The 56,849-nt window shown below is 34.2% G+C and carries 60 protein-coding genes (2 of these 60 running past the window's edge); 8 read left to right on the top strand and 52 right to left on the bottom strand.

From position 1 onward, the window contains the following. The 4 genes from rfbC to DMB95_RS02035 all read left to right on the top strand — a co-directional run. Positions 1-470, top strand: the 3' portion of a protein-coding gene (rfbC, locus tag DMB95_RS02020) for a dTDP-4-dehydrorhamnose 3,5-epimerase (protein ID WP_137632065.1). Its footprint begins 94 nt before the window's first position; only the last 470 of its 564 coding nucleotides appear in the window; its start codon lies off the left edge, out of view; its stop codon occupies positions 468-470. Next, a complete protein-coding gene (locus DMB95_RS02025) occupies positions 467-886 on the top strand; it encodes a hypothetical protein (protein ID WP_142930703.1) in 420 nt (139 codons plus the stop codon). Before rfbC ends, DMB95_RS02025 begins: the two co-directional genes overlap by 4 nt. Positions 887-1,089: 203 nt before the next feature. Next, the gene (locus DMB95_RS02030) at positions 1,090-1,674 is read left to right on the top strand and encodes an acyltransferase (RefSeq protein WP_238386848.1); all 585 of its coding nucleotides are present in this window, start codon (positions 1,090-1,092) and stop codon (positions 1,672-1,674) included. Between the two features lie 97 nt (positions 1,675-1,771). After that, positions 1,772-2,860: a DegT/DnrJ/EryC1/StrS family aminotransferase gene (locus DMB95_RS02035; RefSeq protein ID WP_202922009.1), complete on the top strand. Its 1,089-nt coding sequence runs from the start codon at positions 1,772-1,774 to the stop codon at positions 2,858-2,860. 78 nt (positions 2,861-2,938) lie between these two features. Here DMB95_RS02035 and DMB95_RS02040 read toward each other — a convergent pair whose 3' ends face one another. From DMB95_RS02040 to DMB95_RS02070, 7 genes are read right to left on the bottom strand one after another with little or no spacing between them, the layout of a single operon-like run. Beyond that, positions 2,939-3,508 carry a prepilin-type N-terminal cleavage/methylation domain-containing protein gene (locus DMB95_RS02040; RefSeq protein ID WP_142930704.1) on the bottom strand — a complete coding sequence of 190 codons (570 nt, stop codon included), beginning with the start codon at positions 3,506-3,508 and terminating at the stop codon, positions 2,939-2,941. Between the two features lie 36 nt (positions 3,509-3,544). Next, complete coding sequence (gene tsaD / locus DMB95_RS02045) at positions 3,545-4,552, bottom strand: tRNA (adenosine(37)-N6)-threonylcarbamoyltransferase complex transferase subunit TsaD (RefSeq protein WP_142930705.1); 1,008 nt, start codon at positions 4,550-4,552, stop codon at positions 3,545-3,547. After that, the gene (locus DMB95_RS02050; RefSeq protein ID WP_142930706.1) at positions 4,549-5,937 is read right to left on the bottom strand and encodes a M99 family carboxypeptidase catalytic domain-containing protein; all 1,389 of its coding nucleotides are present in this window, start codon (positions 5,935-5,937) and stop codon (positions 4,549-4,551) included. Before DMB95_RS02050 ends, tsaD begins: the two co-directional genes overlap by 4 nt. Positions 5,938-5,939: 2 nt before the next feature. Continuing rightward, complete coding sequence (gene dxr / locus DMB95_RS02055) at positions 5,940-7,016, bottom strand: 1-deoxy-D-xylulose-5-phosphate reductoisomerase (protein WP_142930707.1); 1,077 nt, start codon at positions 7,014-7,016, stop codon at positions 5,940-5,942. Then, a complete protein-coding gene (locus tag DMB95_RS02060; RefSeq protein ID WP_142930708.1) occupies positions 7,013-7,741 on the bottom strand; it encodes a phosphatidate cytidylyltransferase in 729 nt (242 codons plus the stop codon). Before DMB95_RS02060 ends, dxr begins: the two co-directional genes overlap by 4 nt. A gap of 16 nt (positions 7,742-7,757) precedes the next feature. Further along, positions 7,758-8,090, bottom strand: a complete 333-nt coding sequence (locus DMB95_RS02065; protein WP_142930709.1) for a hypothetical protein — start codon at positions 8,088-8,090, stop codon at positions 7,758-7,760. A gap of 2 nt (positions 8,091-8,092) precedes the next feature. Further along, positions 8,093-9,403: an NFACT RNA binding domain-containing protein gene (locus tag DMB95_RS02070; protein WP_142930710.1), complete on the bottom strand. Its 1,311-nt coding sequence runs from the start codon at positions 9,401-9,403 to the stop codon at positions 8,093-8,095. A gap of 80 nt (positions 9,404-9,483) precedes the next feature. Here DMB95_RS02070 and DMB95_RS02075 point away from each other — a divergent pair, with 80 nt between their 5' ends. After that, positions 9,484-10,068: a molybdenum cofactor guanylyltransferase gene (locus DMB95_RS02075; protein WP_142930711.1), complete on the top strand. Its 585-nt coding sequence runs from the start codon at positions 9,484-9,486 to the stop codon at positions 10,066-10,068. Continuing rightward, on the top strand, positions 10,055-10,912 hold the full coding sequence (locus DMB95_RS02080) for a phospholipase A (RefSeq protein WP_142930712.1): 858 nt from the start codon (positions 10,055-10,057) through the stop codon (positions 10,910-10,912). Before DMB95_RS02075 ends, DMB95_RS02080 begins: the two co-directional genes overlap by 14 nt. 46 nt (positions 10,913-10,958) lie before the next feature. Here the strand turns inward: DMB95_RS02080 and DMB95_RS02085 are convergent, their stop codons facing one another. The 45 genes from DMB95_RS02085 to dcd form a co-directional block, all read right to left on the bottom strand. Then, the gene (locus tag DMB95_RS02085; RefSeq protein WP_142930713.1) at positions 10,959-12,683 is read right to left on the bottom strand and encodes a flagellin; all 1,725 of its coding nucleotides are present in this window, start codon (positions 12,681-12,683) and stop codon (positions 10,959-10,961) included. A 363-nt stretch (positions 12,684-13,046) separates the two neighbouring features. Beyond that, entirely contained in the window at positions 13,047-14,948 is a 1,902-nt protein-coding gene (locus DMB95_RS02090; RefSeq protein ID WP_142930714.1) for a motility associated factor glycosyltransferase family protein, read from the bottom strand. Positions 14,949-14,957: 9 nt separating this feature from the next. Further along, a complete protein-coding gene (locus DMB95_RS02095; protein ID WP_142930715.1) occupies positions 14,958-16,832 on the bottom strand; it encodes a motility associated factor glycosyltransferase family protein in 1,875 nt (624 codons plus the stop codon). Beyond that, positions 16,814-18,817: a motility associated factor glycosyltransferase family protein gene (locus tag DMB95_RS02100; protein ID WP_142930716.1), complete on the bottom strand. Its 2,004-nt coding sequence runs from the start codon at positions 18,815-18,817 to the stop codon at positions 16,814-16,816. The genes DMB95_RS02095 and DMB95_RS02100 overlap by 19 nt, the downstream gene beginning before the upstream one ends. Positions 18,818-18,971: 154 nt before the next feature. Beyond that, entirely contained in the window at positions 18,972-19,751 is a 780-nt protein-coding gene (gene ptmA / locus DMB95_RS02105) for a flagellin modification protein PtmA (protein WP_142930717.1), read from the bottom strand. Next, positions 19,751-20,464: an acylneuraminate cytidylyltransferase family protein gene (locus DMB95_RS02110; protein ID WP_142930718.1), complete on the bottom strand. Its 714-nt coding sequence runs from the start codon at positions 20,462-20,464 to the stop codon at positions 19,751-19,753. The genes ptmA and DMB95_RS02110 overlap by 1 nt, the downstream gene beginning before the upstream one ends. Next, on the bottom strand, positions 20,454-21,449 hold the full coding sequence (locus DMB95_RS02115; RefSeq protein WP_272482880.1) for a gfo/Idh/MocA family oxidoreductase: 996 nt from the start codon (positions 21,447-21,449) through the stop codon (positions 20,454-20,456). Before DMB95_RS02115 ends, DMB95_RS02110 begins: the two co-directional genes overlap by 11 nt. Continuing rightward, complete coding sequence (locus DMB95_RS02120; RefSeq protein ID WP_142930719.1) at positions 21,412-22,452, bottom strand: nucleotidyltransferase family protein; 1,041 nt, start codon at positions 22,450-22,452, stop codon at positions 21,412-21,414. The genes DMB95_RS02115 and DMB95_RS02120 overlap by 38 nt, the downstream gene beginning before the upstream one ends. Positions 22,453-22,458: 6 nt before the next feature. Beyond that, a complete protein-coding gene (gene neuC / locus DMB95_RS02125) occupies positions 22,459-23,649 on the bottom strand; it encodes a UDP-N-acetylglucosamine 2-epimerase (RefSeq protein ID WP_142930720.1) in 1,191 nt (396 codons plus the stop codon). Next, entirely contained in the window at positions 23,646-24,656 is a 1,011-nt protein-coding gene (gene neuB / locus DMB95_RS02130; RefSeq protein ID WP_142930721.1) for an N-acetylneuraminate synthase, read from the bottom strand. Before neuB ends, neuC begins: the two co-directional genes overlap by 4 nt. 75 nt (positions 24,657-24,731) lie before the next feature. Beyond that, entirely contained in the window at positions 24,732-25,415 is a 684-nt protein-coding gene (locus DMB95_RS02135; RefSeq protein WP_142930722.1) for a class I SAM-dependent methyltransferase, read from the bottom strand. Positions 25,416-25,426: 11 nt separating this feature from the next. Next, positions 25,427-26,560 carry an N-acetyl sugar amidotransferase gene (locus DMB95_RS02140; protein ID WP_142930723.1) on the bottom strand — a complete coding sequence of 378 codons (1,134 nt, stop codon included), beginning with the start codon at positions 26,558-26,560 and terminating at the stop codon, positions 25,427-25,429. 45 nt (positions 26,561-26,605) lie between these two features. Then, positions 26,606-27,799 (bottom strand): DUF2972 domain-containing protein, encoded by a 1,194-nt coding sequence (locus DMB95_RS02145; protein WP_142930724.1) that lies wholly within the window; start codon positions 27,797-27,799, stop codon positions 26,606-26,608. A 1-nt stretch (position 27,800) separates the two neighbouring features. Continuing rightward, on the bottom strand, positions 27,801-28,580 hold the full coding sequence (locus DMB95_RS02150; RefSeq protein WP_142930725.1) for a 3-hydroxyacyl-CoA dehydrogenase NAD-binding domain-containing protein: 780 nt from the start codon (positions 28,578-28,580) through the stop codon (positions 27,801-27,803). Continuing rightward, positions 28,577-29,194 carry a NeuD/PglB/VioB family sugar acetyltransferase gene (locus tag DMB95_RS02155; RefSeq protein ID WP_142930726.1) on the bottom strand — a complete coding sequence of 206 codons (618 nt, stop codon included), beginning with the start codon at positions 29,192-29,194 and terminating at the stop codon, positions 28,577-28,579. The genes DMB95_RS02150 and DMB95_RS02155 overlap by 4 nt, the downstream gene beginning before the upstream one ends. Positions 29,195-29,246: 52 nt before the next feature. Continuing rightward, positions 29,247-30,221: a hypothetical protein gene (locus DMB95_RS02160; RefSeq protein ID WP_142930727.1), complete on the bottom strand. Its 975-nt coding sequence runs from the start codon at positions 30,219-30,221 to the stop codon at positions 29,247-29,249. After that, positions 30,214-30,975: a class I SAM-dependent methyltransferase gene (locus tag DMB95_RS02165; protein ID WP_142930728.1), complete on the bottom strand. Its 762-nt coding sequence runs from the start codon at positions 30,973-30,975 to the stop codon at positions 30,214-30,216. Before DMB95_RS02165 ends, DMB95_RS02160 begins: the two co-directional genes overlap by 8 nt. Beyond that, entirely contained in the window at positions 30,968-31,690 is a 723-nt protein-coding gene (locus DMB95_RS02170) for a class I SAM-dependent methyltransferase (RefSeq protein ID WP_142930729.1), read from the bottom strand. The genes DMB95_RS02165 and DMB95_RS02170 overlap by 8 nt, the downstream gene beginning before the upstream one ends. Positions 31,691-31,807: 117 nt before the next feature. Next, positions 31,808-32,404: a NeuD/PglB/VioB family sugar acetyltransferase gene (locus DMB95_RS02175; protein ID WP_142930730.1), complete on the bottom strand. Its 597-nt coding sequence runs from the start codon at positions 32,402-32,404 to the stop codon at positions 31,808-31,810. Between the two features lie 39 nt (positions 32,405-32,443). Next, positions 32,444-32,575, bottom strand: coding sequence for a hypothetical protein (locus tag DMB95_RS09705; RefSeq protein WP_260604811.1), 132 nt, complete (start codon positions 32,573-32,575; stop codon positions 32,444-32,446). A 379-nt stretch (positions 32,576-32,954) separates the two neighbouring features. Beyond that, entirely contained in the window at positions 32,955-34,106 is a 1,152-nt protein-coding gene (locus DMB95_RS02180; protein ID WP_142930731.1) for a LegC family aminotransferase, read from the bottom strand. Next, the gene (locus tag DMB95_RS02185) at positions 34,099-35,073 is read right to left on the bottom strand and encodes a GDP-mannose 4,6-dehydratase (protein WP_142930732.1); all 975 of its coding nucleotides are present in this window, start codon (positions 35,071-35,073) and stop codon (positions 34,099-34,101) included. The genes DMB95_RS02180 and DMB95_RS02185 overlap by 8 nt, the downstream gene beginning before the upstream one ends. A gap of 11 nt (positions 35,074-35,084) precedes the next feature. After that, the gene (locus DMB95_RS02190) at positions 35,085-36,746 is read right to left on the bottom strand and encodes a vWA domain-containing protein (RefSeq protein ID WP_142930733.1); all 1,662 of its coding nucleotides are present in this window, start codon (positions 36,744-36,746) and stop codon (positions 35,085-35,087) included. 140 nt (positions 36,747-36,886) lie between these two features. Continuing rightward, entirely contained in the window at positions 36,887-38,713 is a 1,827-nt protein-coding gene (locus DMB95_RS02195) for a motility associated factor glycosyltransferase family protein (RefSeq protein WP_142930734.1), read from the bottom strand. Then, a complete protein-coding gene (locus tag DMB95_RS02200) occupies positions 38,670-38,843 on the bottom strand; it encodes a motility accessory factor (RefSeq protein ID WP_142930735.1) in 174 nt (57 codons plus the stop codon). Before DMB95_RS02200 ends, DMB95_RS02195 begins: the two co-directional genes overlap by 44 nt. Positions 38,844-38,888: 45 nt before the next feature. Further along, complete coding sequence (locus DMB95_RS02205) at positions 38,889-40,655, bottom strand: motility associated factor glycosyltransferase family protein (RefSeq protein WP_142930736.1); 1,767 nt, start codon at positions 40,653-40,655, stop codon at positions 38,889-38,891. Next, positions 40,627-40,794 carry a motility accessory factor gene (locus DMB95_RS09820; RefSeq protein WP_142930737.1) on the bottom strand — a complete coding sequence of 56 codons (168 nt, stop codon included), beginning with the start codon at positions 40,792-40,794 and terminating at the stop codon, positions 40,627-40,629. Before DMB95_RS09820 ends, DMB95_RS02205 begins: the two co-directional genes overlap by 29 nt. Positions 40,795-40,825: 31 nt before the next feature. Beyond that, positions 40,826-41,857, bottom strand: coding sequence for a pseudaminic acid synthase (gene pseI, locus DMB95_RS02215; RefSeq protein WP_142930738.1), 1,032 nt, complete (start codon positions 41,855-41,857; stop codon positions 40,826-40,828). Between the two features lie 62 nt (positions 41,858-41,919). Beyond that, positions 41,920-42,102 carry a WbqC family protein gene (locus tag DMB95_RS09845; RefSeq protein ID WP_162056677.1) on the bottom strand — a complete coding sequence of 61 codons (183 nt, stop codon included), beginning with the start codon at positions 42,100-42,102 and terminating at the stop codon, positions 41,920-41,922. Continuing rightward, positions 42,047-42,619, bottom strand: coding sequence for a WbqC family protein (locus DMB95_RS02225; protein WP_142930739.1), 573 nt, complete (start codon positions 42,617-42,619; stop codon positions 42,047-42,049). The genes DMB95_RS09845 and DMB95_RS02225 overlap by 56 nt, the downstream gene beginning before the upstream one ends. 103 nt (positions 42,620-42,722) lie before the next feature. Then, positions 42,723-43,397 carry a methyltransferase domain-containing protein gene (locus DMB95_RS02230; RefSeq protein WP_142930740.1) on the bottom strand — a complete coding sequence of 225 codons (675 nt, stop codon included), beginning with the start codon at positions 43,395-43,397 and terminating at the stop codon, positions 42,723-42,725. A gap of 58 nt (positions 43,398-43,455) precedes the next feature. After that, on the bottom strand, positions 43,456-43,932 hold the full coding sequence (locus tag DMB95_RS02235) for a UDP-4-amino-4,6-dideoxy-N-acetyl-beta-L-altrosamine N-acetyltransferase (protein ID WP_142930741.1): 477 nt from the start codon (positions 43,930-43,932) through the stop codon (positions 43,456-43,458). Continuing rightward, entirely contained in the window at positions 43,919-44,569 is a 651-nt protein-coding gene (locus DMB95_RS02240; RefSeq protein WP_142930742.1) for a formyltransferase family protein, read from the bottom strand. The genes DMB95_RS02235 and DMB95_RS02240 overlap by 14 nt, the downstream gene beginning before the upstream one ends. Before the next feature lie 85 nt (positions 44,570-44,654). Beyond that, entirely contained in the window at positions 44,655-45,128 is a 474-nt protein-coding gene (pseH, locus tag DMB95_RS02245; protein ID WP_142930743.1) for a UDP-4-amino-4,6-dideoxy-N-acetyl-beta-L-altrosamine N-acetyltransferase, read from the bottom strand. Continuing rightward, a complete protein-coding gene (gene pseG, locus DMB95_RS02250; protein WP_137632107.1) occupies positions 45,100-45,954 on the bottom strand; it encodes a UDP-2,4-diacetamido-2,4,6-trideoxy-beta-L-altropyranose hydrolase in 855 nt (284 codons plus the stop codon). The genes pseH and pseG overlap by 29 nt, the downstream gene beginning before the upstream one ends. Further along, positions 45,951-46,643, bottom strand: a complete 693-nt coding sequence (gene pseF, locus DMB95_RS02255) for a pseudaminic acid cytidylyltransferase (RefSeq protein WP_142930744.1) — start codon at positions 46,641-46,643, stop codon at positions 45,951-45,953. Before pseF ends, pseG begins: the two co-directional genes overlap by 4 nt. A gap of 181 nt (positions 46,644-46,824) precedes the next feature. After that, positions 46,825-47,748, bottom strand: a complete 924-nt coding sequence (locus DMB95_RS02260) for a 3-oxoacyl-ACP synthase (RefSeq protein ID WP_142930745.1) — start codon at positions 47,746-47,748, stop codon at positions 46,825-46,827. Then, positions 47,745-48,533, bottom strand: coding sequence for an AAC(3) family N-acetyltransferase (locus tag DMB95_RS02265; RefSeq protein ID WP_137632110.1), 789 nt, complete (start codon positions 48,531-48,533; stop codon positions 47,745-47,747). The genes DMB95_RS02260 and DMB95_RS02265 overlap by 4 nt, the downstream gene beginning before the upstream one ends. Continuing rightward, positions 48,530-48,763 (bottom strand): acyl carrier protein, encoded by a 234-nt coding sequence (locus DMB95_RS02270; protein ID WP_137632111.1) that lies wholly within the window; start codon positions 48,761-48,763, stop codon positions 48,530-48,532. The genes DMB95_RS02265 and DMB95_RS02270 overlap by 4 nt, the downstream gene beginning before the upstream one ends. 30 nt (positions 48,764-48,793) lie before the next feature. Continuing rightward, complete coding sequence (locus tag DMB95_RS02275; protein WP_142930746.1) at positions 48,794-49,546, bottom strand: GNAT family N-acetyltransferase; 753 nt, start codon at positions 49,544-49,546, stop codon at positions 48,794-48,796. Then, positions 49,533-51,035, bottom strand: a complete 1,503-nt coding sequence (locus tag DMB95_RS02280) for an amino acid adenylation domain-containing protein (protein ID WP_142930747.1) — start codon at positions 51,033-51,035, stop codon at positions 49,533-49,535. The genes DMB95_RS02275 and DMB95_RS02280 overlap by 14 nt, the downstream gene beginning before the upstream one ends. Continuing rightward, positions 51,032-52,342, bottom strand: a complete 1,311-nt coding sequence (locus DMB95_RS02285) for a DUF4910 domain-containing protein (RefSeq protein WP_142930748.1) — start codon at positions 52,340-52,342, stop codon at positions 51,032-51,034. Before DMB95_RS02285 ends, DMB95_RS02280 begins: the two co-directional genes overlap by 4 nt. Further along, positions 52,336-53,466 carry a UDP-4-amino-4,6-dideoxy-N-acetyl-beta-L-altrosamine transaminase gene (gene pseC / locus DMB95_RS02290; RefSeq protein WP_142930749.1) on the bottom strand — a complete coding sequence of 377 codons (1,131 nt, stop codon included), beginning with the start codon at positions 53,464-53,466 and terminating at the stop codon, positions 52,336-52,338. Before pseC ends, DMB95_RS02285 begins: the two co-directional genes overlap by 7 nt. After that, positions 53,460-54,464 (bottom strand): UDP-N-acetylglucosamine 4,6-dehydratase (inverting), encoded by a 1,005-nt coding sequence (pseB, locus tag DMB95_RS02295; RefSeq protein WP_142930750.1) that lies wholly within the window; start codon positions 54,462-54,464, stop codon positions 53,460-53,462. Before pseB ends, pseC begins: the two co-directional genes overlap by 7 nt. A 69-nt stretch (positions 54,465-54,533) precedes the next feature. After that, complete coding sequence (gene dcd, locus DMB95_RS02300) at positions 54,534-55,094, bottom strand: dCTP deaminase (RefSeq protein ID WP_142930751.1); 561 nt, start codon at positions 55,092-55,094, stop codon at positions 54,534-54,536. A 146-nt stretch (positions 55,095-55,240) separates the two neighbouring features. Here dcd and accB point away from each other — a divergent pair, with 146 nt between their 5' ends. Continuing rightward, positions 55,241-55,693 carry an acetyl-CoA carboxylase biotin carboxyl carrier protein gene (accB, locus tag DMB95_RS02305; protein WP_137632118.1) on the top strand — a complete coding sequence of 151 codons (453 nt, stop codon included), beginning with the start codon at positions 55,241-55,243 and terminating at the stop codon, positions 55,691-55,693. Further along, on the top strand, positions 55,693-56,849 hold the 5' portion of the coding sequence (locus DMB95_RS02310) for an acetyl-CoA carboxylase biotin carboxylase subunit (RefSeq protein WP_142930752.1). 175 nt of this gene lie beyond the right edge of the window; only the first 1,157 of its 1,332 coding nucleotides appear in the window; its start codon is at positions 55,693-55,695; its stop codon lies beyond the right edge, outside the window. Before accB ends, DMB95_RS02310 begins: the two co-directional genes overlap by 1 nt.

Below are 56,849 nucleotides of genomic sequence, written 5' to 3' on the forward strand. Positions count from 1 at the left end.
ACACTTCATTTTTAAAAGATGAGATAGACAAACTTCTACCAAAAGGGCTTTTCTTTAAGCATGATAAATTTTCTCTTTCAAGGCAAAATGTTTTACGCGGCATACACGGAGATACTAAATCTTACAAATTTGTAAGTTGTGTGTATGGAGAAATTTTGCAAGTTGTGGTTGATTGTAGAAAAGAAAGTCCTAGCTATTTACAATATGAGAAATTTATTATCAACCAAAATGAGCAAAAATTCATACTCATACCACCACATATGGGAAATGCTTATTATGTTAAAAGTAAAGAGGCTTTATATCATTACAAGCTCGCCTATGAAGGTGAATATTTTGATGCACCAGATCAATTTTCACTTGCTTATGATGATAATCGTATAGGCATTGATTGGGACTTAAATAATCAAAAACCCATACTTTCAAACAGGGACTTACAAAGTTTAAATTCAGCAAAAAAGGAGAATAAATGAGAGAAATTAAAGAAAAAGATATAGTCTTAGCAAGACATATCAAGGAAGAAGATTGTATCGAGGGATTAAATTTCTTTTCACAAGATGAAGAGTTTATTCAAGTTGGTACTTGGGGCTATAATAAAGGCAAAAAACTCTTAGCTCATATTCATAATGAAGTAGAACGCAAGGTGTATTGGACGCAAGAGGTTCTTTTTATCAAAAAAGGTAGCATAAAAGTGCGTATATATGATACAAAAGCCCAGTTTTTAGAAGAATTTATCGCTCAAGCTGGAGATATACTTGTCATGCTAAAAGGCGGACATGGCTATGATATACTTGAAGATGGCACAAAAGTAGTTGAAATTAAAAATGGTCCTTATGTAGGTGCTGATCTTGATAGAAGAAGGATAGAATGCGCCATAATTCATCTTTAAAATAATCTATACTAGTGTTGATTATGACGAGTTAAAAGCAGGTAAAAAAGCGTTAAGTTGCCAGTCTAAGTGAGCTTTAACGCATCGTCTAAAATTGTCAAAAGATGTAAAATTTAATTTACTTTCACAGAGGAGAATATAAAAAATTGCCGTAAATGATATATTTAGGATCAAAAAAGAATTTCAGAACAAAAGGAGAAAAAATGAATACAAATTCTATGTTTTTTTCACGCGAAGAACTTGAAGCGATGAATTTTAAAAGTTTGGGTGAAAATGTGCTTATCGATAGACTTACACCTATTTATCGTCCAGAAAAGATAAGCATTGGTTCAAATGTAAGAATAGGAAGCTTTTGTATATTAAGTGGAGATATAAAAATTGGAGATTATGTACATATTGCTTCATATTGTTTTTTGAATGCTTCAAATTTGGGTATTGAAATAGGCAATTTTGTGAATATTGGTTCGTATTCGCGCTTGCTCTGTGAAAGCGATGATTATTCAGGGCAAAGCTTAGTCAGTGCTGATGTGCCAGCACATTTGAAAAATACTCAAAGGGGTAGTATAGTTTTAAAAAACCATTGCCTTGTGGGTTCAGGGGTGCTTATTTTACCCGGAGTTGTTTTGAAACAAGGCACGAGTGTTGGTGCTATGAGCATGATGAAGGCATCAACTGAACCTTTTGGAATTTATGCAGGGATTCCGGCTAAAAAGATAAAGCAAAGAAGTAAAAATTTACTTAAATTTGAGAAGGAATTTCTACATACTTTAGCTATAGCTGAGGTGTGAGTGTGAGCTATTAAAGCTTTATTTTATTGGGAAGGAAAAATATTTTGTGAGTGATTTTAAATCATATCAAAAACTAATCAAATCTAAAGGAGAATAAATGGATTTCATTATGCAAATGAGACCACTTTTTGGTGCTGAGGAAAAGAAGGCTTTGTGTGAATATATGGACGAAGATGGCTTTTTAACCGAGTTTAAAAGGACGGAAAAATTTGAGCAAATGATAGCTGAGTTTACAGGAGCAAAGCATTGTATAATTGTAAATAATGGCACCATAAGCCTTACCTTAGCTGCTCTTAGCGTAGGTATAAAAGCAGATGATGAAGTGCTTGTGCCAAACTATACCATGATAGCAACACCAAATTCTGTAAAAATGTTTGGTGCTAAGCCTATATTTGTTGATGTTGAGCGTGAAACACTTTGTATGGATATACAAAAAGCTAGAGAAGCTATCACAGCCAAGACAAAAGCCATAATGCTTGTAAGTGCAAATGGACGCTATCCAAAAGCTGGAATCGAAGCTTTTAAAAATTTATGTAAGGAAAATGGGCTTATTTTAATCGAAGATGCGGCTCAAAGTTTGGGAAGTTTTTATCCAAATGGTAAGCATATCGGCACAGAAGGGCTTGTGGGTAGCTTTTCTTTTTCTGCACCTAAGATCATTTCTACAGGACAAGGTGGAGCTTTGATCACAAATGATGATAAAATCGCTTCAAGCTTACGCAAACTTAAGGATTTTGGACGAAGTCAAGGAGGCAATGACTTTCATGATAGTATAGGTTATAATTTTAAATTTACAGAACTTCAAGCTTGTGTAGGTATAGAGCAAATGAAAAAACTTTCTTTGCGGATAAAACGCAAAAAAGAACTTTATAGACTTTATAAAAAAGGGCTTAATGGTATTTCTCAGGTACAAATTTTTGATCAGGATTTGCAATACACTACTCCTTGGTTTTATGATATATTGTGCGAAGATCGTAAAGGACTTATCGAGTTTTTAAAACAGAACAATATAGGCACAAGACTTATGTATGGTCCTATCAACAAACAAATCGCTTATCAAGTAAAAGGCGAACATGAAGTATCAAATTTAGTAGGTGAAAAAGGACTTTGGTTGCCTTCAGCCGTGCAGCTTAAAGATGATGAGATACAATACATCTGTGAGAAAATAAGAAAATTTTATCAATAAATCTTTAAACAGCTGGGCTAAAATATTAAAAATGCTCCTAAAACAATACTTGGGCTTTCTTTATAGTTGTCTTAGAATTTAATTCCCCAAAAGTGTATAAGTTTTGCTAGCTAGGCTTTTAAAAGCATTTTGTGTGCTTAAGGCAACGCAGGCTTTGCTTTGACTTTGACTTGTGAAATCAGCGTTTAAAAGCGCGTTTTGAGCTGTTGTGTAGGCATTTTTAGCGTTTGTATCGTTTGGGTTTGCTTTTAAGGAATTTTCAGCGGCGGCTAGGTTTGTGATCAAGGTTTTGATATTTGCGTTTGATGCAAAGCCAAAGATGAGGGTGTGGCTTGAGTTGATAAAGACAAGCTCTATACAATCATTTGCCCCAGCAACGCTAAAATTTACGCTTCTTGTGCCGTTAAAATTACTCAGATCGACATTTTCTATATTGCTAACATTACTCATCAAATGCGTTGAGGCTAGGGCGTCGTTTTTAAGGGCGTAGGAGCTAAAATCACTGACTAAGGTTTTAAGATTGCTTATTGCCTTGCTTATTTCTGCTTCGTCTTTGCTTGAACTAAGACGCGGTAGGGCTATGGCGGCTAAAATGCCAAGTATGATGATAACAAAGATAAGCTCAAGGACGCTAAAGGCTTTTTTCACGCTTTTTCCTTTTTAAAGCATTATACCTAATTTGTTTCAAATGCAGCCTAAATTTTCGCTTCTTGTGCGTAAAATATCCATTTTTATATTTGCAAATTCTTGTTTTTTAAATTTCTCACATGCTGCTCTTGCGATCATTAAAGCATTATCAGAGCAATGACTAAGCGGGGCAAGCTTGAGCGTGCAATCATATTTTTTGCAAAGTGCTTCAAGTCTTGATCTTAGACTTAAATTCGCACTTGCTCCACCCACAACGCCAAAACTTTTAAAGCGATGAAGGAAAAATATTTTTTCAAGTTTATCAAGTATGTGAGTAATGGCTGCGTTTTGAAAGGCAAAGGCTATTTCACTTTTTGTGTTTTCATCAACTTTTTCGTGTTTTAAAAGCTCAAGTCTTACAGCGTTTTTAAGTCCAGAAAAGCTATAGTTTAAGTCTTTGCTGTGCTTTAAAGGGATATTAAATAAGAGTTTTTTTTCTATGGCTTTTAGGGCAAGTTTTTCGATCGCATTTCCGCCCGGATAGCCTAGTCCCATCATCTTAGCAACCTTATCAAAACTTTCTCCAAAGCTATCATCAAGCGTTTTAGCCAGCTCATTAACCCTGCCTTGTTTATCGATAAAAAGCACCATAGTATGTCCGCCGCTAACAAGTAAAACACCCATATCAAAGCTTGCTTTTTCATCTAAAAACAGCGAGTAAATATGCCCTGCAAGGTGATTGATCGCCAAAAGGGGTAAATTTAAGCTTAAAGCCAAGGTTTTAGCCATGCTAATACCACCAATCAAACTCACGCTCAAACCCGGCTCACTTGTAACAGCTATGGCACAAAGCCTATTTAAAAAGGGCTTGGCTTGCTCTAGAATTTGTGGCAAAGCAGCGGTATGAAGACGCGCGGCAAGTTCTGGCACGACGCCTCCATACCGGCAGTGCTGCAATTCTTGAGAGATTTTCTTTTCAAAAACACAGCTTAAGTCGTCCTTGTTGATGATGGCAAGCGAGCTATCATCACAAGAACTTTCTATAGCTAAGATGAGGTTTTTCATTCAAACTCAACAAGTATAGAGCCAAGAAATTTGTCTTTTTTTAGGGCTTGTTTATATACTGCTTCGCTTGGCATTGGAGCGTTTTTGATGATTTTATTTGATGGAAGATTAGAAACTTGATTTAAGAGATTAGCGTAACGCAACTCATAAAATTCTATACGAAAAACCTTACCGGCTGTATCAAGCGAATATCTTGGAATCATCTTGTTTTTAGTGACAACAATACCACTTTCATCGCGCCCCATATCAAGTCCTATGATATTGACACGTACTTTGTTGATGCGCGGGATCATAAATTCTTTTTTGACTTTGATCTTGCTTGCAAAAGGAATGATTTTGCTTTCTCCATCTATAAGAATTTGAAATTCATTAAAAGCGTCGCTAAATTCGAAGTATTCAGGGTATATCCTGCTTTGAAAGCGGTTGCCATACTGGATATAAAATGAGTTTTGTTCAGCAATAACAGCAGTAAGCTCGTTGCTTGTTTCATAATCAAGTTCTCTGTAGAGTGGAAAAGGCAGATAGTTAATCACGCTTCTTGGCTTATCAAGTTCAAGGAGAATTTTTTTGCGGAAAAGTTTAAGCAAGAGTTCTTTGTTGATAACTTTTTTTACGCCTTCAGGACTGAGTTCAAAGCTCCTTTGAAATTCTATGCCAGCTGTTTTTAAATAATGCTCAATCGCCACTAAATGATAATAAGTTCTTAAATTTACCGGCAGATTTTTACTCGCTTCATTCGCAAAAGCAGCCTTGTTGTTTGAGATCACAAAATAAGTTAAAGCCTTAAGCATCTCAGTATCATCAAGCTCTTCTGTTCGAGTATTTTTAAGGAAGTATTGGTGTTTTGGATCAATGAGCGAGGAATTTACGCTTTCAACGGTGCTTTGAGCGATTTTTTCAAGTTCGCCATATCTGCTTGCGTTAATCTCGCTTGTATCAATCACGCTTGAGTTGCCCCATCTTTTAGGATTTTGCTCGGCATTGATATACTCAGGACGATAAAAGCCCCAGCCATCATGAAGATTGATTACCATGCCTACTTCAGGGCGTAAGATCAACTCTTTAATGCGTTGCACGGTTTCATAATCTGGATCATTTGGCTTAAGCTTTGCAAATTTGCGGTTTAAATCCCCCTTGGCACCTCTGCTTCTTTTGATAATGCTATCAAAAGCTAAATTTGGCGCAACGATGATTTTGCCCTTTGTGATATTATAATCACTTATCAGCAAGCTTGCTGCATGAAAGCCACCCGGCTCATCGCCTTGTATGCCACCAAAAATTAAAATGGTATTATTATCATCAAGACTTTTGCCATTCTCGCTTACGCTAAATTCTAAAGCAAAACTTAATGCAAAGCTTAGTAATAACACAATCAGTTTTTTCATACTCACACCTTTATAAATTCCCTTACTTTTTTATCCAGCTCAAAAACCTCTTCTATATCCTTTATATAAGGATTTTCAAAGCGATCAAGTGCTTTAAATATGCCATGAGCAATATCTAAAAATTTACATTCATTGTTTAAAAATTTTCTCACCAAAACTTCATTTGCAGCATTGATAATCACACCTAAATCAACATTTTCAAGCAAAGCCTTTTTGAGCGAGAAAATGGGATATTTTTTCAAATCTATGTAGTGGAATTTTAAACTAGCAAGCTTAACAAAGTCTAGTGATTGTAAAATTTTTTGATTCTTTTTTTTCAGTATGGCTTGAGAGATAGCTAGTTTCATATCTGCTTTTGAAAAATACACACTTGCTCCACCATCTTTAAATTCACAAATTGCATGAGCTAAGGATCTTGGCTCGATAATGGCATCAAGATTTTTCAAACCAAAAAGATGGTAAGCTTCAATGATCTCAAACAGCTTATTTGCCATAGTTGCACTATCTATAGTGATCTTTGCTCCCATGCTCCAATTTGGGTGCTTTAAGGCTTCTTTTGCACTGACTTGACTCAGCTCTTCAATCTTATGCTTAAAAAAAGCTCCTCCACTTGCGGTGATATAAAGCTTTTCTATGTTTTTTTGTCCTTTAAGCAAGCATTTTAGTGCGGCGTGTTCGCTGTCTATGGGCTTGATTTTTGTATGCTTAAAGAATTTCCCAGCCACAACAAGACTTTCTTTATTTGCAAGGGCAAGAGTTTTTTTTAATTTGCTTGCTTGTATGCTTGCACGAAGTCCTGCAAAGCCCACTATAGCATTTACCACAAGCTTAGAATTACTGATATTTAAAATCTGCTCTAAGCCTTCTTGGGCGTAAAAAATCTTTTTTGGGTTAAAATCAAGCTCGTGTCTGTCTTGTTTGTTTTTAATACAAATAAATTCTGGCTTAAACTCAGCAATTTGTTTTTTAAAGAGTTTGATATTTTCCCCGCATGCAAGAGCGTTGATCTTGATCTTGTGCTTTTTGGCTAAAAAAAGCACATTTTGCCCTATACTGCCAGTGCTTCCAAGAAGGATCATAAAAGAGCAACCATGACAAAAGCAGCGATGATTAAAGCATCAATCCTATCTAAAATTCCACCATGTCCGGGTATGAGATTGCCACTATCTTTAATCTTTGCTTTGCGTTTAAAATAGCTTTCTAACAAGTCGCCAATCACTGCAAAAACAGCACTTAAAAAAGAAACAGCAAGACTAAGCAAAAAGCTATATCCAAAAAGTCCAATAAGCGTGCCAAAAATGGTTGCAAATACCAAACCACCGATGACGCCTTCTCTTGTTTTGTTTGGGCTTGTTGGTGAAAAAGGTGTGCTGCCTATCATTTTACCGACAAAATACGCGCTACTATCGCACACTGCTACGATAAAAATAAGCCAAAACAAAGCAAACACGCCATGCTCTAAATACAACTGCCAAAGTGCTAAGATAGGTAGAGTCGGATAAAGATAAATCAAACTTTGCTGTAAATTTTTCTCTTTTTTATACACCAAAAATCCCACCACAAGTATAAAAAACAACGCGCCTACAAGCAAAGGCTCTTTAAGCACGCTTCCTATCACAAAGACAAGTAAGCCAAGCCAAACATTCGCACTTTGATCTTTAAAAAGTGCTTTACCTTCGTTAAAAGCAAGGTAAAATAAAAGTGCAAAGACTACAAAATTAAGGGCTAGTTCATTAATGAGCAAGATCAAAATCACCCCAGCTGCTAAAACCACCCCGCTAATAATCCGTGTCGTATCAAACAAAGCTTTTCTCCTTATCTTAAATGCTTAAATCAAGTCTGTGAAGCTTGTGCGCGCTTTTAAACTCATCTTCTTCACTTGCTTCTTCTTCTTTTTCATTGTGTTCTTGCTCTTCTTTAGCGTGCTTGCGTTTCTTTTCTTCTTCATCAGCCCTTTCTTTAATCTCATCTTGCACCTCTTGGCTTTGAGCGACTTTTTCAAGCCTTTCAACTGCTTTTTCTTTTGCAGCAAATTCAGCTAAATTTGCCATATTTGCAAAGCCTTCTTTAGCAGCTTCATTGCTTGCTTGAGTTGATACTGCGCCGACATTTTGGTTGATGAAATTAAGATTTCCTAAAGGACTGACTGGCATTTTTACTCCTTTAAAACGCTTAAGCTTTTGAAATTTGTATAATTTACGAAAGCCTTTTGTTTTATTTTAACAAATTTTCTTTGCGTATAATCGACTAAATATGCCCCAGAGTTTAACTTTGAGAAATTTACACACAATTTCGCTGCAAATTGTAACACTTCTTCACTTAGTTTTTGTTTATTTGAGATGATAAAAGCGTGTGAGGAGGGTAAGTTTTGCACATGCAGCCACATATCATCTTTTTTTGTGTTGTGTAGTAAAAACTCATTTGCTTTTTCGTTTTTGCCGATAAGAATTTTACATTCATTAAAATAAAAACTTGCCACACCCTCATCACTTTTTTTTACTTTTTTTTCTGTATTTGTTTGCTTTTTTGGCACTAAAATTTCAAGCTCTACGCTTGAGTTTGAGTGCGTGATAAGTGTTAAAAGATTGTCATAAAAGCTGATTTTTTCAAGCAGTGAGTTTTTTTCGATGAAGATATTTTTAGCTTTTTGTTTGAGTTTTTTTGAAAGTTTAAAAAGCCTTTGAGCTTCCATTTTTGGAGTATTTTCAAGCTCAAAAAAAAGCTCTTTGCCCTCAAAATCTTTTAAAGAAAAATGACGTTCATAGTCTTTTAAATGATATAAATTTGCATTTAAAACTTGGGCTTTGTATTCATAATTTCGGGCTTGTTTTTCAAGTGTATTTTCATCATCAAGCTTGCTTAAATGCTCTTTTAAGTTGGTGATTTTTTTCAGCACTTGTTTGCTTTTGCTTTCTTTTAGGGCATTGATTTTGAGTTGGTTTTGCTCTTTAAAAGCAAGAGCAAAATATGCTTTAAAGTCTTTGATCTCAAAGGCTTTTTCTTCGATCTTAAAAGGCTTTAAAGGCTCAAGTTTTTGTCCTATTTTTACGCTTCTGTAGGATTTTTCGATATGTCTTAAAGCTTCGATAATGATGTCATTTTCATCGGTGATGATAGCGTTTGTATTTTTGCCTGTAAATTCAAAATAGATTTTGTTTGTAAAGTTTTTGTATGCTTTTTGTATTTGAGTGTGAAAACATAAGACTCTATTATTTTCAAGCACTTTTATATCTAAAATTTCAGCACCGCTAAAGTATTTTTGAAGCATAAAATCAAATGGGGCATTGTATTTTTTTTCTAAAAGCTTAGCTTCATAAATAGCGCTTTTAAAACGGCTTAGATCAAAAATGAGGCAGAGTTTATTAAACTCAAGCTTAAAAACATTATCATCTATGCGTTTGATAGAATAGAGTTTTTTATAAGCTTTAAGATAATTTGCGATTTGGATTAAAACTTGGTATTTCATAACTTTAATTATAGAGTATTTTTTATGTTATTTTAATGTAAAATGTTTAAAATTTCAAAATTTATATTTTAAGGAAAAAAATGCACTTTGATCTTCAAACTCTGCCTTGTGTGATTTTGTGTGGTGGCAAATCAAGTCGTATGGGGCAAGATAAGTGTTTTTTGCCTTTTCATAATCAAAGCTTGATTGAATTTCAATTTTCAAGGCTTAGCAGGCTTTTTCAAAGCTGTTTTCTTTCGTGCAAAGAGGATAAATTTAAGGCTCATTTTAAACAACTTATTTTTGATAAAAAGCTTGAAGGTGTGGAGTTTTCGCCTATGCTTGCACTTTTTAGTGTGCTTGATTATTTTAAAGATACTTTTGTTTTTGTGATCAGTGTTGATATGCCAAGTATAGAAAAAGAGCACATTACTACTCTTGCAAAGCACCTTGATCAATCCTTAATCATCTTGCCACGAAGCAAAGGGTATATCCACGCTTTGTGCGGCTTTTATCATAGTTCTTTATCTAGCAAATGTCTTGAGTTTTTAAAACAAAAAAAACACAAAATTCAAAGCTTATGCGAGCAAAATGATGCTTTTGTGCTTGATTTTAAGGACGATGAAGCCTTTGTGAATTTAAATGACTTTGAAAGTTATGTAAGATTTAAAAATGAAATGTTTTAAATTTTTATGCGCTGTGTGTGTAGTTATAAGTTTTGTGAGGGCTGAAACAAGCACAAGATTAGAGCAAAACTTAAGAGAAGAAAGGGACTTGGCAGTTTTAAATTTACAAAATTATCTTGGCGAGATAAAAAGAGAGAATTTCTTGCAACTCAGCGAGCATGAGGCGAATTATTTTTTACCTTTTTCTTATACTTTTAAAGGCAAATATCCGCGACACAAACGCACTGAAGCGAAATTTCAAATCAGCCTTAAAAAGCCCTTGTTTGAAAATATTTTTGGTTTTGATGAAAAATTTTATTTTGCTTACACACAAACTGCTTGGTGGCAGCTTTATAAGGACTCTTCGCCTTTTAGAGAGATTAACTATCAGCCTGAATTTTTTGTTTCTGTGCCACTTTATATAGATCGGTTTGAAAATTTAAAAAATGTCCGCTTATCCTTGCTTCACGAATCAAACGGCAAAGATGATACCGAGCTTCAATCACGCTCATGGAATAGAGTGTATATAAGCACTTTGCTTGTTTATGATCGCTTTTTTATCACGCCAAGGTTGTGGTATAGACTGCCTGAAAAAGATGATGATAATAAAGACATCACAAGTTATATGGGAAATTTTGATTTGGCTGTGAGTTATTTGGCGAAGGATTATTTTACAAGTGTGCTTGTGAGAAATAACTTGAATTTTAAGCGAAACAAAGGAGCGTTGCAGTTTGATGCGGGCTTTGATTTTTGGGGGAATGGAGTGTTTTTGTATGTGCAGTATTTTAATGGCTATGGGGAAAGTTTGATTGATTATAACCGATATTTACACAAGTTTTCTTTAGGTTTTTATATAGCGTATTGATACAAAGCTTGCGAAAAAAGTCGCAAGCTTGAAGCAAAATTTGAACTTATTGTAAGAGTTGAAGCACGTATTGTTGTGATTGATTGGCCTGTGCAAGAGCGTAGCTACCACTTTGAGCGAGTATGTTTTGTTTAGAGAAATTCGCACTTTCACTTGCAAAATCCACATCTCGTATGGTGCTTTCAGCTGATTTAACATTAACTTGTGTAGTGCTGATATTAGTTATCGTAACTTCAAGTTGTTGTTGGACTGAACCTATATCAGCGCGCACTTGATCAAGATTTAAGATCGCAGTTTCAGCTATATCCATTACCGCCATCGCTCCTTTAAGCGTAGTTACACCGGCTGTGTTATCAGCTATGCCAAGCTCAAGCGTTTTCATTGGTGCATAATTTGATAAACCAGAACCTTGTGAAAAGCCTGATCCTGCTGAAACTTGATAGGCATTTGAATATGCAGAGGCGGCTGAGATAAATACACCAATATCACCCAATAAAACAGAATAGTTGTTTCCAGAACCTACAGAAAAACCTGAACCAGCTGAAAAGCCTGAACCAGCAGTACTCATAAAGCCAGAAATTGATGAAGAGCCTGTGATGATATATCTACTTCCACCCGGATATGCAAAAAAGCCCATAGCATCAGCCATATTACCTTCGATTTGTCCTTTTGACTCACGTAAAGAAACAGAGCTTTGAGAAACAAAATCCCCAGCACTTACTGTAAAGCCAAAGCCAGTGCCTGATATAGCGATATCTTGTCCGCTGTTTTTAATGAGTGAGAGGCGTCCAAAATTTGAGTATTGGCTGTTAATTACGCCTGAACCTACACCTATACTTCCTTCTATAACTATGCCTCTTCCTTCAGTTGAGGTTAAAACGAGCTTGCCATTTGCATCTTTGGCTGCTTGCACGCCTGTAGTATCTTTTACAGCATTGATTGCTGATATAAGCTGTCCATTCTCATCAGCTGCTTTATAATCAATCTGTCCTATAACTACGCCATTGATTGAAAAATTAGCACTCGTTTTTCCTTCTTGTATAGGATAGGTGCCATAAGTTTGCACGGTAAAGCTTGCACGAACACCTGTTTTATCAGCGACTCTGTTGATCTCTTCAGCCAAAGCTCCAACACCTGTGCCAACGCTATATGAAATTTGAATTTCAGCAAAGTCAAAGTCATCAACGCCATTATAATTTAAAATCGTCATATTTGCAGGTCCTGAAGCAGTGATAGTTGCTCCTGTTTCAAACCTTGTTACACCGATCTTTGAGCTTTGAGTTGAGCCTATAGTTGCTTTTATAGTTTGATTTGAGCTTGAGCCGATTTGAAATTCTTGGTTGATAAAGCCACCTGATAGGAGTTGTTTGCCATTAAAAACGGTGGTATTAGCGATATTGTCAAGTTCTTCCATAAGGCGGTTGATATCAGCTTGAAGCATATTTCTTGTTTTAAGACTTTGCCCATCTTGTGCAGCTTGTGTTGCTTTAGTCTTAATCATATCTAAGATTTTTACCTGCTCGTCCATCGCTTTATCAGCGGTGGCAAGTATACCTATGGCGTCATTGCCGTTGTTGATAGCTTGTCCTAGCGTAGAAGCTTGAGAGCGAAGCTGATCAGCGATGGCTAAACCTGAAGCATCATCTTTGGCTGAGTTGATCCTAAGCCCTGTGCTTAACCTGTTAAGAGAATTGTCAAGTGCGTTAGAAGTCATATTTAACGCATTGTGAGCATTAAGCGAACCAATGTTCGTGTTTATTCTTAAACTCATTTTAAATCCTTTCAAAATATTGCTTAGCCCTCTTAAAGCAAGAAGTGTTCCAACTTTTAATTTTATGCCTAAAATAAGGAATTTGAAAGGGATATAACAAAGTGCAGTATAAGCAAAATATAAATAGAATTTGATTTTTTAAATTAAATTGGTGTAAAAAAATAAAATAGATTAAAAAAAAAGTCAAGCCTTAGACTTGACTTTTTTAAGCAATATTTTGAAAAGATTCAATCTCTATATCGGCAAAGTGAAAATTAACTTGAGTGTTTTTGAAAATATTTTTGAATTTAAGCAAGTTGTTTTGTAGTTTATTTGTTGTATGGATTGCAAGCCGTGTAAATATGGCTTGCAATGAAACCCTTTTTATAAAAGCTTTCTTTTTTCCAAAGCTTCTCTTAAAGGCACGATATCAGCTTTCATCTTTTCTTCCATAATACTTAAAAAATCAATGATTTCTTCAAGCCAAGCTTCATGAGAGAAAATCCACGCCATAAGCTTGTTTTGTCGTTCGCCTTCGTTGTTGAAATTTTGGACATAAAGAGGAGCTGATTGAAGTTCTTGATGAAACAAGCTTGGTCCTAAGAGTTCTTTAAAATAAAGCGTTTTTTTGCTATCAAAGGCTTTTTTGATCTCATCAATACTTTTATTTATATCATCAAGCGTGCTTTTTTGCACACCTCTGGTAAGTCCTTGAAGCTGTTTTTGAATTTTTTTAGATTTTTTGATAAATCTTTGACTTGTTCGCATACCCTTTTTGATCTTTTCATATGCTTTAAGCATATATTCATTGCTTTCTTTGCGGCTTGGTTTTTGAAGCTTTGGTAAGCGTTTTTTTACTTCTTTGCTTAAAAACTGCTCGCAAGCTTCTTTAAAAGGCATTTCTATGCTTCCTTCTATCCTTGCTCCACCTTCAGTGCAGTTGTAAAACTTTACATCTTTTGGTTGTTTGGCGATGAGGTTTTCAAAGAAGCCTTTAAAGAGCATCCATACTTCACTGGTTTTAACCTCGCCCTTGCCCCCATAAGCTGTAACTTTAAGATCATCTCTTTTTTTGCTTTTTGCGCTTGCACCAAATTTGGCAAACATATAATCATCTGGGTGTGATTTACCCTCTTCGTTATAAGCTAAATCCTGTCCTATAAAAAAAAGATTTTTATAGCCAAGCATTATACCAAGTTCGTGAGCCATATTCATCACGCTCATTCCACCGCCTAAATAGCCAAAATCCTTAAGATCAAGATAACTTGAATACGCAAGATTTCTTTGGGTAAGCATATAAGTTCTTTTGTTTCTTTCAAGATTTTTAATCGTATTTGGGTGTGTTAGAACAAAAAGTATGAAGAGTATATTTTTATCAAATTCGCCAAAATCGTTATCAAAAAGCTTTGAAGTGTTTGTAACCCTTTCCAAAGACAAAACATAATCTGGTTTTATGCCTTGTTTGTGAAGTAAAGCATAAGAGCTATCAGCGCAAAAGATCACGGCATTATCTTTGTATTTTTTAAGTAAGTCAAATTGTTTGCTTAAACTTGGTCCAGTAGCTACAAAGATAGCGTTTTTGCCTTTGTTTTTGCGTTTTTTAAGCAGTTCTTTAAAAGTAGGGTGTGTAAGCATATAGGGTAAATTTAAAGTAAAGTTTTCTATGCCCATGAGTGCATCGGCTGGATCGTTGCCATGCTTTAGGGTAACTGATCGAATGGCTTGCAAGTTGATTTCGTTGATATGTTTGAGTTCTTTGCTTTGATTTTCATAATATGCACAATGAATACGCAAGTTATATAGTTTTAAAAACAACACCACGCCTTGCAAAGAAAAAATATCTGTAGCTAGGTTAAAATCATAATTTTGAGTATAAATGATGATAATTTGTCCTTTTAAAAGGGCTTCGCTAAAATCAATGAGATTAAAAGCCATATAAATAAGCTCAAGTTCTTTTTCAAAAATAACAATGCGTCTGTGCTTTTCATTTTGTGCTAAAACCTTGTATAAAATGCCATTACCCATGCCATAAAAAAACAAGGCATCATAACGTTTAAACTCGTCCTTAAAAGGCTCTAAGCTTTCTTCAAGCTCGCGAAGTGGTGCTTGATACATTTTTCTTTGTGTTTGCAGATCAATGATGTTAGTATTTAAAGTGTCTTTAGGATCAAATTCGTATTTGAATTTATGCACGACTTTTATCTTTAAAAGCTCATCTTTAAGTTCTTTGTAAGATACGCCTTTTAAAGCATCAATGTTCTTTTCAAATAAAGTTGTTTGTTGCATATCTTCTCCTTAAATAGTATATTCTTTTATGCATTCTAAAATGGCATTGTTTTGTGTATAGATATATTCACCTAGTTCGATAAAAAATCGTCCTTGCGTTTCTAAAAAAAGGATTAAAAGCTCTTTTTCTTCGTGTTCGTTTTTGCTCATCACGCTTTCAAGGCGGACAAGTTCGCATTCATTGTGAAAATACACAGCATGCAAGGTTTCAGTAAAAATAACCTTTTGTTTAAGCACTTGAATGAGTTTTAAAAGTCTTTCTTTTGACTTTTTTAAAGCCTCAAAATCAAGCTTTTCAAAAACATAATCCCTTGGCAACAAGCTCTGCAAAAGCTCAAGTTCTTTTTTAATCTCTTCAAGAAAGTCATCAGCTTTTTTTACCTTTGCCTGCAAATCTTCTTTGCTTTGCTTAAGTAGCGCTTTAGCCTTGTTTTCATCATATCTTGGTGGCATGGCAAAGGGTTTTTGCACATTTTCTTTTAAAAGTGTTTCGCAAAGCTCTTTAAAAGGTCTTTCTATGCTTCCTTTGATGTGTGCGCCGCCTTCAGTGGCGTTATAAGTGTTTATACCAAGCTTAAGCTTGCTTAGTGCTATATCACTTTCTAAAGCGTGTCTAAATAAATTCCAAGTGATTTGTGTTCTTACTTGTCCTTTTTGTCCATATGCAAGCGTGTAAAGATCACGCCTTTGATCGCTTTCAAACTCAGCTCCATGCTGATAGTCTTTTGGGTGTGAGCTGCCATCATCAGCGTATGCTAAATCTTGTCCTATAAAAATGATATTTTCATGCCTTAAAGCTGCTGCGAGCTCGTATGCCATATTTGCCACGCTATGTCCTACACCTAAGTAACCAAACTCATCAAGCCCTAAACTTACTGCAAAAAGCAAAGGGCGAGAAACGATCATATAATTTCTGTTATTTTTTTCAAGGTATTTTGTAGCGTTTTTATCCACCACTGAAGTAAGGATAAATAAAATCCCATCATCAAATTCTTTAAAATCATTATTAAAAAATTCAGCCGTAAAATCCGTGCGTTCAAGCATAAAAACAAAGTCCGGTTTAATGCCATTTTTAGCAAGTATAGGATAAGCAGAATCCGCACACATAATGCTTGCTTTATTTGCATATTCTTTAAGCAAAGGTAGTTGCTTACTTAAACTTGGTCCGGTTGAGACAATGATAGCATTTTTAACCTGTTTAAATCTTTGTTTTAAGAAAGCTTTGAAAATACCGTGCCTTAACATCTTAGGAAGATTAATCAAGATATTTTTAATACCAATGATAGAATCAAGCGGATCATTTCCTCTTTTTAAAAAGCTAAATTTGATCTGCTCTATGAGTTCTTGATGAATTTTTTCTATCTCATTTTTATAATGCTTTTCATAAAATTCACATTGAATATGAAAATTATAAGTTTTAAGTGAAGTTTCTATATCAGGATAAGCAAAAAGAGTTTGAAATTGCGCTGGATTAAGGTTTGGTGTATAAAATAATATCAACCTTTCTTGTTCTATATCCTTGCTAAAATCAAGCTCTTGCAAAGCAAGGTAAAAAAGCTCAAGTTCGCTTTCAAAGACGATAATTCTTTTATGCTTTTTGTTTTTAAGTAAATATTTAAGCAAGATACCATTACCAAGCCCGTAAAAAAACATCACAGGATATTTTGCAAAGTTTTGATCAAAATACTCTTTTTTTTCTTTAAAATGAGCCTCAAAGTCTTCATACACAAGCTCATTTTCTGGCAAAAAGATAAGTTTTTTCCCTTCATTTTTAAATTTCACAAGTTTTGAAATTTGCCTTAACATCACACTCAAAGGCTGATCGACTCTAAAAATAGCGTTGAGGTTTTGAGTAAAAGTCTTGTTTAGTAAAACATGAGGCATGATTTTCCTTTTTGTGCTTTTTCATCAATCATCTTCACTTTCGCTTCAAAAATTTGTCCTCTTTGTTGTAAAAGGCTAATTAAAGGCTTTGAGTTTTCATTCAAGGCTTTAACTTGAGCTTCAAGATGAGAACCAACAAGTCTTATCCATGATATATGTTTATCAAGCCAAAGAATCATTTTTTGCTGTTTTTCTGTTTCATTTTGTGGATTATAAACAAACAGCGGAGCGATATTGATTTCAAACTGATTAAGCAAGGGGAATAAAATTTCAGTGGCTGAAACGAAATGCTTTTTATCCTCAACGATTTCTTTTGCCTCATCGATATGCTCTGAAAGTGTGCTAAATATGAGCTTATTTTCTTCGTAGGTTTTGTTTGTATCGATATTTTTAGCTTCTTCAATACATGCTTCTAAAATTTCCTTAAGCCTTTTAATCATCTCTTCGCAAAGCACGATACTTTTTTTGATCTTCGCATAGGCTTTTAAAAGAAGTTCATTTTGTTTTGTCAAGCTTAAAGGTTCAAGTTTTTCAAAATGTTTGGGCTCTTGTTTTTGAAAAAATTTTTCACAGACTTCTTTAAAAGGTATTTCCGTGCAGCCTTCTATCCTCGCTCCACCTTCTGTGGCATTATAAAATGTGATCTTTTTATTTCTGAGCTTATACACTATGATATTTCTTTCGATGATATCTTTGAATGCAAGCCAAATGTGATGAGTTCTTACCTCTTTTGTCCCTCCCCATGCAGGTATATTTGTAAGCATATCATCTTCATACATTGAGCTTTCAAAATTTGCAGAATGCTGATAGTCTTTTGGATGCGAGCTGCCATCATCAGCGTATGCTAAATCTTGTCCTATAAAAATAATATTTGTGTATTCTAAACCAAAAGCAAGTTCTTGAGCCATGTGAGCTACGCTCATACCAGTTATATGCTTAAACTGCGTAAAATGTAAATACTCACAAAAGTGAAGTTTTTTAGGCATAAGCAAATAATTTCTATTATACTGCTCGCAGTAAGCTACAGCATTAGGATGGACTAAATTTAAAAGCACAAAAATGATATTTTTATCAATCTCTTTAAAATCATGGTTAAAAAACTCAGCTGTAAAATCAGTCCTTTCAAGCATACATACATAATCTGGTTTTATATCATTTTGAGCAAGTATAGGATAAGCAGAATCCGCACAAAAGATAGTGACTTTATCTTGGTATTTTTTAAGTAAAGGAAGCTGTTTGCTTAGACTTGGTCCGGTTGAGACGATCAAAGCGCATTTGCCAACTTGTTTTCCTCTTTTTTGTAAAAGCTTTTTGCTTGTTGGGTGAGTAAGCTGAGCTGGGAGATTATAAACTTGTTGCGCTAAGCCTTGTAAAGCATCAAGAGGATCATTACCCATCTCTATAGCAGTTTGTTTTTGAGCGGCTACAAGAGTTTTGTTAAGCTCAATGATCTTTTCACTTTTCTTTTCATAATAATGACTATGAAGCTCTAAAAAATAAGCTTTATACATTTTGCAAAAGGGATCAGAAATAAAAATGGTGTGATAATCGTTCATTTTTGTAAGCTTAGGAGCAAAAATAAGAAGCTTTTTGCTTTCAAACTCACTTGAAAAATCAATAATATGAAACATCAAAAAAATCAGCTCAAGCTCATCTTCAAAAACAACACAATGTTTTAAATTTGGATTTTGAAGCAAGGCTTTATAAAGTATGCCATTGCCAAAGCCGTAAAAATAAAGCACCGGATATAAGGGGTATTTTTTTTGATATACATCAAGCTTGCTGTTAAGTTCATCAAGGGCATTTTCATACATAAGGCTTTTATCTTTGCTATCTTGTATGTTAATATCAAGTGAATCATTGCCAAATTTAAGTGTAAAACGAGAGCATTTTTTGATCTTTTTAAGTTCTTTAATCAGGGGTTTGTTTAAACATGCCTTGCAGTTTTTTTGAAAAAGTTCTTTTTGTGCCTCATTAAATTTCATCTTTTGCCCTTTTTATTTTTTGCGAGCTAGAGTCTGAGCAATCCATTGAAATTTGAGTAAAATTTTCATTTTTTATTCTTTGTAGTTTGCTTTTTGTGTATATTACATTCTTTTGGCTCATTTTATGATAAATTCCTAACTTCATTTTCCATCATCAAAGCCCCCAGCCATCAGCGACTATGAGATTTGCTCCTGTTATAAACTTGCTCTCATCGCTGAGTAAAAAGGCTATTGTTCCGCTTATATCTTTTGCTTCAAGCATGCCCTTGCTTGCACAGCAGTTTCTATAGGCGTTTAAAAAGCTTTCAGGCTGATGATCAAGTATGCCTCCACTTGAGAGTGTATTGACGCGTATATTGGTGTTAAATAACTCTTTTGCTAGCCATACTCCAAGATGATTAATGCCAGCTTTTATGACGCTGTATTCTAAAGAACTTTGCATATTGGTATCTTTATAATTTTCAAATTTAGGCGCATATACGCCCATGATAGAGCTAAGATTGATGATATTGCCCCAGCCTTGTTCTTTAAAAAATTTTACAAATTCTTGAGCTGCAAGCATAAAACCGCCCAAATGCAAATTCAAACTCTCACAAATTTGCTCATACTCAAGCTCATAATAAGGCGTTTTGCCCCAATCCTTACCCATAGGATAGCTCGTATTGACAAAGCCATCTATCTTGCCAAAATGCTTATTTGCCTTAGTTATAGCCTCATTTAAGCTTTGTTTGCTCGTAATATCAAACTTGGTGCTTAGAATTTTTGCTTTTAGGGCAGGATTTTTAGCTAAGTTTTGCTCGAGCTTGCTTAATTTTGCTTCATCAATATCAGCTAAAATGAGGCTAGCATTACACTCTAAAAGCAGTTTTTCACAAAGTGCTGTGCCTATACGCCCACATGCTCCAGCGATGAAAATCACTTTTTTACTTAGCATTACAATTCCTCTTGTTTAAGCTTTTTACTTTTGATTAAAAACTCAACTATCTTAAAGTCAAATTCACTATCCACATCAAAAGCACTTTCTTCATTCATCACATATAAAGCAGTTTTCGTTCCAAAAACACTATCACTTTCAAGCAATCTTTGTCTTTGAAAAATATAAATACTTGCGTTCATATCATAGCATTTTGGAGCATCTTGACGCGTAGTTGAAGCATAAGTTTTAGCTGTATCAATGGCACCATTTTCTTTTATTTCTATGAGATTAAAATAAGGATTGCGTCTTGCAGGCACAGCTGTGATTAAATTTTCCTTGCCACTTTGCTTAAAAAGCTCATAGGCTTTTTTTATATCCTCGCTCCTTCTTAAAGGCGCAGTCGCATCAAGATCGATGAGGGTATCAAAAGTGGTATTAAAATGCGCTTCACTTTGAAGCAAAGCATCACGCATAACAGGCACTTTAGCTGCCTTATCGCTTGCAAGCTCTGCCTTTCTTTTGAAAAAAACCTCGCCTCCATATTTTAAGGCTACATGAGCTATTTCATCGCTATCTGTGCTAATGACTATATGTTTAAAAAGCCCTGAATTTTTAGCTTGTATAATACTATAAGCTATAAGCTCAAGCCCTTCTATCTTTTTAATATTTTTGTTTTTAAGCCCTTTGCTTCCAGCTCTAGCACAAATGGTGCAAAGTATATTATTGTTCATTTTTTGCCTTTTTTATGAGTTTTAAAAGCTTTTTTGCTTCTTTTAAAGAGCATAACCTTTTATCTTTTTTAAATACTGCTTTATGCAAGCTTTCAAGTGTTTTTATGGTGTTATCCTCGGTTTTGATTAGGGTGCAGTTTTGTTTTGTATCATAAATTTTTATAAAATTTTCATTTAAATTGAGCTCAAAGCTTTTTGAGGGCGTGCTAATTTGTATCACTCTTTGATTAAATTTGCTAAAATAATCAAGCTGGATATGAATTATAGGGCATTTTTTAGAACTTAGTGCCAAAAAAGCAAAATCATCGCTATTTATTTCAAGCTCTGAAATTTGCTTGCTTTGAGCAAAGCTAAGTTTAAGCTTATCAAAGAAAAATAAAGCCAAATCAAGCTCATGAGAAAGATCAAGCATAACCCCACCGCCAAGCTCTTTTTTTGCACTATAATTTTGCCTATAATCAAGCTTTCTCCAAGAAGGCAGATAAGAATGACATACAAAACTTGTAAAATAAGGCATTTGCCCCTTTTGAATTTCTTCTTCTAAAAGTGCTTTTAAACGCATAATGCTTTGATTAAAGCGAAGTAAATAGGCGATGAAAATTTCATTTTTTCCACTTGGAGTAAATTTTTTATAGTTTTCAAACAAAGGTTTTTCTACAAGTATGATTTTATCTTGCACTTTTTTATCAAGAAAGCTAAGCGTATCAAAATGTGCTGTGGTAATGTTTGCTATAATGAAAAGCTTGTATGTATTTAAATCAAGCTCTTTAAGGCTTTTATAAATTTGTGTATTTTCAAGTAGGGTAGGGTTTGAAAGTTCTTTAAATTCAGCTTTTAAACTTGAAAAATCAGCTGATTTTGAGACTATATCAACGCTTAAGTTTTGCTTATTAAGGGCTAAAAAATGCTTTTTTCCTATGCTTCCAAAGCCTATGATTAAAACTCTTTTAGGACTTAAACTCATCATTTGCCCTTTGGTATTCATCAAATCTTCCTATATCTATCCAATAATCCTTAATCTCATAACTAACTAGCTTTTTTTGCTCTTTTAAAAGCAGGTTAAATAAATCAGGCATATCCAAATACTCATTTTGCTTTAAAAAGTCCAAAATTCCAGGCTCTAAAACATAAATTCCAGCACTAACTAAAAACTCAAAACTCGGTTTTTCTTCTATGCTAAGAATTTGTTCCTCATCGCAATTTACCACCCCATAAGGCACTTGATAGCTAAATTTTCTCACACACATACTCGCATGTGCTTCTTTTCTTTTGTGCTGTTTTAAAATAGCGTTAAAATCAAGCTCGGCTAAAATGTCTCCATTCATTACAAAAAAACTTTCATTGAATAAATTCTTATCAAGTAAAGACAAAGCCCCAGCTGTGCCAAGCCTTTTTTGCTCGTGTATATACTCTATATTTACGCCAAATTCGCTGCCATTTTTAAAATACGCTTCTATCATCTCGCTTTTATAATTAACACAAAAGATAAAATTACAAAAGCCTTGTTTAGCAAAGCGTTCAACTATGGTTTGTAAAATGGGCTTTGAGCCAACTTTAAGCAAGGGTTTTGGCGTATCGTTTGTAAGTGGAGCTAGGCGGCTGCCAAGTCCGCCAAGCATTAAAACGACTTTGTTGCTTCGCTTTTTGGTTTCAAGCATTTTTGCAACGCTTAAGATTTTTACAACCCTACCTTTTTGATCAAGCACAGGAAAATCATAAATATCATATCTTGAAGCAAGGGCAAAAATTTCATCATTGCTTGTTTTAGAAGTGATGGTTTTGGGATTTTGAGTATAAATATTTTCTATGCTTGAGTTGAGATCATAGCCCTCAAGCAAGGCTTTTCGCAAATCCGCATCAGTGATAACGCCAATGAGCTTGTCCTCATCATTCATCACCAAAGCTATCCTAGCTCTTTCTTTGCCAAGAACCTTTAAGGCTTCTTTACCGCTTGAGTTTATCTTAAGCTTAAGGGCATTTAAATCCATCTATCCTCATTTTAAATCAATAAATTTTTTTTGTAAAATTGTGCTTAAATCGACTTTTTTTAATACTTCTTTAATCATTTTGCTTGCGTTTTTGTTTTTATAAGGATTTTTAAGATTTTGTAATTTTGCTTTAAAAGCCTTATTTTCAAGCATTTCAAAGGCTTTTTTAAGTTCATTCATGGGCGTATCGATGATATTGATTGTTCTTAGACGCCCTTTTTGGCGATCGCCTATGTTAATGCAAGGGCTTTTAAAAAACACAGCCTCGCTAATGCCACTTGAGGAATTGCCTACAACAGCCTTTGCTATTTTCATCAGGCTGAGGTATTTTTGTGAGCCAAGATTATCAAAAAGCCTTGCTTTATGAGCGTTTTTTTCGCAGTAACTTTGAAGCTTTTCATTTATAAAAAGCCCCATTTCATCAGCATTTGCCTTAGTAAAAATAAGGCTTGCATTTTCAAGTGTATCTAAGCTATCAAGTAGCATTTTAACTTCATCTTGCAGGCTTTGAAGCCTTAAGGTTGTTGGGTGATAAGTGATGAGATAAATATTTTTATCAAAGCTAAAATTAAGGCTTTTTTCAAGCTCTTTTTTGCTTAAAAGCTTTGTGTTTAAAATAAGCTCGCCAGCTAAAGAGCCTACATTAAAGACTTTTGAACTCTCTTCGCCAAGCTGTTCTACCCGCTTTTTATAAAGGGCTGTGCTTACAAAATGAAGATGAGCCATTTTCGTAATGGCATGCCTTATACTATCATCAAATGCCCCTAAAGTAAGCTCTCCACCGCATAAATGAGCCAAAGGTATATGCATAAGCAAGCAGGTGCTAGCCACTGCAAGCATTTCATAACGATCACCTAAGATAAGGGCGATGTCAGGACTAAGTTCTGCTAAAGCCTCGCTTAAAGAGATAAAAGCTAAGCCCATAGTCTTGCAAAGTGCTATTTTATCATCATTTGCTAGTAGAATTTGAATTTTTTTATTGATTTTAAATTCTTGCTCTATCTCTTTATAAGTTAGCCCTTGATTTTGGCTTAAATGTGCTCCAGTTATGATAAGCTGAAGTTCTAAGTTTTCATCAGCTTGTATTTCTTTACAAAGCCTTGAAAGTAAATACCACTCCGCCCTTGTTGCTGAAATCACACAAATTTTTCTTTTTTGCGTTTTGTTGCTTGCTGGCTTTAAAGGGCTTGTTTTCATTCTTGTATCAATTCATCTTTTTCATAATCTTTATTTGCCCTGCGTCCTATAAACTCATCATAACGCATAGCACTTATGCCATTTGCTGGGCGTTTGGTGCTTAAATTAAGCTCAGTAAAAAGCTCGCCTTTTTTAATCTCTTTCTTTGCAACAAGGCTTTTTCTCGCAATGCATAGATTTTCTTTTTCGCTAGCACTGATTTTTTTGATCCCATCTCCTAAGGCAAGCTCGCATTCTCTTATAGCTTTTATCATAGCTTTTAACTCATGAGGTTCAAGGCTAGCCTTATGATCTGGTCCAGCTAAGTTTTTATCAAGGGTAAAATGCTTTTCTATAATGCTAGCTCCCAAAGCCACCGCAGCTACAGCACAATGTATCCCAAGGCTGTGATCTGAAAGTCCGATTTTGTGTTTGCTAAAGGTTTTTTGTAGGCTTTTTATGGCATTTAAGTTCATATCCTCAAAAGGGGTTGGATAGGCTGTATTAGCATGTAAAATGCTGATATTTTCAGCCTTTGTGCCATTTTGAATTAAAATGTTTAAGGCATTTTCAATCTCGTTTATATCACTCATTCCTGTGCTTAAAATCACTTTTTTATCTAGTTTTGCTATGGCTTTAAGTAGAGGTAAATTCGTGATTTCTCCACTTGGAATTTTAAAAATATCAAGTCCTAGTTCATCTAAAAGAGCAATGCTAGGTAGATCAAAAGGGGTAGAAAGAAAGGCAATGCCACATTTCTTGCAATGTTTAATAAGCTCTAAATGAGCCTTTTTATCAAGCTCAAGCTTTTTAATCATCTCAAATTGGCTTTCATTTTTATCAAGGGCATTTTCAAGCTGATAAGCAGCTTTTGGAGCATTTAGACTGACGACTTCTTCGGTTTTAAAGCTTTGAAATTTCACAAAATCAGCCCCAGCCTCGCAAGCTACTTCAATAAGCTTTTTTGCCATGTTTAAATCCCCATTATGATTTACCCCAGCTTCAGCGATAATGAGCGTTTTTTGCATATCTACCTTTCGTTTTAAAATATAATTGTAACTAAATTTAAAGCAAAATGCAAAAAATGCCCTTGAAATTTAGCATTACTCTTTTATGCCTATAAAGATAAAATGATGAGCACTGCCTTCAAAGTCATAAAAATTTATAGGATCGTATTCGCCTAAAAACAAAGGCTTAAAAGGCTTGAAAAGCTCGCAAAGCTCTTTGGTGTCTTTGACAAAATGTATATAACTTGTTTCATTGAGTCTGCCCTCAAGCTTTACTTCTCTTAAGCCATTTTGAGCTTCTTTTAAGGCGTGTTTAAAATAATAATTTTTTTCACTCATCATAGTAGCAAAAAGTATGGCTTTTTCATTGGCAAGTTCGTAAAATTCAGCTATGGTTTTAGAAAAATTCTCACGAGGTAAATAATAAAGGCTTTGATTAGCGACAATCAAATCCATTTTTTCGCTAAATAAATGCTTAAAACTCGCATTAGCTTCTATGATATGACACTCACCTTTTAATGCCCCCCCCCCTGTGAGACTTTCATAAGTTTGCTTTAAGCTTGGCACTATATCTATGCCAAAGGGCTTGTAACCCTTGCTTTGAAAGTATTTTGAATGCACTCCATTACCACAACCAAAATCAAGCATGGTTTTACCTTTAAAATTAAGCTTGTATTTTAGAATTCTCTCATAAAAACGCACTATATGTCCATCAGGAAAACTTAAGCCATAGCCTTGTTTGTCGTATTTGTCTGTATAAGCCTCAGTTGAATTTGTCATCTTTTCTCCTTTTAGATTAATGGGTTTTTAAGCTTATATTCACCATATTCGTTTTGATAGAATAAGTCTTTGTTATAGTGCTTTTCTAAAATTTGATAAAATTCATTTTTGCTATAACCCACAAAGGTGCAAAAATCCTCTACGACTTTATTATCAAGCTTATGATCTCTTTCATTTACAAGTTTTACAGCTTCTTGCCTACTTAAAAGATTATATCTTACAAAACGAGCCGCATAATCGCTTGCCATAGCGTGTCCAAATTTAGGGTATTTCATCCAAGCGTGTAAAATGTAGCCTATGGTGTCGATTTGATCAAAATTCTCAGCACAATGGCTTCTATTCCACTCACCTTGTAAGTCTGTAAAGCCTCTGCTTTTTGCAAAGATATAGTTTTGATAGGAATTCCACTTCACAAAATAGCTTAGATATATAGGCTCAAGTTTTTCTAAATCAGTCTTGTTTTTGTTTGGATCAAAGAAAAGTTGTAAATTTTGCTCTTTAATGTCCTCATCTAAAAACTCGTGAATATCTAAATCACTTGCCACTCCATTTAAAAAAATGCCTTTTGCACTAGGCGTTTCAACACTATCTGTGCCACCATACTCATAACTTACATTTTCACCATACACCAAAAGAGGAGTGTTAAACTTAGCTGCCATAGCAAAAGGATAGCTATAAATTAAGCGATCGATGAACCAAGTTGGCTTGCCATATTTTTCAAAGGTTTTTCGCATAATCTTTTTTTGGGTAAAAATATCTGGTTTTAAACTAATGATATGGCATTTAAACTCCTCGCTTAAATTGCGTAAGTTTTTCTTGCCAGCTTCAGTCATGGTAAAATTATCCTCAACGCTAAAAAGCACAGGATTCATACCAAGCTTTTCTTTCATGATATGCACTTGAAAATGACTATCCTTGCCCCCACTTACAGCTATTGCACAATCATATTCAAATTTGCCATTTCTATGCCTGTGTTTATCGCACAGCTTTTCTAGCTCTTTAAATCTAGCTTTATAATCAACTTCATCTTTTTTAGCATGATTTACACAAGCTGAACAAATGTAATGCCCCCCCCCCATGTCGCTCAATTTAATACCCGGGCGAGTATTTGGCATCACACACTTTGAGCAATATTGTACTTGCATGTTTTCTCCTTTTAAAATAAATTTGTAAATCGGCAAAAACTTCAATCACTTGATATGTTTTGCAAAGTCCATGAATTCTTGATAATACTTCCAAGAACTTACTATATCAGCCCTGTTTTGCTTGATATGCTTAAGATTGTTTTGTAAAATATAAAATAATTTTTTACTTAAAGCCTTATTTTCAAAAAGATAATTTAAAATATCTTCTTCTTTATAGAGCTTGTTTTGCTCGGTGTTTATACGCTCTTTTAAGGATTTTAAAAAATCTTGTAAATAACTTTTTATTTGCTTTAAAAGCTCATTTTCTTTAAGCACAAGTTCTAACTCATCTTGAGCTAAGTATAAAAGCATGTTTTCAAAAGCTAAGTCTTTTTCATCTAAAAGCTCATTACAATGCTTTAAATAAGGATGAATTTGATGAGTGCTTAAGATGATTTTGATGGCTTTGCCTGCTTTGTTTTTTAAAGGAAGCTCTAAGAAAATGGGAAAATAAGTAATGAGCTTGCCATTAAGTTCTGCTTTAAAAAGTAATTCATCTTTTTTTGGAGTTTGAAAAGCAAATTCTAAAGCTAGCTTGTTTAAGGTATCAAAGGCTTTATCAGGCATAAGCTCATTCATGTCTATATACATGATTTTGTGGTGTTTTAGAATTTTTACAAAAAAATTTTGACAAAAGATAAGCTCATTGATCCACTTAGGCAAAGAGTGTAAATTTGGGGCTTGTCCTAGTATTTTTTTATTATTAAGAGCATTTGACGCAAAGCCATTAATATAGTATTTTTTCATATTTAAAATAGGGCTAAAATCTTCATTGAGCTTTAAAACTCGCCTTGCTTTATCGCTACTTGGGTGATTGATAGCTGTTTTTAGCATGGATATGGGATCACGCACTAAAAATAAAACAGGCACTTTTTTACTTGCTCTTGCAAAGAAATTAGCCCTTTGTTTTAAATTTAAACTCCAATGCTCTATATAGCTGATGATTTTATATGAAGCTTGAGTTTGAAGGCTTTTAAAATGCTCAAAATAAAGTCCCTTAGCACTTGTTTTTAAGTCCTCATCACAAAGCCCTATCTTACAAGCTTGCAAAAATTTCACCAAAGCAGATGAGCCACAAAGCCCAGTAGCAATGAGTATGAACTCATAGTTTAAAGGCAAAGCAATATTTTTAGCCCATAAAAGATTTTTAAGGCTTTCATCATTTAAAAGCTTTGAGTGTATTAGTGTTTGTATGTGCATTTTAAACTTCCTTCATTGAGAGTAAAAAGTCTTTGATTTTGGTTTTATTTTTCCTGCCAAGTATGCCAAGTTCAAGGGCTTTTTTAAAACTTTGTGGATAATAAAAACTTTCATCATCTTCATGTAAATTCAAACAAATTTGATCACAAATTTCAATGCCTATAATATCAATTATGCTTAAAATATCTCTTTTTTCATAAAGCTTTTCATACACTAGCTCACATTCTTGCAAGCTATAATCAAGCTTTTCTATCATCTTAAAGAAAGTTGCAATTTCATTAAATAAAAGCAAATTTGCTAAATTACCTCTATTTCCCTTAGCCTTGATAAGACAAAAATCAAGCTTTTTTAATTCTTGTATCAATACTAAAGCTTCATTTTTAGGATCATAAAGTTCAGCGAGTTTTAAATATATGGGATTAAAAAAATGAAGCAAGCCACACCCTAAATCCTTGCTTGAAAAAGAGCTTGAATTTGAAAATATAGCCCTTTCATGAGAGCTTTGAAATTCTTTTATACACCTTTGTTTAAGCTCTAAATTTTCAGGCAAGCACTCTATACAAAGTGCTTCAGGCAGGCTTTTAATACGAGTATAAAAACAAAAACTGCCCTTTTGACTAGGCTCTAAATTAAGCTTTTTGCTAAGGACTTTAGCTTGAAACTCAAGCTCCTTAAGTTTTGTTTTGTGCGTATAAATGCAAACTTCAAAGCCAAGATTATAAAATAAAGCGCTAATTTGCGTTCCCATCGTGCCACAAGCTAAGATATTAAGCCTTTTCATTTTGTTTTTACCTTTAGAGTTCTTAAATTAAATATGAGCTGATTATCTTTGTATGATTTTGAAAGCATAACACCTGCGCTTAAAACGCAGTTATTTCCAAGTCTAGCCTTAGGCAGCAAACTTGCGCCAGTGCCTAAAAAGCAGTTCTTACCTGTTTTGGCTTCTCCATTTAAGGTAGCATAAGGGCAAAGTATTGAGTTTTCACCTACCACACAATCATGAGCCACTGAAGCATAGATATTTAAAAGCACAAAGTCTTCAAGTTGTGCACCAGCATTAAGCATGCTATTTGGACAAAGCACTACGCCCTCACCAAGCAAAGCATCACTAGCCACAATAGCACTTGAATGAATAAAGCTAAAAAAATTCGCCCCTCTAGCCTTAAGCTTAGCGATGATACTGGCTCTTAACTCAACTTGTCCTATACCAAGTAAAAAACTTGCCTCTTTAAAAAAGCTTTGATGAATGCTTTCTTCATCGCCCAAATAAGAAAGTTCATAAAAAGCACTTTTTTGCTTGTCTATATAGCCTAAAATTTCATGATCGGTGTTTTGAAGGTATTGATAAAGCTCTTTAGCAAAGCCACCTGAGCCAACTAAGATAAGCTTATTCATGCACACTCCTTTTTTTCATGAGGAATATGCCTTGGAATGAAGCTTAAGGAATTTAATGCCCCCCCCCCTGTCTATAGGCTAAAAAATAAGAATTTTTATAATTTTTACACAAGTTTGTATAAGCATTGTGATCAAAAATCATTCCCCCTATACAAAAATAAGTCCAAAGTGTAGAAAAACGTTCTTTAAAATAATACAAACTATCATCATCTTGCATACCTCCTCCAAGTATGCAAAACTTCACTCCTTTGCTAGATCCGTATTCAAAAGCAAAGTCAAGTAAAGCAGCACTAGCGTTTGAATGCTTGGAATTTGCACTTAAATGATAATACGCAAAGTTTTCATTCATAAAAAAAGAAGCATAGGCTTTGTTGCCTTCTTTATCTAAGGCTTTGAAAAGTTTGTATTCTTCAAAATCAAAAAGTGCGTCAAAATATGTCTTGTCAAAATAATAAAAACTCCCAGCTTTATTTCTTTGCATGGTTTGTGTATAAAGCTCTATAAAAGCTTGATTTTCATCTTTAAAGCATTCTTGTATCTTAATTTCAGTTCTTGCTTTTTTAACATAGCTTTTAATGCGAGGGCTGTAATTTGAGCGTATGTGAGTTATGCCATTTTCAAGAGGCACTAGGACGATTTTTTTATCTTTTTTGAAAAATTCAAGCTCATTTTCATACAAGGATAAATTATCATCAAAAGGGTGAAAACGCACGAAAAAAGCAATGATCTTTTCTTTCAAGGCTCTTTCTTTGAGAGCTTTTAAAGCCTGAGTTAAAAAGGCTTTATCATCAGTATTTGCATAAAAACCACTATAGCCATATGGGCTTTGTAGATCGAAAAATGGTGTATTTGCAATCTTGCTTTTAATGCCCAAGCTTTTAAAAACAAAGCCCTTGCTTTTAAACTCAAACTCAAAGACTTCCCCATAAAGCCTTGCATAGCTTGCTTTAAAATAAATATCGTGCTCATACGATAGCTTTTTTTGATGATGAGTATCTAAAAAGCTTTGAAGTGAAATTTTACTCATTTTCCAAAGCTCTTGTTTTGACAGATGTGAGCCGTTTTTTCTTTGTAGAGGTTGTGTGTAAAGAGCTGTGATCAACACAATGCCCCCCCCCCATCTTTACACCTTCTACTATATAAAGCTTATCAATTATCGTTTTATCTTGCTGTAATATGCTTGTAAGTATGTTTTCTATCTTAAAATTTTTATCTTTATAAAGTCTTTTTAGGCTATTTTTATCCTCAAAACGAAGTGAGCCAACATGAGTGTAAATGCCTTCTTTTGGCTCTTGAAAGGCTAGCTTGGTTTTATCATACCCTAAAAGTCCTTTAGCTAGAGTCGAGGAATAAAACTTGCCTTTAGTTTTAAGCTTTTTGATAAGCTTGCTAAAAATCAGCCTTGTTTTATCAAAATCATTGCAGGTTAAAGAAGCTACATCGATGATAGCATCAAAGCTTTCATCTTCAAGTTCATCAAGTTTTTGCGCGTAATCACCTTGCAAAAGTGTGTCAATTTGCTGGCTTAAATGCTCTTCTTGCATTCTTTTTTGAAATTTTTCAATCCCACTTTTGCTCCACTCAATCCCACTTACCCTAAAACCTTCTCTGGCACAAAACCACAAATTTGCTCCTGTGCCAAGCCCAAGTTCTAGGATTTTAACCTTGTTTCTATCTTTAACTTTATAAAAATTTCTAGCTATAAAGCGGATAAGGTTCTCTGGTGGGTATTTGCCCCATTCTCTGCTTGAAAAAATATCCTCCCAAATTTGCTTAGCCATGTTTTACCCCTGTAATGATAAATAAGTCATTTTCCACAACGCCCTTACTTGAGTGCGTGAGCTTGCTAATGCTTTGCACTTCATAGTCCTTGCCCTCATAAAGCTTTTTAATGTCCTTTTCATCGCAAAAGCGAATCACGCCTGTGAAAGCATCGCTTCCCTCAACTGGGCGGCAGCAGTGATGTCCTAAGCTTTTATCTTCCTTAAAGCCAAAATTATTTGCACTTGGGGTAATGGAGAGGAATTTTCCGCCCTTTTTAAGCTTTTTTACTGCTTTTTCAATGATATTTTTTGTTTTTTCAAAATCATTATAGGCGAGTGAATAAGAATCCATAAAAGCATCAAAGCTTTCATCTTCAAGCTCATCAAGTTTTTGTGCGTAATCACCTTGTAGCAAAGTATCAATTTGCTGGCTTAAATGTTCTTCTTGCATTCTTTTTTCAAATCTTTCAATCCCACTTTTGCTCCACTCAATCCCACTTACCCTAAAACCTTCTCTTGCACAAAACCACAAATTTGCTCCTGTGCCAAGCCCAAGTTCGAGTACTTTTACGCTGTTTCTATCTTTTGCATTGTAAAAATTTCTAGCGATAAAGCGGATAATGGCTTCGCTTGGGTATTTGCCCCATTCTTTATGTGTGTAAATTTGTTCCCAAATTTCATCAGGGCTACCTAAACCTGAGCTGATTTCAGCGTTGCTAATAAATTTTTTCATGTATTCTCCTTATGTTGAATTGTGTTTTTTGTATAAAAAAGAGTGTAAAAATATAAGAAAATGTATAAATATATAAAAAGAAAGTATGAGGAAGGGCTATAAATAAAAATGATAAATTTAAATGCCCCCCCCCCATGTTAGATTTTTACCAGCAAAAAATACGCTTTGTTCTGCTAGGTTTTGAGTGTGTTTAAGCATGGAATTTGAGCCTACAAAGCTTTTTTGAGCCACTTTACACTCTCCATTGACTACAGCAGCTGTTGAGATATGACAAAAATCTTCCACCACTGCATCATGTTCTATCAAGGCTTTGGTATTGATAATGCAGGCTTTTCCTATCTTAGCATTTGTATTGATTAAAGCTTGATGCATGATGATACTTGCTTCATTTGAGATAAAAGCATGCTTTGAAACATAAGCAAGAGGAGAGATGATAGTAGGTAAAACAAAACCTATATTTTTGAGGCGTTCAAAAAGCTTCATTCTAAGATCAGGACTTTTAATCTGTCCTATACCCAAAAAAGCAAATTTACAAAGCTTAAAAAGACGCGGCAAATCATCATCACAGCCCAAAATTTCATAACCTAAAACGCTTTTTGACTCGGTGTTATTATCCACAAAGCCAAGAATTTCAAATTTGCCTTCTTTTTCAATCACATCAACGCAAGATTTAGCATGTCCTCCAGCACCGATGATGAGTAGTTTTTCTTTCATTTTTTCTTGTCCTAAAAAGTTTGCTGATTAGTTTCAAGTTTATACATTCATAGCCTTAGCAAAAGCTTGAACACTATCCCAGCGAGTTGTTTTACCGTCTTTTGCTTCTTTTATAGCTTCTAAAAATTCTTTAATATAGGCTTTATCATTTTTTTGAATTTGAGCTTGCATATACACTCCTTAAAAGCTTAATTATAGCAGACAATTTTAATTTTTACTTAATTTTCTTTGAAAAATGAATTTTTTTAAAGATTTTTATATAAGCCAAAGGGGTATCTTAGCCCCCTCTTGCGAGGGGCTATTTTTAGTAAAGCTTGACAGCAAATACACAAAATAGTATAATTATAACTAAGATTTTTTGGAACATAAAATCACCGCCCTTCTGGGCATAATTAAATGCCAAAGGTAGCCGCCTTTGGCATTCTACCCAAATGCAATTATATTCAATTCTAGCTTAAACTTAAGCATTGTCTTACTCATCTTAGAACATTGGTATTTCAACTCTTGTTTTGCAAAAACTAAGATTATAGCACAAAGTTTTTGTCTTATTTTAATGACTTCTAAGCCTTACACTACTTGGCAGATTGACTATCCTTGAAATGAGTTTGATTGTGTTTTTAAGCTCGTCTTTTTGGCAGTTTTTATACATTTTAAGGCTATGTAAGCCCTGCCAAGCTGGACGTAGATAAATTTTTTCTTTGTGAGCTTCTTCTATAAAGGCTGTTCTTGTGTGTTCATCTTTGGCGATGAGAGTATTAAGCCAAAAATTGCTTTTTTCATCTTTGCTTTCATCAACAAAAACAAAGCTTTTATTGTCCTTAAAAAAGGCTTTATACTGCTTGGCTAGCTTTCTTTTATCTTCCACAAAGTCATCAAGTTTTTCAAGCTGGGCTAAAAGCAAGGCTGCGTTTATGTTGCAAAGGCGGTAATTATAGCCTATTTCATCGTGTTTATACTCATAAGCATGAGGGATTTTAGCGGTGGTGCTTAGATGTCTTGCTTTTAAGGCTAGTTTTTCATCATCGCTTAAAAGCACGCCTCCACAACCTCCTGTGATGATTTTGTTACCATTAAAGCTATAAATTCCAGCTCTAGCAAAGGTGCCTAAGGCTTTGTTTTTGTAAAGCGAGCCTACAGCTTCAGCTGCATCTTCTATCAAAGTGATGTGAAAATCATCACAAATTTGCTTTAGCTCAGTTATCTTTGCACTCAAGCCAAAGCTATGCATGATTATACAAGCTTTTATGCGTTTTTTGGTATTTTTGTTAAAACATTTTTTATCTTTGATCAAGGTATTTTGTTCTAAAAATGTCTTTAAAGCCTTAGGGCTTAGGCTTAAAGTCTTTTCATCTATATCTATAAAAATAGGCTTTGCTCCTGTGTAAGCTATGGCATTTGCAGTGGCTACAAAGCTTAGGCTTTGAGTGATAACCTCGTGATTTGCTTTTACTCCACTTGCTAAAAGGGCTATATGAAGCGCAGAAGTGCCGCTATTCATAGCTACAACGAATTTGCTTTTTGTATGTTGAGCCATAGCTTGCTCGAATTTAAGCACAAACTCACCAACACTTGAGACAAAGCCACTTTTTAAGCATTCATTCAAATAATCTTGCTCATTGCCTATAAATTTTGGCTCATGTAAAGGAATTTGCTTCTTAGGTGCAAAAAGGCTTTTAATAAAGCTAAGCTCAGCCTTAAACATTGTAAATTCCAGCCTTATAAAGTTTTAAATTTTCTTCTTTTTCAAACCATGCTAGCGTTTGTTTTAAGCCCTCTTTAAGATCAAATCTACTCTTCCAAGAGCTTGCTTTTTGAAGTTTTGAGCTATCACTTATGAGTCTAAAAACCTCGCTATTTTTAGGACGCAATCTTTGTGTATCTTGAGTAATCTTAAGCCTTGTGCCTAAAAGCTCTTGTATAGTATCAAGCACTTCTTGCATAGAGTGTTCAACTCCGCTTCCTATGTTAAATACCTCTCCAAAGCTTGAAAGCTCAAGCAAGCTTGCAAAACCCTCGCAAGTATCAAGCACAAAATTTAAATCCCTTGTTGGACTTAAATCCCCAAGTTTAAGCTCTTTCGCCCCACTTAAAATTTGAATGATAATGCTAGGGATAATAGCCCTTGCACTTTGTCTAGGTCCATAAGCATTAAAAGGACGTGCGATGATAATAGGCATTTCATAAGTATTATAATAACTTAGCGCTAACATATCAGCTGCGATTTTACTTGCTGAATAAGGGCTTTGAGGTTGTAAAGGGTGCTTTTCATCTATGGGGCTGTAAAGGGCTGTGCCATAAACCTCACTTGTTGAGGTGTGTATAAAATGCCCCACCTTAGCCTTTTTGGCTGCTTCAAGCATATTAAGCGTGCCTATGATGTTTGTATCTACATAGGATTTTGGGGCTTCATAAGAATAAGGAATGGCAATTAAAGCCCCAAGATGAAACACAGCGTCCATATCCGCAGTGATCTTTTCACAAAAAAAGCTATCTCTTAAATCCCCACTAATGATCTCAAGCTCATCTTTACAAGGCAAATGCTCCAAATGCCCCCAAAAATTAAAAGAATTATACTGGCTTAAAGCCCTGATCTTATGCCCTTTAGCGTGCAAGCATTCACATAAATGAGAGCCTATAAAGCCATCAGCTCCGGTGATGAGAATTTTCATTTTTGTCCTTATTATGATTTGTTATTTAGGCTTTTAAGGCGACTTGCTTTTGATACAAGCCCTATAAATTCTTTTTTATAGACATCATTACTGACTTCTTTATCATTTAGTATCTCTAAAATCATATCAAAGCTTGCACTGCCTTTGTATTTTGAATCCTGCAAAATCATCGCAAAAGCTGCCACTGCAGCAGCAAAACGCGTATTTACATCGCCTTTTGGATCATAATCTTTATCGCTAAGAGCTTTTTCGATGAGTTTTGATTTTTCTTTGCTGTGTGCTTGATTGAGCGGTTCTTTATAGCGAATTTTGATATTAAGCCATTCTTCTTTGAATTTTTCATTTGCCACTTGAGAGCTGTATTTTAAAGGATCGATGATGGGCTTTGCGTTTGAAGCTTTGTTTTTATTTTGTAAGCTATCAGCTGGGATAAGTTCATAAAGAGCTGTAACGCTGTGTCCTAAGCCCATTTCAGCAGCGTCTTTTTCATCATCATTAAAATCCTCATTATTAAGTTTTCGTTTTTCATAGCCTATGAGCCTGTAAGCAGCCACTTTGCTTGGGTTAAATTCAACTTGAATTTTTACATCTTTTGCGATAGTGATTAAGCTTGCGCCTATCCTATCAACGAGCAATCTTTTTGCTTCAAGTTCATCATCGATATAGCCGTAATTTCCATTGCCATTATCAGCAAGTTTTACGAGCAAAGAGTCTTTGAAATTTCCCATTCCAAAACCAAATACACTAAAATACACCCCGCTTTTTGCTTTTTGTTGTATGAATTTTAAAAGCTCATCTTGACTTGTCATGCCTACATTAAAATCCCCATCACTTGCGAGTATTATGCGGTTTATTCCGCCTTTGATAAAATGCTTTTGTGCGAGTTCATAAGCTTTTTCAAGCCCATCACCGCCATTAGTTGATCCACTTGCATATAAAGAGGCAATTGCTTGTCTGATTTTAGCTTTATCAGAGCTTGCTTCAAGCACCACCTTTGTGCCAGAAGCATAAGTAACTATGCTGATTTTATCTTTTCTATTAAGTTTTTGAAGCAACATTGTTAAAGATTTTTTAACCAAAGGCAATCTATTCTCACCATCCATTGAGCCTGAAACATCGATTAAAAAGATAAAATGTGAGCTAGGACGTTTATCCCAATCAAACTCCTTAGCCTTAATGCCTATACGTAAAAGTTTGTGTTCTTTGTTCCAAAAAGTATCACTAAGCTGAGCATCTATAGCTACAGCTTCATTTTGTGGAGCAGGATAAGAATACTCAAAAAAATTCAACAGCTCTTCAGTTCTTATCATACCAGCACTTGGTAGCCTTGAGTTTTCGATAAAAGATTTAACAAGGGTATAAGAAGCACTATCTACATCAGCGCTAAAGGTTGATAAGGGCGAAGTTGAGCTTTGAATAAAGACATTTTCATTTATATGATCGAAAGAATTCGTGTTAAACTCAGCTTCAGCTTGCCCAGAAAGCTCACTTACGCTTCCTATGTTAGAAACGCTAGAATTTATCCGTCGTTCTTCCATAGAATCATAACTAGGCGTTGAATAATACATCTCATTGTAATTAGTAGTAGAATTAGGGCTGTAATTATTTCCACAAGCGATAAATTGCACCGACACAAAACTTAAAGCTAAGTAAAAAAAGATTTGTTTTAGCATAGCTAATCTCCTTAATTTTTGCGGATATCGTATCAAAATCTTTCTTAGCTTAAACTTATTTTATGTTTTAATTTTTTACTCAAAATCTTGCCTGCTTAAAGCACTGGCAAAACTTATATCTTTTAAGGCTTTTTAGCCTGCTAGCATAGTAAAGTTTTACTTAGCTTTTTAAGGTATTTTTCAAAGCCTTTTTTTAAAAGCTCATTTTCTAAGGGTAAAAGGGCTTGTTTTAAGCCTTGAGCTTGAATTTTAAGATGAGTTGTGATGAGTCTAAAAAGCTCTAAATGACTTTGAATGCAAAGTGTGTATTTTTCTAAGACTTGCTGTTTGTTTTGAGGCATGAGCACAAAAAGTTGGGCGAAATTAAGTTCAAATTGTATAAGTGTAGGATTTAAAATGCTTAGCTCACCTTTGGTGTTTGAGCTTTGAATTTCATTTTTGCAATTTTGCATTTGAGTAATGAGATGGATTAAAGCTTGTTCATCAAATGCTTTTAAACTCGCTTGAGCTTCTTTTTCAAAGCTTTCTTGCTTAAGCTTTATATTTTGCAAGGTTTGAGTAAGCAGTTTTATGTTATTTATGATTTTTGCATAGCTTTTGAGTAAAAGCTCATCTTGTCTTTTAGGGCTTAAAAGATGCAGTTTAAAACAAGGCTTTGAAAGCTCTTGTTTTAAAAGATTTTCACAACAGTTTTTAAAGGGTAATTCTAGGCAATTTTCTATCCTTGCTCCGCCTTCAGTGGCGTTATAGATATTGACATGAAAATGTTCTTTGGCGATTAAAAAATCCTTTTCAAATAAGCTTTTAAACATAAGCCACACAAGATGACTTTGCACTTGCTTTTGTCCCCCATAAGCTAGGGTTGGAATTTTTGCATACATAGCACTTTCATAATCAGCCTTATGTTTATACTCTTTGGGGTGAGAATTTCCCTTTTCATCAAAGGCTAAGTCTTGTCCTATAAAGATGATATTTTTAAAACCTAAAACACAAGCTAGACAAAAGTTCATATGAGCCACATTTTGTCCCATACTCAAATATCCAAAATCATCAAGCCTAAGATTTTTTATAAACGCATCATCATTTGGACAAACAAGCATGAATTTTCTTTTGTTTTTTTGTAAGTATTTTATGGCATTTGGGTGAATTAGGGCTTTTAAAATAAAGATGATATTGTGATCAAATTCTTTAAAATCGTTATTGAAAAATTCAGCTGTAAAATCAGTCCTTTCAAGCATGCTGACAAAATCTGGCTTAATGCCTTGTTGTGCAAGCATGCTATAAGCTGAATCAGCTACAAAAATGCAGGCTTTGTTTTGATAGCTTTTTAAAAGGCTAAGTTGTTTGCTTAGACTTGGACCTGATGAGACTATGATGGCTGTTTGCTCATTTTTAAGGCTTTGAGCCTCAAGGGATTTATAAGTGTGATTATAAAGCAGTGCAGGGATATTTTGCACAAATTGACTTAAGCCTTGCATGACATCAAGAGCATCATTGCCCTTTGAAGTAATAGCACTTTTAAAACCTTCAACCAAGCCTTGATTTACCGCTAAAAGCCCTTGTTCATCATTAAGATAATACTGGCTTAAGGCTTGTAAAAAATAAATTTTTGCGAAAATAAAGCAAGAAGGGGAATTACAAATTTCAAAAAAAGAAGCTTGATTGAGTATATCGCTCAAGATAACAAGCCTTTTACTTGCCAGTTCTTTTGAAAAATCAACATAATGAAAAATGCTATATAAAAGCTGAATTTCTTTTTCAAAGACTATGATTTTTTGGTGGTTTGGATTTTGTAAAAGGGCTTTAAAAACTATGCCATTGCCAAAGCCGTAAAAATACAAAATGGGATAAAGAGCGTATTTTTGAGTATAAAGCCTAAGCATGGCTTGGGTTTCTTCTAGGGGATTTTTATAGATTAAAAACTCATGCCCCCCCCCCCTTGCTTGTATCTTTAATGTTAATATCAAGGCTATCTTTGCCACATATGAGCTTAAACTCACTTTGTTTTATGGCCTGTAATTGCATTTTTAAAGCAGTGTAAAATCCATCATTTAAACTAGCTAAGTTTTTTTGAAAAAGTTCTTTGCTTGCTAACATTTTTTGCCTTTTTATCTTTTTTTAAAATATTATATCCTTTTTTAATCAAATTCTAAGATATTTTTTAAAGCCTCTTTGTAAAAGTGTGTTTTCAAGGGGTTTGATATTGCGTTTGAGGGCTTGTTCTTGAGCGTTGAGGTGGTGGATTAAAAGATTAAAAAATTCGCAATGTTCTTGTATCCATTGCAAGCTTTTTTCAAAGGCTTCTTGCTTGGTTTTGGAATTTTGAGTATAAATTTGGGCGAGTTTAAGCTCAAATTGCGTAAGTAAAGGCGTGCAAATTTCAAGCAAGTCTTTTTCTTGACTCCAAGCATCAATGATATGTTTTAATGCATCAATATCCTTGATAAGCTCTTGAGCCTTAGCTAAATCATTTTCATTATTTAAGTGCTTTAAGCCTTGCATTAAGCTTTTAAGTTTTAGGCTAAATAAGGCTTTATTTTGCTCGCAATGGCTTATGCTTTTTTTGGTTTTTGCATAGGCTTTAAGCATATTTTCATCGCTTTTATTTGGCTTTGGTGGTTTTAACTTGGCTAAAGGGGCTAGTTCTTGAGTGAAAAGCTCATCATAGCATTCTTTAAAAGGCTTTTCTATACAATTTTCTATCCTTACCCCACCTTCAGTGGCATTATAAACCTTAAAAAAGGGCGGAATTTGACTTAAGAGCTGTTCTAGCACAGCCTTAAACATGAGCCACATTTCATGTGTTTTAACTAATTTATCGCCTCCATAAGCTAAAACTTCACTTTCTTCAAACATAGCACTTTCAAAATCAGCCTTATTTTGATACTCTTTAGGGTGAGAATTACCCTTTTCGTCAAAGGCTAAATCTTGTCCTATCAAGATAATATGCTCACAATATAAATTAAGAGCTATGTTAATACCCATATCAGCGACATTTGAGGCTAAAGATATATAAAAATAATCCTTAAAATTATAATACAAAGAAAAATGAGAATACCTTGGTATGAGTATATATGATCTTTTATTTCTTTCTAGGTATTTAATGGCATTTGGATGCACCAAAGAAGCCAGTATAAAGATAATGCCCTCATCAAATTCTTTAAAATCATTATTAAAAAATTCCGCCGTTAAAGCACTTCTTTCAAAACAACATACAAAATTTGGTTTTATTCCAGCTTGAGCTAGTATTGGATAAGCAGAATCAGCACAAAAAATAAGGGCTTTATTAAGGCTTTTTTTCAAAAGATCAAGCTGTTTGATAAGGCTTGGTCCAGTTGATACAATGATGGCGTTTTTACTTGTATTTTTAAAATGAGAAACAAAGCTTTTAAAATCAGTATGAGTAAGCATTTTATCAAGATTATACACAAAATGCTCAATGCCTTCTAAGGCATCTGTTGAGTCATTACCCCTTCTTAAAATAGCTTGTTTAAAGGCATAAAGTAGTTTTTGATTCAGTTCTAGCAGTTCTTGTTTAAAGCTTTCATAATAATCACTTATAGGTTCTAAAAAATAAATTCGAGCAAAATTAAAATAAGGCTTGCTCGCACAAAAGCTGATTAAAAAACTCATATCAAGTTCCTTAGGATCAAGTATGATAAGACGTTGTGAGCTAAGCTCAGCACTAAAATCTATGGCATGGAAAATGCTATATAAAAGCTTTATCTTGCTTTCAAAAATGATGATTTTTTCTCGTTTTGCATTTTGCAAAAGCACCTTGTATAACAAGCCATTGCCAAAGCCATAAAAATATAACACAGGATATAAAAGATAAGTATCATTATAGAGTTTAAGCTTTTCATGAAGCTCGTTTAAGGCATTATGATAAAGATAAGCCCCCCCCCCCATCGCTTAAATCTTTAATGTTAATATCAAGACTATCTTTGCCATATATAAGCTTAAACTCACTTTGTTTTATGGCTTGTAATTTTGCTTTCAAAGGCTCATTACTTAAAGCATTGAGATTTTTTTCAAAAAATGTTGTCATGATTTTTCCTTATTTATATAAATTTGTGATTTTACTCAAAATCTTGCCTGCTTAAAGCACTTGCAAAACTTATATCTTTTAAGGCTTTTTTTCCAAGTAAATTTTTAAGCTCTTTTGGGTGCAAACCAAAACTAGGACGCACACTTTTAACATTTTGCTTGCTAAAAATTTCGCCCTTTTTAATATCTTTGCTTGCATATAAACTTCTTGCAAAAGTTCTATTTTTTAAAGCCTTTTCATCAAGGGCTAAGCTCGCACTGCCTAGTGCCAGTTCAGCCTCTCTTACAGCCTCAACCAAGGCTTTAAACTCATGAAAATCTAAGCTAAAAGCACTATCTTCGCTTTCAATGCTTTTATCCAGCACAAAATGTTTTTCAATAGCTCTTGCTCCAAGCGCTACACTTAAAACACTAGCCATTGAACCAAAGCTATGATCACTTAAGCCTACTTCAACGCCAAATTTTTCTTGTAAGCTTTTTATAGCATTTAAATTCATATCTTCTAAGCTTGCAGGATAAGATGAGGTGCATTTTAAAAGCATTAAATTCTCATTTTTACATGCTTTAAATATATCAACCACAGCTTTAATCTCAAGCTCATCAGCTATACCACAAGAAACAAAAGTAGGCTTTTGCTCTTTTGCGATAAGCTCAACAAAGGCTTCATCAACGGCTTCAAAAGAAGCGATTTTATAAGCAGGAGGATCAAATCTTTTTAAAAAATTTACATCCTCTTTTGAAAAGGGGCTTGAAAAGCAGATCAAGCCCTCATTTTGAGCCGCTTCAAAGATAAGAGAATGCCACTCATAAGGCGTTTTTGCACTTTCATAAAGTTCATAAAGTCTTCTTTTGTCCCAAAGTCCGCCCTTGATGATGAAATCCTCTTTATCGCTGTTTAAAGTAAGGCTATCTGGGGTGTAGGTTTGAATTTTTATCGCATTTGCACCAGCTTCTTTAGCTGCCCTAACGCTTTTTAAAGCAAGTTCTAAAGAACCAGCATGATTAGCTGAAAGTTCAGCGATGATAAAGACTTGTTTTTGGGTATTAAAATTAGCAATTTGCATTGAAATATTCCTTAACTTTTTCTAGTTTTTATTATAACAAAAAATATTCTTGAATACATTGTTTATAATAAAGCAAATTCCTTGCTTGGATTTTGCGAATTCATCAAAAAATCAAGCACACTTAAATAGGGGATAAAATTCTTGCCAAGTTGTTTGTATACAGGGTGGATAAAGTTAAAATAACTAATCTTAATGCCCCCCCCCCATTGCTGCTTTAAACATTTCTTTTGCTTCAGGCTTATCAAGATAAACTTTTGAACCAGGTGGAGAAAGATAATGTGTGGCTTTGAGTTTTAGACAAATTTCAAGCAAAAGTTTTTCTTTTTTTGCTCCACTTAAACTCATATCACTTGCTTTTAAAAGTGGAGTTTGTATGTTTAAGTCTTTGCAAAACTGACTGATTAAAAAGATATTGAAATCACAAAGAGAGGAAAAGCTAAATAAAGCCTTGCGAAGTATTTTTTCATAAGTATGAAAATTTACGCTCTTGCTATAGGCATGCTCGATCGTTTTGAGTAAGCAAAGCTTGTATTTATCATCATCAAGCAAATTTATGTCTTTGATTAAAGTGCTTTGAGGGGCTTTATGGCAACTTAGGCTAAGAGTATGTTCTTTGCCGTGAAGTTTGATTTTATTGCGACTTTGCCAAGAACGTTTTTCAAACTGCACGCAATCTAAAAATACAAACGCATCAACACTTTGTATCATTTTCAAATAACCAAGCCAAGGCAAAAAAGTTGGCTGCATAATCGCAATTTTCATTTTTATCCTAAATTTTACAAATTTTTAAATACATAGACTAAGCACCTTAATAGCTTTGTTCTCTCATTTATATAATATAACCCAGCAGTTATAAAGAAGCTTTTTATCCAATCTTCCCATAAATAACTATATCGCTGTCATTGACAAGCCTATCATCACTTCCCATAACATTTGTGCTTTCATAGTTTAATACCTTAAAATCATGAAGGTTAAGGTGTTTTTGAAGATGGGCTACGAGTTCGTATTCTTGATATAGTGTGTTTATGCAACCTTTTTCGCCTGTAGTATCATCATCTTCGATTAAAAAGCTATTGCGAGCAAGTTTTTTCCCTAAGCCATAGCGATAGTCTTTTATACTTCTTGTTCTTATGAAAAACCAAGCACCTTCTTTGTAGGCTTTATATTCTCTTGCATTTTGCAAAAGCAGTATAAAATCCTCTTCTTTGAGATAATTGACAACATTTGGTATCATGAAAATATCAGCTTTGATATTTGGGTGTTTTTTAGCAAAATCAATTATGTTTTCGTTGAAAAATTCAAATTTTTTTGCTTTGATAACTTCTTTAAAATTAAAGTGTGCGTTGTTTAAATTTTCCTCGCTTAAATCCACGCCTAAGCACTCAAAATCATAATTTGCAAACAAGCTTAAATTATTGCCGTTTGAGCAAGCGTATTCAAGCACTTTTTGGTTTTCAAGCTTATGCAAGCCATTTTTGAAAAAGAATTTAATTACTGCTAGATCTGGAAATTTCAAACCTTTTAGCTCTTTTAGATACATTGTTTTTCCTTATTGTTTGGTTTCACATGAACGCTAATATCGTCCAATGTATAAAAAATTAAAGCTCTTTTCTCATCAATACAAGCTTTTCTTGATTAAAGTTTTTTTCTGTTTGTATTTGAAAACCGAATTTTTTATGCAAGTTGATTACTTGTTCGTTGTTTTTAAAAACTGTCAAGGAAAGAAATTTAGCTTTTAAAATGAAACGAGCATAAAATAAAGAAAAAGTTTCTAAAATCCTTCCAATACCCTTAATATCAGAGTATGGATTAGAATAAAATCCAAATTCCACCTCGTCTTTATTTAAAAAAGTAAAATTAAGACTTGCAAGAAAATTATACTTAAAATAAAGAGCAAGATATATTTTTTTGCGATTAAAATGCAAATTTTGTATAAAGAGTTTGTGTTCTTTTTTGCTGATAAAGTGTTTGTTGTAAAAATGCTTATTCACTAAGCTTAAATTTCTTATTTTTCTAATTAGTTCTTTTTGATATTTATTAAGGTGGATATAGTTTATAAGTTTAAATTCTATCATCCCCCCCCCCCTCGGCTATATCATAAATTTTAAGTATAAATTTTTTACCATCCTTAATGAAAAAAGCTGGAAATTCATCATTTGAGCAAATTCTTAAAAGATTAAATTGCTCGTTTAAACTTTTGTGTATATCAAGCTCGCTATCTTTAGGGCTTCTTTTTGAATAAAAGCTTTCTTTTCCGCTTTGTTTTCTTGCTTTTATATTTGGATAAAGTTTTAAAAAATCAAGCACAAGTTTAATACACAATTGTCCTTGCTTGGCTCTTAATTCCTCATAAAGTTCAAGTCCGTTTAAGTATAAGCTTTCTTGCAGATAGATATCGCCACTATCGGCTTTTTCTCCTGCTTCAAAAAGGGTAAAAACTATTTCATTTTGCCCTTGCAAGATTTGGTGAAAAAGTGGAGACCAGCCCTTACCTTGAGGCAAATTTGAAGCGTGAATGACAAGGTTATGCTTGTGTTTGGCTAGAAAAGCTTTTTCTATGATTTTATGATAAGAAAGTATAAATACTATGTCAAAGTTTTCTTTTAAATCTTTATGATCGTAAAAAAGCCTTGCATTTTTAAGCTGTGAAATAAGCTTTTTTGCATAAGGGATAAACCATTGATTTTTTGAAGTTAAAACAGCGATTTTCATCAGCTTGCTCGCTTTTGAGTTAAAGCGTGAAAAATCAGGCTTGATTTAAAAGAGTAAAAATAAAGAGTGCTAAGATGAGAGCTTTTTAATGCCCCCCCCCATTAAGGCTAAGATACATCATCTTTTCATCGCTTTTTTCTATGCTAAAATTAAAACTTAAATACAAATTTATCGCCCTTTCATTGTCTTTAAAAGCTCTTGCTTTAAGGTTTTGCACCTTTAAGGTGTCAAAGGCGTATTCTAGCACAAATTTCATTAAAACTTTGCCATATCCTTTTAAATTTGGGTTTTGGTATAAGCCAAATTCACAAGCTTTTTCATTGATTTTTACAAAATCAATCACACCTATGGCTTTTGAGTTCTCAAAGACTAAGAAGTATTTTTTAGTCTTATCGTTTTTGAGTTTTTCAATGAAGTTTAAATGCTCTTTTAAGCTTATATTTTTTTGGAGAAAAAAATGTTTTATTCTTATATCATTTCTCCATTGTAATACCATTTCAAGCTCTTTTTGATCAAGCTTAGTAAAGTCTTTAAGCATAACGCTCGCCAGCTTTATCATAAAACTCAACTTCCTTGCCATTATCTTTGAGCCAAAAGGCGATCTTTTCTTGATTTTTATGCGTGCAAATAGCTTTAAATTTAGCTTTTAAGATCAAGGCTTCATTGACTAAGCTACTTGCTTGAATGATAAGCTTTTTGCTTTCATTCATCGTTTTTGCAAAATCTTTTAAATCCACAGCTAAAGTGATGTTTTTGTGATTTTCACAAATTTGAGTAAGGGCTTTGAGGTTTTTGTTTTGTGAGCTTGTAGCGATGATAATGTTAAGGCTTGAGGGCAGATCAAGAGCGATTTTGGCACTTAAGTTTGCACTATCTGTGCCACCTAAGCAGATAAAGATATCATGGATTTTTTTTCTTGTGATTTTGGCTTCTTCGTAGAATTCATCTCGTATTAAAGCATACGCAAAGCCACATCTTAGCTCGCAAAAACTTGGCACAAGATTTTTGTAAAGTTCGGCTTTTGCGTAAGGATTGACATTAAGTAAGATATCACAATAATGAGGCTTTAACTCATCATCAAAGCTTAGAATTTCAACTCCAGTAGCTTCTTTGATCAGTTTTTCATCTTTTGCATTTATTTGATAATGATCGATGATTAAAAGCTCAAAACCTTCATCAAGTATAAGATCGATCAGCTCGCTAATAGCGCTACTATCAAGCAAAAACACCTCATAAGGAATGCTTTCTATGATATTGCCTTCAAGTTCAAGACAAGCAAAGCTTACCTCGTCTTCATAATACTGCTTTGAAGCTAAAAGCAAATCCCTTCTAATATGCCCGTGTCCTATCTTAGAAGAGCTATCAGCACGAAAAAGTACTTTCATTTCTTTTCTTTCATCATATAAAGTATTTTTGCAAATTCTAAATCCTTATGCGTATCGATATCGCACACTAAATTTTTTGGTAACAAAAACACGCTTGAATAAGGCTTAAACAAAAAGTCTTTTTCAAGCCAAGCTTTTTTCTTACCAAAATAAAAAGCCCCAGCATCATGATAAGCTTTTTGCAAGTCTTGAGAACGTGAAAAATAAAAGCTTTCATCAAACATACTTACCCTTTGACTCTCATCAAGCTTAAATGCCCTTTGTATAGGATAGTCAAACTCACAAGCTGCAAATAAAAACTCGCTTTGATTGTCAAGGAATTTTTCATAAGCTTGTTTTAAAATTTCAGCATTTAATAAAGGCGTGGTTGCATACAAACAGCATACATTGTCAAAGCTTTTACCAAGTTTTTCAAGTTCTAAGATAGCATCTTTAATTACAGCTGTGCTTGAGCTATAATCATCACTTAGTTCTTTTTTTCTCACAAAAGGCACGTTTGCACCACAGCTTAAAGCCACATTGATGATTTTTTCATCATCGCTTGAGACTATCACTTCATCAAAGATACCAGAATTTAAAGCATGATCTATACTATAAGCAATGAGGGGCTTGCCATGAAAATCGATGATATTTTTATAAGCGATCCTCTTACTGCCCCCACGAGCTGGTATAATGCAAATGCTTTTCAAAGACTTTTCCTTAAAATTTTAAAAAGCATTATACTTTATTTTTGATATGAAAAGCTTTAAAAAATAAACTCAAATATTTTTCTTTGTAGAAACTAAGTTTATTTTGCTTTGATGATCTTGCTTTTAAAAGCTTTAAGCCTTAAACTAGCTAGCATAAAATGCATTCCTGTTCCATAACTTGCTAGCAAAATTTGCTTTCCCCCCCCCCCCCATCTTTGAGTTTTGTTTGGTTAAAAAGTATTAAATTTGCACTTAAATTATTGGCATCAAGATTGCCAAATTGTTCTAAAGACTGAGAAAAGCATAGTTTTTCATCTAGTTTTAAGTTTTGAAGTAATTTTTTTCTAAAAAAATCATTAGCATAATGAAAGAAAAAATACTCATATTGCAAGGCTTTATTTTTGTTTAAAAAAGTCTCTAAGAGTTTGGGAAATTTTTCTTGCACTAAGGAGAAAAATAAATCATTATTCACCTTGATAAATTCGCTTTGTCCTTGTTTATATGAAGAACTTGAAAATGTTTCCTCAAGTGCAAACTCACTAAATAGTTCTTGCATAAAAAAGCAAGTTTCATCTTTTTTATTGCTTTTGCTCAGTAAAAAAGCACTGGCACTATCACTTAGCGTAGCATAAGTAAAGCTATCTTTTGGATCTATTTTTTTGCTTTTTACACTTGCACAAACTAAGATTATGTTTTTATATTCTTTATTTTCAAGATGTAAAAAAGCTGTGAGCAGTCCTTGTAAAAAGGCTGTGCAATAATTTGTAAGATCAAGGCAGGTGGTTTTTGAGTTTAATTGTAGCTCTTTATGGATAAGTGAGCTTGTAGCAGGAGCGTAAAAATCAGGCGTATGACTAGCAAAGATGAGTAAATCAAGCTCATTTTTATCAAAATTTGTGAGTTTTAAAAGCTCATCAATAGCCTTTATACTTAAATCACTTGCAAAGCTTTGTTTGTCTGCTATAAAATGCTTGTTTATACCCATTTGTGCTTTGAAAAACTCTCTTTTGCTTTGGCTTAGATGGGCTAATTCTTCATCTAAGCTTTTTTCACATTCTCCAAGCACTAAAACGCCAGCTTTTATAGTGTGTAAGTTTGTTTTCATTGTGTATCCTCAAGTAGGGCATTTTCATCTTGTTTTAAGGCTTTAAAAACACTTTGAAAGTATTTTTGAGCAGCAATTAGAGTAAGGCTTGAGTTGGCAAAGTCTAGACTTTTAAAATTATCATCTTTTTTAAGTAAACTCACTTGTTTTTGCACGCTTAAATTTGAGTTTTTATCTAAGGCTCTTACAAAATACTTTATACTTGCTTCATAAGCATGTGAGTTTTCATCTATGATTTGTCCTTTAAATTCCTTAAAATAGCGATACTTCACCCCAACTTGTTCTTCAACAAAATGCGTAAAAGTAAAACCAAGCTCTTTGGTGCCAAGCAAGAGTATCTTACCAGCTTTTTTAAGCAAAATCCCATATACTGAATCCTTATCAAAACAGCTTTTGCAAGGCTTTAAAAAGTCTTTTTCATCTTTACCTTTAATGGCAAAAGAAAAGATTGGATCAAGGCTTCTTTTCACACCAGGCATTTTTCTAAAATGTTCAGTTAAAATGCCCATGGTGCTAGGTGTTTTTTGTATATCAAAGGGTTGATTTTTACAAAAACTATAAGAAAAAGTTGGCATGATGAGGGTGCCATTTTTACCTAAAAGCTCCTCAAAAGAGCTTATAAGAGCATTTAAAAAGTCCTCTTTTTTGCCTACAAACTCGCCAAAATTAAAAAGCTGAGTATGCACACAAAGAATGTCATCTTTTTGAACTCCAAGTTTTTCTAAGCAAGTTTTAAAATCCTCATCATAAAAAAGCTTATTTTTTGCCTTAAATAAAGCCCTCATTTGCCAAAAGCCTCTTTAATCATAGCTTGTATGCTCTTAAAACTTTCAAAATTTTCAGCCTTAATAAACTCAGCCTTTAAGGCTTGATGAAAATGCTTTTCTATAGCAGCAACTAAAGCCATAATGTCTAAAGAGTCGATTTTACCTGAGCTTAAAAGCTCTGTATCGCTTTCTTTTATATCCTCTCTTTCTATGGCTTTGAAAAGCTCTTTAAGTTCTTGAGTATTCATGTTTTTCCTTTCATTTAAAATGTGTTTATATCAATTAAAATTCCTATAAAATTCTAATTTCACCATATCTTGAACAAAGCCAGCTCTTTGATAAAAATTTATGGCTTTTTCATTGTTTTCATTGACAAAGAGTTTGAAAAAATAAGCCTTTTGATTGAGTATGAAAAAATGATTGAGTAGGGCATAGCCTGCATTTTTATGTTCTTGCTTTATGCTTGAGGCTATAAAGTCAAGATTTGCACACCCTAGCTGAACGCTAAAACTTAGTGCAGCTTTAATTTTGCCTAGTTCTTTTACGCAAAGTATTTCTTTTTTTCTTATCTTTGCTTGCAAATCAGCCTCATCATAAACAAATAAAAACTGCTCATCAAAATAGCTTGTAAAAAAATCCTTTAAATCATGTAAATCCTCAAGCCTTGCAAATTCGACAAAGTCAAAATTTATAGGCTTTAAATTCTCATTCTTAAGCCTCATTTGCACAAAGCTTTCAAAGCCTTGAAAATGATTGTATTCTAAAAAATCCTTAAAATTTAAAAGCTCTTTTTGTCTTTTATAAATGAGTTTGATTATGCTATTTTTAAGCTTAAAATCCTTGTGAGTATGGCTTATAAAAAAATGCAAAAGTTTTGAGTTCTTTTCATAAAAAAAGAAATTATGCTCAATTTGCTTTAATGTGAGTTTAGAGCTTAAAAGCTTTTCTTTTAGGCTTTGCATACCCTCATAATAGTTTTGAAGCTTAAAGCCCTTTTCATAGGCTTTTAAAAAGTTTTCAAACGAGTTCATATAAAGCCTTTTTATCTATTTTGCCATTTTGATTGAGTTTGAAATGTTTTAAGGCCATAAATTTACTTGGCAGCATATAAGATGGTAATTTATCCTTTAAAAAGCCTTTAAAATCAAGCTCTTTAAGCTCGCTTTCATAAAAGCAAATAATGCGTTCATCTTTATAAATACAAGCGCAGTTTTTAATGTCCTTATGAGCATTTATAATGCTTTCTATCTCGCCAAGTTCTACTCTGTGTCCTTTGATTTTGATTTGATTATCCTTGCGTCCATAGCATAAAAGCTCGCCAAATTCATTATAAGCGACAATATCGCCTGTTTTATACACTAAGTCTAAATAAGCATTATGTAAGGGGTTTTGTATAAAGGCAAGACTTGTTTTGTCTTTATCGTTATAATAGCCCAAAGCAAGGCTAGTTCCACGCACAAAAAGCTCGCCCTTAACACCAACTTGCTCTTCATCGACAAGCTTTAAGTTTTCATCAAAGACTAGAAGCTGGGTATTATGACAAGCCTTACCTATAGGCAAAATATCCTCATCTTTAAAGTTTCTATTTACCTTATAAAAGCAACACACATCAGTAATTTCAGTAGGTCCATATAAATTTGCATATTCTGCCTTAGGCAAATGCTTTCTCCAATAATTTAAAGCCTTATTTGGCATGATTTCTCCACAAAATAATACCTTTTTAAGCTTGCTTAGCTTTAGTTCATCTAAAGCCTGAGTATTAGCAAAATAAATCAAAACCGAAGGCACCCAAAAAATCATGCTGATATGATGTTGTTCAAGATAGCTTAAAACCTTAGCAGGAAAGGCAAAAAGTGAATTTTCAAGTATGTGCACACAAGCTCCAGCTTTTATGCTTGAAAATATATCTAAGATAGAATTATCAAAATAAAAAGGGGCTTGATTAGCTAAAATTTCATGTTCATCAAGTTTGAAAGTCTCACACACCCAAAAAGTATAATCAATCACGCTTTTATGAGCAATGCTTACACCCTTTGGTAAGCCTGTGCTTCCACTTGTAAAAAATACATATAATAAATTTGTGTCAATATGCTTTTCTTTAGCTTTTATAAGGGCATTTTCATTGATTTTAAAGTTAGAAAAATCTTCACAATACAAGGTTTTTATTCCCAAAAACTCAAAATCATACGCTTTGCTTGTGATTAAAAGCTTAGGCTTTAATACTGTTTTGATCTTTTCAAGCCTTTCTTTTGGACTTTTTTCATCAAGTAGGGTATAAAAATGTCCACTTTTTGCTACCCCAAAAAAGCTTATTAAACAAGCTATGCCCTTTGGCAGTAAGATAAGCACACTTTCTTGAGTAAAACTGTGTTTTAAATGACTTAAAATTTCACTAGCAAGCTTTTGGCTAAGGGTATTAAAATCCTTATAATTTATACTTAAATCGCCCTCAACAAAGGCCGTTTTTTCAGGGTATAATTGCACACTTTTTTGTAAAAAATCATCAATATGTCTTATCATGAGTTTACCTTTTTAATGAGTTTGTGTTTTAATAACTTTTCTATACATTCTCTAAGTTCATAAGCTTTTATGCCAAGTTTATCAGCTATATCTATGCAGTCATTTTGTGCGTTGCAAAAAGCAAGAAAGTTTGCAATAAGAGGAGGGGAATTGAGTAAGCTTAAGGTTGGATAAAGTCCTCTTTTGCCTAAATTTGGCTCGCAAAAACACTCACTTTTATATACAGCATTGATTTCTAGGTTGCAAATAAGCTGGATCATAGTCTCAAGGGAGTTAAATAAACCCTTAGCACTGATGAAGTTAAGATTATCTAAGCTAGTGTGGTATTCTTTAAAGTCCCCATACCTTGTCCTACATAGCCCAACTACTGGTAAATTGACATTTGGGGAGCAGTATTGCCTCTCATCGCTTCCCCTGTCTAAGAAGCTAAATTCTTTAAAATTTTCTTTATTTTTAAATGTGTGTAAGGCTATTTTATCAGCTAAAGTGTTGGCATTTGGGCTGTGAATGAGCGAATAAGCCTCATCATCGCCCATGCAAGAAAGCACAAAGCCAGCTTTTACTCGTTTTTGTAAGTGTTTAAGATGTTTGCTTAGATAGACTATAGAACCTATGGTTTCAGGCACAAAAACAAAACGATAATTATATTTTAAATGCCCCCCCCCATGAGCGTAATTTTGCAAGTGCTTGGCTAAAAAGCAAGCTACAATAGGACCGCTAAGTTCATTATTTGCCATAGAAGGATGGCATAAATAGCTTGAAATAAGCACTTCATCTTTGCTTTTTGTGCTAGAAGGTATGAGTAAATCAGCATAGTTTAAAACCCCATTTTCATCATGCTTTGCGTCTATAAAGACCTTGTATTTACCACTTTTTAGCTTTAAACGTTCATTATGTGCTATACAAAAACCCCAACGCTTTTTATAATAACTCGTTACATAAGGGATAGCTTCAGGTAAATACTCAAGCGAATATAAATGCTCATTAAGCTCATCTAAGCTAAGTTCTTTATCAATGGAGGTGGAGAAATTTAAAAGATGAAGATTATTTTGCTTAAAATCACAAATTTTTTTGCCCTCAGGAGTGATGATGAAGGCTTCTTTAACGCTATATTCAGGAGGCACAAGCCAGTCAAATACTTGAGTGCCACTTTTAATGCTGTGAATGTTTAAGGCATTGTTTAAGTTTTCATTTAAAATTCCAAGACTTTGTCTAAAGCCCTCGCCAGTAATGCTTCTAAAAAGCGGAAAAAGCCTTGAAGCTAGAGCGTGCATTTGCTTGCCTAAATTTGCGTTTAAATTTAGCATACACAAGCCTTTTTGAGACTTTCACAAAGTGCAAAAAGCTTGTCTTTAACAAATTTTGCTTGATCTAGGCTCATTTCTTGATGACAAGGAATGCTAAGCTCGCTTTTATAAAAATGCTCTGTGTTTTCAAGTCTTATTTCACCCATTAAGTTCTTATAAAAGCTAAATTGATAACTTGGCTTGTAATGCACCTGCACGCCGATATTTTCTTTAATCAAGCCTTCAAATAATTCCTCTTTTTGACAATGAAGCTCTGGATAAAGTAAGATAGGATATAAATGCCTTGAGCTTTTTTTGTATTCTTTTATCTTAATGGTGCTAAAATAGGGATTTTTTTCAAATTCTTTATCATAAAAGCTAGCGATTTTTTCTCTTTTTTCTAAGTTAATATCAAGCTTTTTAAGCTGATTAAGCCCCAAAGCACAAGCTACATCACTTAAGCGGTAATTATAGCCCAAACTTAAGCTATCACTATCCCAAAGCCTTTTTTTAAAAATGCCATGACTTCTTAAAAGCTTGATTTCTTTAATCAAAGCCTCATCATTGCTTACTACAGCTCCACCTTCAAAGGTAGTGATAGGCTTAACAGGATGAAAGGAAAAAATGCTAAGCCTTGCATGAGAGCCTATCTTTATGCCTTTAAACTCGCCTCCTAAGGCATGGCTTGCATCATCAAGCACAGGGATTTTATACTTGCTTGCTAGGCTTAAAATTGTATCCATTTCAACGCTATTGCCAGCAAAATCAACCACGCAAATAGCCCCTATGTTTTGAGCACTTGCCTTAAGCCTTGTTTCAAGCTTTTTTTCGTCTATATTGCCATCATTTTTTATATCGATAAACTCGACCTTAGCTCCTGCCATTAAAGCTGCATTAGCTGTAGCGATAAAGCTCATAGGCGTGCTTAAGATAGTTTTATCCTTAACATTTAAGCTTAAAAAAGCAAGGTGCAAGGCTGAAGTAGCTGAGTTTAAAACGCAAGCATATTTTACGCCTACATACTCACACAAGGCTTGTTCAAATTCTTCTACTATCTTGCCCCCGGTTAAAAACTCATTTTTTAAAGCCTCACTTACAGCCTTTATATCGCTTTCATCGATATTTTGATGAGAATAGCTTAACATTCAAAACCCTTATTAATAATGCTTAAAATCTCTTCTCTGCTTGCCCAAGAAGGATTATTATCTGAACTATAAGAAAAATTTGGCTTTACTTTTTTGCCCTTTTCATTAAGAGCATTGCAAGAAAAATCGATATTGGTATTAGCAAATTTAATGCTAGGAGCGATGACAAAATGATCTTTAAACTCATAAGTTAAATGGCTATCATCACTAGCTATCATGATCTCATGCAGTTTTTCTCCAGCTCTTATGCCTATGATTTTATGTTTTAAATTTGGGGCTAAAGCTAGGGCTAAATCAGTGATTTTCATGGAAGGAATTTTAGGGATAAAAATCTCTCCACCTTGCATTCTTTCAAAGTTTTTAAGCACAAATTTTACCCCTTCTTCAAGGCTGATGAAAAATCGAGTCATATGCTCATCAGTAATTGGCAACTCTTTAGCACCCTGGGCGATGAGCTTTTTAAAAAATGGCACTACTGAACCCCTTGAGCCAACGACATTGCCATATCTTACTACGCTAAAAAGAGTATGATCGCTGCCTACTATGTTATTTGCTGCGACAAAGAGCTTATCGCTTGCAAGCTTAGTAGCCCCATATAAATTCACAGGATTGCAAGCCTTATCAGTGCTAAGAGCTATGCATTTTCGCACCTTGTTTTCAAGGCAAGCATCGATGACATTTTGAGCGCCATTTATATTTGTTTTTATGCATTCCATAGGATTGTATTCAGCTATTGGGACATGCTTTAAAGCAGCAGCATGTATGACAAAATCCACCCCATTCATCGCTCTAATCAAGCGATCTTTATCACGCACATCGCCTATAAAATACCGCATACAAGAAGCCTTATAAGTTTGAGCCATTTCAAATTGCTTAAGCTCATCTCTTGAATAAATGATGATTTTTTTAGGCTTAAATTTATTTAGTAAAATCTTAGTATAAGTCTTGCCAAAAGAGCCAGTGCCACCTGTGATGAGTATGCTTTTGTCATTAAACATTACTTTTCCTCAATTTATCCTAAGTCTTTAAATTTTTATTTTAGCAATAATCGTTCCAAAATCAGCTTTTCATTTTAAAATTCTTGGCAAAGTTATGCCTTTTTGGTTTTGATACTTGCCTTTTTTATCTGCATAAGTGGTATCGCATTTCTCATCACCTTCTAAAAAGAGCACCTGGGCTATGCCCTCATTGGCATAAATTTTTGCTGGCAAAGGCGTGGTATTTGAAATTTCTATAGTGATATGTCCTTCAAAACCCGGCTCAAAAGGGGTAACATTAACGATAATGCCACACCTTGCATAAGTGCTTTTGCCAAGACAAATAGCTAAAACATTATCAGGCATTTTAAAATACTCTAAAGTCCTAGCTAATGCAAAGGAATTTGCTGGCACTATACACACATCGCCTTCAAAATCAACGACATTGGCTTCAAGAAAATTTTTTGGATCAACCACGGTTGAATTGACATTAGTAAAGATTTTAAACTCCCTACCCACGCGTATATCATAGCCATAGCTTGAAAGCCCATAACTCACCACGCCTTTGCCTATATTTGCTTCACAAAATGGCTCTATCATTTTATGTTCTAATGCCATTTTTCGTATCCAATTATCTGCTTTTAAGCCCATATTTTACCTTTGTTTTTAATTTGAAATTATACTTGAAATTTATCAAATTTTAATTACTTTCATAATAAAATCTCATTTTTAATCCCAAAATTTTAAATCTTTGGGTATAATTTAGGATTAAGTTCTTAACAAAATTAGGAGATTTTATGACTAAGGAAGAAATTAAAGAATTAATGGCTTTATTTGCAGAAGCTAATATCAGTAAGATTAAGATCAAAGAACAAGATGGCTTTGAAATCGAGCTTGAAAGAGAGGTTTGCGAGCCAGCTCCAGCTCTTGTATGTCCTCCACAAACTGTAGCCCCACAACCTATAAATGTTAATGTTGTCAATGAAGCTTCCCCAAATAAAAAACACAACCAACCAACCCTAAACAGCCCAATGGTAGGCACTTTCTATCAAGCCCCAAGCCCTGGTGCGGCAAGCTTTGTCAAAGCTGGCTCAAGTGTTAAAAAGGGCGATACTATAGGCATTATCGAGGCGATGAAGATCATGAATGAAATTCAAGCTGAGTATGATTGTAGGATAGTTGAGGTTTTAGTTGCTGATGGGCAACCTGTTGAGTTTGATATGCCTTTATTTGTTGTGGAGAAAATTTAATGGAAATCAAAAGCGTTTTAATCGCAAATCGCGGTGAAATAGCTCTGCGAGCCTTAAGAACTATCAAAGAAATGGGAAAAAAGGCAATTTGCGTGTATTCAAAAGCTGATAAAGATGCCCTTTATTTAAGATATGCAGATGCAAACATTTGCATAGGTGATGCAAGAAGCACAGAGAGTTATTTAAATATACCAAATATCATCTCAGCGGCTGAAATTTCTGAAGCTGACGCTATTTTTCCGGGCTATGGTTTTTTAAGTGAAAATCAAAATTTTGTTGAAATTTGTGCTAGGCATAACATTAAATTCATAGGTCCTTCAGTAGAAGCTATGGCTTTAATGTCTGATAAAAGTAAAGCAAAACAAATGATGCAAAGAGCTGGAGTGCCTGTGATCCCCGGAAGTGATGGGGCTTTAAAAGGTGTTGAAGCGGCTAAAAAGTTAGCTAAAGAAATAGGCTATCCTATCATTTTAAAAGCTGCAGCTGGCGGGGGCGGACGCGGTATGCGCGTGGTAGAAAGAGAAGCCGATATAGAAAAAGCCTTTTGGTCAGCAGAAAGTGAAGCCATGACAGCCTTTGGTGATGGCACTATGTATATGGAAAAATACATTCAAAATCCACGTCACATAGAAGTGCAAGTCATAGGTGATAGCTTTGGCAATGTCATTCACATAGGCGAAAGAGATTGCTCTATGCAAAGACGTCATCAAAAACTCATCGAAGAAAGCCCTGCGATTTTACTTGATGAAAAAACAAGAGCAAAGCTTTTGGATACGGCTATAAAAGCAGCTAAGGCTATAGGCTATGAAGGAGCTGGAACCTTTGAATTTTTGGTGGATAAAAATTTAGATTTTTATTTTATCGAGATGAATACGCGCTTGCAGGTTGAACACTGCGTAAGTGAGATGATAAGCGGGGTTGATATTATCGAGCAGATGATAAAAGTGGCTGAAGGTTACGCTTTACCAGCTCAAGAAACTATCAAGCTAAGAGGGCATAGCATAGAATGCCGCATTACAGCTGAAGATCCAAAAAGTTTTGTGCCAAGTCCGGGCAAAATCACTAAATATGTCCCACCAGCTGGACGCAATGTAAGAATGGAAAGTCATTGCTATCAAGGCTATAGCGTGCCTCCTTATTATGATTCTATGATAGG

Origin of the sequence: Campylobacter sp. MIT 12-8780, assembly GCF_006864535.1 — a bacterium.
Taxonomy (GTDB): domain Bacteria; phylum Campylobacterota; class Campylobacteria; order Campylobacterales; family Campylobacteraceae; genus Campylobacter_D.

Coding starts and splice junctions, on each gene's coding strand:
- DMB95_RS02025 (WP_142930703.1), top strand. CDS start 467: ATGAGAGAAATTAAAGAAAAAGATATAGTCTTAGCAAGACATATCAAG.
- DMB95_RS02030 (WP_238386848.1), top strand. CDS start 1,090: ATGAATACAAATTCTATGTTTTTTTCACGCGAAGAACTTGAAGCGATG.
- DMB95_RS02035 (WP_202922009.1), top strand. CDS start 1,772: ATGGATTTCATTATGCAAATGAGACCACTTTTTGGTGCTGAGGAAAAG.
- tsaD (WP_142930705.1), bottom strand. CDS start 4,552: ATGAAAAACCTCATCTTAGCTATAGAAAGTTCTTGTGATGATAGCTCG.
- DMB95_RS02050 (WP_142930706.1), bottom strand. CDS start 5,937: ATGAAAAAACTGATTGTGTTATTACTAAGCTTTGCATTAAGTTTTGCT.
- dxr (WP_142930707.1), bottom strand. CDS start 7,016: ATGATCCTTCTTGGAAGCACTGGCAGTATAGGGCAAAATGTGCTTTTT.
- DMB95_RS02065 (WP_142930709.1), bottom strand. CDS start 8,090: ATGCCAGTCAGTCCTTTAGGAAATCTTAATTTCATCAACCAAAATGTC.
- DMB95_RS02070 (WP_142930710.1), bottom strand. CDS start 9,403: ATGAAATACCAAGTTTTAATCCAAATCGCAAATTATCTTAAAGCTTAT.
- DMB95_RS02075 (WP_142930711.1), top strand. CDS start 9,484: ATGCACTTTGATCTTCAAACTCTGCCTTGTGTGATTTTGTGTGGTGGC.
- DMB95_RS02080 (WP_142930712.1), top strand. CDS start 10,055: ATGAAATGTTTTAAATTTTTATGCGCTGTGTGTGTAGTTATAAGTTTT.
- DMB95_RS02085 (WP_142930713.1), bottom strand. CDS start 12,683: ATGAGTTTAAGAATAAACACGAACATTGGTTCGCTTAATGCTCACAAT.
- DMB95_RS02090 (WP_142930714.1), bottom strand. CDS start 14,948: ATGCAACAAACAACTTTATTTGAAAAGAACATTGATGCTTTAAAAGGC.
- DMB95_RS02095 (WP_142930715.1), bottom strand. CDS start 16,832: ATGCCTCATGTTTTACTAAACAAGACTTTTACTCAAAACCTCAACGCT.
- DMB95_RS02100 (WP_142930716.1), bottom strand. CDS start 18,817: ATGAAATTTAATGAGGCACAAAAAGAACTTTTTCAAAAAAACTGCAAG.
- ptmA (WP_142930717.1), bottom strand. CDS start 19,751: ATGCTAAGTAAAAAAGTGATTTTCATCGCTGGAGCATGTGGGCGTATA.
- DMB95_RS02110 (WP_142930718.1), bottom strand. CDS start 20,464: ATGAACAATAATATACTTTGCACCATTTGTGCTAGAGCTGGAAGCAAA.
- DMB95_RS02115 (WP_272482880.1), bottom strand. CDS start 21,449: ATGAATACCAAAGGGCAAATGATGAGTTTAAGTCCTAAAAGAGTTTTA.
- DMB95_RS02120 (WP_142930719.1), bottom strand. CDS start 22,452: ATGGATTTAAATGCCCTTAAGCTTAAGATAAACTCAAGCGGTAAAGAA.
- neuC (WP_142930720.1), bottom strand. CDS start 23,649: ATGAAAACAAGCCCTTTAAAGCCAGCAAGCAACAAAACGCAAAAAAGA.
- neuB (WP_142930721.1), bottom strand. CDS start 24,656: ATGCAAAAAACGCTCATTATCGCTGAAGCTGGGGTAAATCATAATGGG.
- DMB95_RS02135 (WP_142930722.1), bottom strand. CDS start 25,415: ATGACAAATTCAACTGAGGCTTATACAGACAAATACGACAAACAAGGC.
- DMB95_RS02140 (WP_142930723.1), bottom strand. CDS start 26,560: ATGCAAGTACAATATTGCTCAAAGTGTGTGATGCCAAATACTCGCCCG.
- DMB95_RS02145 (WP_142930724.1), bottom strand. CDS start 27,799: ATGCACATACAAACACTAATACACTCAAAGCTTTTAAATGATGAAAGC.
- DMB95_RS02150 (WP_142930725.1), bottom strand. CDS start 28,580: ATGAAAAGGCTTAATATCTTAGCTTGTGGCACGATGGGAACGCAAATT.
- DMB95_RS02155 (WP_142930726.1), bottom strand. CDS start 29,194: ATGAATAAGCTTATCTTAGTTGGCTCAGGTGGCTTTGCTAAAGAGCTT.
- DMB95_RS02160 (WP_142930727.1), bottom strand. CDS start 30,221: ATGAGTAAAATTTCACTTCAAAGCTTTTTAGATACTCATCATCAAAAA.
- DMB95_RS02165 (WP_142930728.1), bottom strand. CDS start 30,975: ATGGCTAAGCAAATTTGGGAGGATATTTTTTCAAGCAGAGAATGGGGC.
- DMB95_RS02170 (WP_142930729.1), bottom strand. CDS start 31,690: ATGAAAAAATTTATTAGCAACGCTGAAATCAGCTCAGGTTTAGGTAGC.
- DMB95_RS02175 (WP_142930730.1), bottom strand. CDS start 32,404: ATGAAAGAAAAACTACTCATCATCGGTGCTGGAGGACATGCTAAATCT.
- DMB95_RS09705 (WP_260604811.1), bottom strand. CDS start 32,575: ATGCAAGCTCAAATTCAAAAAAATGATAAAGCCTATATTAAAGAATTT.
- DMB95_RS02180 (WP_142930731.1), bottom strand. CDS start 34,106: ATGTTTAAGGCTGAGCTTAGCTTTATTAAAAGCCTTTTTGCACCTAAG.
- DMB95_RS02185 (WP_142930732.1), bottom strand. CDS start 35,073: ATGAAAATTCTCATCACCGGAGCTGATGGCTTTATAGGCTCTCATTTA.
- DMB95_RS02190 (WP_142930733.1), bottom strand. CDS start 36,746: ATGCTAAAACAAATCTTTTTTTACTTAGCTTTAAGTTTTGTGTCGGTG.
- DMB95_RS02200 (WP_142930735.1), bottom strand. CDS start 38,843: ATGTTAGCAAGCAAAGAACTTTTTCAAAAAAACTTAGCTAGTTTAAAT.
- DMB95_RS02205 (WP_142930736.1), bottom strand. CDS start 40,655: ATGGGGGGGGGGGCTTATCTTTATCATAATGCCTTAAACGAGCTTCAT.
- DMB95_RS09820 (WP_142930737.1), bottom strand. CDS start 40,794: ATGACAACATTTTTTGAAAAAAATCTCAATGCTTTAAGTAATGAGCCT.
- pseI (WP_142930738.1), bottom strand. CDS start 41,857: ATGCAAATTGCTAATTTTAATACCCAAAAACAAGTCTTTATCATCGCT.
- DMB95_RS02225 (WP_142930739.1), bottom strand. CDS start 42,619: ATGAAAATTGCGATTATGCAGCCAACTTTTTTGCCTTGGCTTGGTTAT.
- DMB95_RS02230 (WP_142930740.1), bottom strand. CDS start 43,397: ATGTATCTAAAAGAGCTAAAAGGTTTGAAATTTCCAGATCTAGCAGTA.
- DMB95_RS02235 (WP_142930741.1), bottom strand. CDS start 43,932: ATGATAGAATTTAAACTTATAAACTATATCCACCTTAATAAATATCAA.
- DMB95_RS02240 (WP_142930742.1), bottom strand. CDS start 44,569: ATGAAAATCGCTGTTTTAACTTCAAAAAATCAATGGTTTATCCCTTAT.
- pseH (WP_142930743.1), bottom strand. CDS start 45,128: ATGATAAAGCTGGCGAGCGTTATGCTTAAAGACTTTACTAAGCTTGAT.
- pseG (WP_137632107.1), bottom strand. CDS start 45,954: ATGAAAGTACTTTTTCGTGCTGATAGCTCTTCTAAGATAGGACACGGG.
- DMB95_RS02260 (WP_142930745.1), bottom strand. CDS start 47,748: ATGAAAACAAACTTACACACTATAAAAGCTGGCGTTTTAGTGCTTGGA.
- DMB95_RS02265 (WP_137632110.1), bottom strand. CDS start 48,533: ATGAGGGCTTTATTTAAGGCAAAAAATAAGCTTTTTTATGATGAGGAT.
- DMB95_RS02270 (WP_137632111.1), bottom strand. CDS start 48,763: ATGAATACTCAAGAACTTAAAGAGCTTTTCAAAGCCATAGAAAGAGAG.
- DMB95_RS02275 (WP_142930746.1), bottom strand. CDS start 49,546: ATGAACTCGTTTGAAAACTTTTTAAAAGCCTATGAAAAGGGCTTTAAG.
- DMB95_RS02280 (WP_142930747.1), bottom strand. CDS start 51,035: ATGATAAGACATATTGATGATTTTTTACAAAAAAGTGTGCAATTATAC.
- DMB95_RS02285 (WP_142930748.1), bottom strand. CDS start 52,342: ATGCTAAATTTAAACGCAAATTTAGGCAAGCAAATGCACGCTCTAGCT.
- pseC (WP_142930749.1), bottom strand. CDS start 53,466: ATGTTAAGCTATTCTCATCAAAATATCGATGAAAGCGATATAAAGGCT.
- pseB (WP_142930750.1), bottom strand. CDS start 54,464: ATGTTTAATGACAAAAGCATACTCATCACAGGTGGCACTGGCTCTTTT.
- dcd (WP_142930751.1), bottom strand. CDS start 55,094: ATGGGCTTAAAAGCAGATAATTGGATACGAAAAATGGCATTAGAACAT.
- accB (WP_137632118.1), top strand. CDS start 55,241: ATGACTAAGGAAGAAATTAAAGAATTAATGGCTTTATTTGCAGAAGCT.